We start from the raw sequence: 56,128 nt of genomic DNA on the forward strand, positions 1-56,128 counted from the left end.
GTGCGTAACCGCCGGTCGTCACGAGCGAACGGGCACCACAACCCCGAGAAGCCATACAAGAATCACCGCACCGGCCTATACAGGCCCAAGATCCCGCAGGTGCTGCGGAGGCAATTGACAGAAAGAGGAATGGCTCATTTTTGTTCGGCTTGCCATGATTCGGACTCTGGTGTTCCTTGCAAAGGTGGAGGTGAGGCTGGCCGCGGGCGAGTCGAACCGAAAGAACTTGGCTCGATTACGAACCGTTGGCGCCTGCCAGGCTGGAGGCCACGACGTGGTGGGCCGGGTGGAGTGGACCGTCGCCGTCGGTCGCCGCGCCCAGCGCCGCAGTGTCCACACCGGCCCCAGCCGTCAACGCCTACCCGGCAGACCACAGCCGCGCGGCCCGCACGAACCCGAGCCGATCGCAGACGTGTTCCTCGCCTTGGCCGCCGCGCGCGGCTGGCGCTCGGCACCCGCCGGCGGAGGCGTGCGAGACCGCTGGCCCGACATCGTCGGCCCGACGCGGCCGCTACTGTCATCTCGCCAGCTACACCCTGACCACCCGCCGCCTGCGCGTGTCGCAGACTCCCGGAGCTGGGCCGCCCAACTCCGCTACCAGACCCGCCGCATCCTCATCGACCTCGACCAGCTGCGGCCCGGCACCGTGACGGCTATCGCATCCGCGTGGACCCCGCCTCCCGCAAATGCAGCACGACCGGGACCAGGACGACCGACCCGCCCGCCGCGGCCAGCCCGGCGACCGCTCGCGAACTTTGCGGACTCCAAGGGCCGTAATGGAGCTAAAGTTGCTGTCCATCATTGCTTATCGGGCAGGGCCACCGGATGAGCCGGACGCCCTGTCTAGGTCCCAGGCCTCGCCTGCAACTGGTGCTCTTGTCCTGGCAGGTCCCACTCGGGCCAGTGCGCCTTTTCAGAGCGGCCACCGATCGGGTGACGGCTGGGCGGTCGCGGCCCAAGGCAGAACAGACAGGGCTCCCGGGCAGTTGAGTGAGGTATCTGACGTCTCAACTCTTCGGCCGGGGAGCCCTGGTGGTCACATATCCTGCCGCACTGGACCTACCGCACGCGCTCGTCGAGTGGGTCACCATGCTGATCGTCACCCGGGAGGGTGACCGCAGGTGCAAGCTCCGCCCCTCGCAGCGTGCTCTGGTCGCACTGGTGTACCTGCGCAAGCACGACACGCTCGCGCAGATCGCGGCCGGCTTCCGAATCAGCGTCGGCACCGCTCACGCCTATGTTCACCAGGTCACCGACCTCCTCGCCCGCCGTGCCCCCGGCCTGACCCGGGCCCTGCGCCAGGCCGATCCGAAGTACGTCCTGGTCGACGGAACCCTCGCAGAGTGCGACCGCGTCGGCGACGGCCGGGCCGACTACAGCGGCAAGCACCGCCGTCACGGAGTGAACCTGCAGGTCATCACCGGTCCCGAGGGCAAAGTCCTGTGGGTCTCCCGGCCGCTGCCCGGTCGCACCCACGACCTGACCGCGGCCCGGCACCACCGGATCGTCGCGACCTGCGGCCGGCTGCGGATCCCGGCGCTCGCGGACCTGGCCTACACCGGAGCCGGCCCAGGCGTCGCCGTCCCGGTCCGGCGACGGCCCAAGAGCGAGCTGACCGCGAAAGAGAAATCGCTGAACACGGCCCACGCCCGACTTCGATGCCCGGTCGAACGCGGCGTCGCCACCGTCAAGCGCTGGCGCATCTTCCGACACGCCCGCTGCAGCCCCAGCCGGCTCGGGTCAGCCAGCAAGGCCATCCTCACCCTGGAGACGCAACGTTGAAAGGCTCAGTGCCCGAGGCTGCGCTGGCCGCTCGTCATCAGGAAGGGTGCAGCGCGCAAGCTCCACCGTCTTGGGCTCGTTGATGCAGTCCGCGGTCGGGCTGACACGATTCCCCGACGACAGGGTGGCTCGCGGTCACAGGTCGGTCAGATAGTCGCGGAAGACGGCTTCGAGCCCGGCGACGGTGTGCTCGGTCAGGACTTCGTCGGGCAATTCCGCCTCCATGCCCGCCCGACGGTCGAAGTCGACCTGGCCGCCCGTGGGCACGAGTTCCTGGACCAGCCAGGCGACGAACTCCGCGCCGGCGCCAGCGGTGGCGTTGCAAGGGACAGGCCTTCATCTCCTGAGACGTCAGACCCGAGGTCCTCGAAGGTCGTCCCGGCCGCGGCGTGAAGTCGAACCACCAGTCGTTCTCGTCGCTCGGGCCGTAGGCGCCGCTGTCTGCCTTGGTGTGGACGAAGGCGCTGCGGCCCTTTTGGGCGGGGGCAAGGGCCGAAGCGTGCCGACGCCGGTGCGCACAGAATGACACCGGCGCCGACTCAGAGTCGCGGATCAGGCCGTCGCCGGCGCGATCCCCAGCGCCAGGTGCGGGTAGCCAGCGTGGATACGCTCGCCCAGCTTGATTCCCAGGCCGGCGACGAAGGCGTCGATCTTGGCCGTGGCCTCCTCGATGGTGTCGGCCTCGCCCTTGAACTCGAACTCGATGAACTCACCGAGGCTGGCCACGCTGTCGAAGGCCACCGCGATGCCGTCGACGGTCCACTCCTCGCGGACCTTGTCGACGGTGGTCAGCTGCTTGAAGTCCAGCGCCCCCAGTAGCCGGGTGACCGCCTCGGCGTCGGCGACCGTCGACTCGAACTCGTCGCAGTGCGTCTTGATCGGCTCCTCCAGCGGGTACCACCGCTTGAAGTTGAGCGACGCCGTGTCGTCCTCGACGCGGACCCGCAGCCACTCCGAGATGACCTCGCCAGCCAGGAAGTCTCGGTGCGGCGCGTTGTAGTAGGTGTCGACCTGGCGAGAGGCCTCACCGCGCTTGGCGCCGCGGTCGGTCAGCGTGGCCTTCAGCTCCTCCGGCGAGCTCAGCAGCTGGAACTTCTGCTCGACCTCGATGTACTTCATGCGCTTTGCTCCTGCTGAGTCGGTGAAGCGGTGATGGGTTGGGACGGGGCCAGCATGGCCCGTACGGACGACATGGCGGTTTGGATCGCGCCAATGTCTTCCGAGCTCAGGGGCTCACCCAGACAGGTGAGGTTGCTGCCGATCTGCTGGGCGTTGCGAAAGCCGAGCAGCACGGCGGCCTGGTCATCGCGCTGAAGCGCGTACCGAATGGCCACCCGCGCCAGATCGGCCCTGCTGGTACCGAAACGCTGGCGCAGCTCGGCCAGGCCGTCATGGATGGCGCGGCGCGTTGCCGCAGTGAACAGTGATCCGCCCTGGCGATGGTCGCCGTTCGGAAAGGCCATCGGGGCGGCTGGCTGGTGGACGCCGATCAGCAGGCCCTGGCCGAGCACCTGCTTGAGCAGCAGACCCACTCGGCGCTGACGGGCGAAGCTGAAGATGTCCGTTTCACCCGGCTCATACAGCGGGCTGAGCAGGTTGTACCGAACGGTCAGCACATCCGGCTGGATGCGGTCGAACAGCTTCAGGAAGCGAGCGCTCTCATCGGCCTGTGGGTGGCTGGGATCGGTCGCCCACTCCACGGCGAACGTGTGCGGTGCCCGCATCCCAATGGCTCGAACCAGCGCGTCACGCCGTAGCCGCTGGACCGTCTCGACTGCTTCGCCCAGGTACTGGTCGTCCGGACCGAAGTCGCTCGAGTGCAGGAAGTACAGGTCGAGGTAGTCCGTGCCGAGGTTGGTCAAGGACGTCAGCAGCTGCCGCCGCATCTGGGCTGCCGCGTAGGGGTGGGCAGCCGTATCGGCGAAGTAGCCCACCTTGCTGGAGATCGTCAGGCGGTTGCGGTTGACCTGGGCGAGCAGTCGGCCGACCAGGCGTTCAGATCGGCCCAGGCCGTAGACATCAGCCGTGTCGTACAGCGTGACGCCCAGATCGTGACTTCGGACCAGGCCGGCGAAGGCCTCAGCCTCATCTACTCCGGCCCAGCCGATGGGCACGCCGCGGTTGGTGGCCAGGCCGCCGATAGTCCAGCAGCCAGCGCCGATGGCTGACACCTCGCGGCTCAGGCCAGGAAGTCGTCGTCGTTCCATTTGGGCCCCCTCACGTGCCACACGGGTCGGCGGCGTTGATCGACCGCCACTCGTTGGTCTGGGTCCAGCGGCCGTACTCGTGGGTCAGCACCCGCCGGTGGTCAGCCGGCAAGGCCTGGTTGACCTGCTCGACCACGCCATCCATGCGCTCGGCCAGGTCCCCGATCTCAGCCTCCAGCCAGAAGCGCAGCCGCTCGGACAGCTCGTCCGCACCGGCCACCGCCCCGACTGCCTCGGTCGTGTCGCCAATCTCGCGAATCATGTGCCCGAAGACGGTGTAGGCCGCGTCCTTGAGCACCACCCGAGCGGCTCGAACGACCTGGCGCGGCTCGCCGTCGAGAATCTTCTCCAGCGACTTGAACGTGTAGTCGAGTGCGAAGTTACGGTCGACCCACAGCTGGGCCCACTCACTGGCCACCCCGATGCGCCAGTCGGCGAACCGCGCATCCACTCGGCCCATGGCTGGCCGGACTGCGCCCGTCAGGCCAGCGGCCTGGGCCTGCTTGGTGTAGGCCGCCCCGACCAGGCACTCCATCGAGACGAGCATGTAGGAGATGCCCGAGTGGAACGGCCGGCCAGTGCTGGCGGCCGCCACGAATGACTCGTCGCGCACGCCGTCGACGATGTCCTGGATCGACAGCTCAGGCTGGGGCCGCAGCAGCAGGTCGGTGCGGCCCTGGTAGTCGTAGGTCGCCTTCAGCTCGTCGAAGGTCATGAGCTGGTCGAAGGTGATGTAGGTGAAGCGGGTCGGGATGCCCAGGGCCGACAGCGTCCGAATCGCCAAGGCGTTCTGCTCGCCCACCGTCTCCTTGTTGAAGCGCTCCAAGATCGAGTCGACGCCCGACTCGACGCCGAACAGGCAGCGCCGTAAGCCTCGCTCGACCAGGCCGCGCCACATGGCAGCTCGTTCGTAGTGCCAGCTCAGGTCGCGATCCGGCCGGACTACCTGGTCGATGCGGCAGCTGGTTTCCCACTTGAATTTCGCGGTTTGGAGCGTGTCGGCCATGGCCAGCGCTCGGGACACGGCGTCCGAGCCGCGGCCGATGAACTCCTCGTCGACCAGATAGAGCGTGCGCGAGATGTCCGGGTGCTGATCGAATACGCGGCCCATCTCGCTCAAGATCCAGGGGAACGCCTCGGGCCCGACGCCGAACCACTGGCCCTTGTGGCCGCGGGGACAGAATGAGCAGAAGTTGGTGCAGCCGCTGGAGCACTCCAGCTGGCCGACGCCGCGGGCCTGGAGTGTGGCTGGCAGCAGATCGAGCTCGGGCAGGATGTCTGTCTGGGTGCTGGCCACCGGCTTGGCCGTGTGGCGCCGCCCGATGGTCATGGCGCCACCGCGAGCGGCGCCGGTGTAGCCGATGCCCGGAATCTGCTCGCGGCTGAGGTCGCCGTGCCAGTAGGCCAGCACGTTCTGGATGGTGGCCTGACCAGCGCCGCGGGCGACCAGCAGATCGGGGTACTGCTCCAGCAGCAGCGCCTCGTTGCGGGCTGTGAGGCTGCCGCCCGCCACCACCAGCGGCGGCTCCGGCAGGCCGAAAGCGGCATCCAGCAGTTCGGTCATGAGGTCGTGCTGACCGAAGGTGGCGGAGATGCCCAGGATGTCCGGCGGCTCTTGGCCCACCAGCTTCACCAGCTCTGGCAGCGTCACGCCAAGCTGCATGTCAGCCAGCGTTACCTGGCCCGTCAGCGTGGCCCGAGCCGCCCTGGCCACATCCGAGATGCCCAGGGGGAATCGCGGCAGTGGAAAGTACTCCGGGTGGTACAGCGCCGCCAGCAGCAGCCGAGGCCGGCTGAAGCGGGCTGCCGCCTCATCGTCGAGGCTGCCCAGCGACAGCCAGGAGTCGAGGTTGGCTAGCTCGACGTGGCCGGTCGTCCAGGCGGGCCACTGCCTGGTGCAGTGCGGCTGGCCGGACAGGTCAGCCACGATCCACTGGTTGTCCAGCCGCTCGATCAGGACCAGGCGGCGGTCCAAGGTGCCGGTGACGAAGATGCGGCCGCTCTGGGTGGCCAGGTGCTGCTCCAGGTAGAGCCGCGAGGCCTCCGGCGTGACGAGCAGGCGGTCAATCTCGGCGGCGGTGGTGGTGGGGTTGGTCAGTGTGGTGCGGAGCGCTTCCTGCAGCCGGTTGGCAGCAGGCGAGGCGAGTCGGCTGGTGCGCGTACTCATTCGTGCCTCTTTCTCCGAGGTCGTTGGTTGGATGAAGGCGTGACAGATCACCAGCCCGGCTGACAGCTGGGCTGGTTGCAGAGGGGGCAGTTACGTGGGGTGGTGCGGCAGCACGTTCAGCACGACCACCGGTCGGGCTTCGAGCTGAAGGATCAGGCTGTGCGAGGCAAACGCCATCAGGAGCGCTTCGCCACGTCCCAGGCCAAAGGCGGCTCGGTGATAGCCGGCGGCGTCGTCCAGCCACTCGCCGACCAGCAGCTCAGCGTTCTCTGCCAGCGATGGCGCCAAGCGCCGAGCGGCTCGACGCAGCCAGCGGATGGCCTGGCCCGGCGTACCCGCGAAGTGGCGCAGTGGCAGTCCAGCCGTCAGTCGCTCGTTGTCGGCCAGCACCAGCTCGTACTGGCAGAGGTAGGACTGGTGAGTCAGCGCGGCCGACGCCATCACAACCCGCGCAATCCGACGAGCGTGCGAGCTACCAGCAGCGGCGTTGCCTGGTCCGACCGCGGCAACGGCGACTCCTGGACGCTGGCGACCGACTTCGGCTCCTCGACCGTCGAAGCTGTCAGCAGCAGCTCAGACCAGACGACCTTGGCGCCGGCCGAGGCGAAGTAGTAGCCCCAACGACTGCTCATGTGGGCAACCAGGAAGACGCCGCGGCCGTTCTCGGCATCCAGGCCGACCTGCTTGAGCACCGGCAGCTGAGGTTGGTAGTCGTGAACCATGACGAGCAGCTGGGGGCCGTCCAGCCGCAGCGTCAGCGTGATCGTGCCCACCGACTCCAAGATCGAGTACGCCGCCGCCAGCTCCTTGTCCGTGCGCTTCGGCAAGGCGTTGGTCATCAGCTCCGACACCAGCAGCTGCGCCGTGTCGATGAGCTTGGGCGGCACCTGCCACCGCCGCAGCACGTCAACTACGTGCCGCCGGGCCCACGGCACGGCGTTGGGGGTGTCGGCCAGCGCGAGCTGGTTGAATTCGGAGCTGACTGACGTGGGCACGGGGGTGCCTCCTTGAGACGGCAGGAGGGTGCTGGGCTCACCGCGGCATCGCGACCACGTCCGTGGTGAGCGAAGACCACTGTGGGCGCGGCGTCCGAGCCGGGCTATGCCGAAAAGAGGTGCTGCATATACGCGGGATGTATAGATCGACGGACACGGTCCGCAACGGTCCATATACTGCTGGTCAAGAGCGATTTGAGACCGGCGCGGCGGGGAACGGGCGGCCAACAATGGCGACGGCGAACACAGCAGCGGGGCAGCAGTGCCACCGGTGTGGAGCCCGGCTCGCGACCGATCACCCGGGGCAGCTGTGCTCGCCCTGCCAGTCCCTGGGCCGATCAACCCCGGCGCCCCAGCCGCCCGTTGTGGCGGCCGAGTTCTGGAATGCCGTGCCCCTGCGCGACGCCTTCGCCGCCCGTCACATGGGACGCGTGTTGCGGCAGTACCGCACCCATCCGGACCACACAGGACGCCATGGCCCACGGGGCGTCCCCCAGAGTCTGCTCGGCCAGTGGCTGGGCCTAACTCAGGCCCAGATTAGCCGCATTGAGACGGGGCCACCGGTGACCGATCTGGTCAACCTCGTCCACTACGCCCGGATCCTGGGGATGCCAGCCGCGCGGTTGTGGTTCAGCTTGCCGGAGGCCCTGCCCGTGCCGCAGGAGGGGTCGCGGGTGGTCGACGACGAACGGCGGGCCGTTCCACCCGACGTACACCGCAGTCAGGACACCTGGCGCGCCACCCGCCGCTACCTCAACACCCACCGCGCCCAGCTGGCCGCTGCCGCGAGCCAGCTCTACCTGAAGGACACGCGTCTGGTGGACGCGCCGCTCCTGACCACTGCCCAGTGGTGTCCGCCCGAGCCGGTGTTGCTTGAGCGCGTTCGACTGACCTGGACGGGCAGCCCCAAGCTCCCGCTGGTTGATGGCAGCGAGCCCGAGGCCGGTCAGGCCTTGCCGCTGCGCGCACCCGGCCGCTCCTTCGATCGCTACACCCAGGCCGTCCGCTACATCGCCGCGCCGTCCCTGTTTGAGAACCGCCCCAGTTACCGGCTGACCGGCGTCGACTGGACGGCAGACGGCAGCGGGGAGTTGTCCTTCGGCCTGGCCACCTACTTCGACAAGCTCGACGTCTCCGAAGCCATCGGGCACGAGTTCGCGGCGGCCGCCCAGCGTGCGGATTCGGCGGTGAGCTGGGGCGCGCTTCCGCTGCGCCGGATGATCAACGACCCGTTCGATCTGGACCTGCGGGCCGTGGTGCCGGCCATCACCACGCTGCTGCTACGCGTTCGGCCGTCCGGCGAGGCCACCTTCCTGCTCCACTGGCGCGACCCGGGCAAGGTGGCCACCGCTGGGGGCCTGTATGACACCATTCCCGCTGGGGAGTTCCAGCCCAGCACCGTCATGGGTGACCCCGCTGGCCCCGACTTCGACCTGTGGCGCAACATCGTTCGCGAGCTGAACGAGGAGCTCCTGGGCGCGCCGGAGTACGACGGCTCCAGCAGTCGGCCGCTCGACTACGACCGTTGGCCCTTGTACCGGTCGCTCCAACGAGCCCGCGCCACCGGGCACCTGCGGGCGTACTGCTTCGGCATCGGCTGCGACGCCCTGACGCTGGCCGCCACCATCCCCAGCGCCATCGTCATCGCCGACTCTGTCTTCGACGAGTTGTTCGGCGAGGTGGTGCAGACCAACGCCGAAGGCGTGACGGTCACCCGCTGGAATGGTCAAGACACCACCGCCGGCATCCCGTTCACCGAGCAGAACATCATCCAGTTCCTGACGAGCGAACCCATGGCTCCTCCGGGCGCGGCATGCTTGGCTTTGGCCTGGAAGCACCGCGACTTGCTGATCGGCTCGTAGGCTGCTGGCAAGCCGCCATACCCTCGAAGGAGCGCCGTGTCCACCACCCGTCAGCCGGAGCCGGCCATCACCCCGGCCGCAAGTCAGGCCGCGTGGCGACAGGTTCGGGACTACTTGAACCGCAGTCGGTTCGAGCTGACGCAGACGGCCATGGCCAGCCGGTCTCAGGAGGAGTTCGCTCCCGGCGGGCGGCTGCTGGCGCGCAAGCATTGGATTCCCGAGACCCCCGTACCCCTGGAGCAGGTCAATCTGCGGTGGCAGGATCAGACCCCACCGGCCTCGATCGACGGCAGCGAGGCGGAGCTGGACGCTACCCGCGCGCGGCGGGACGACGGCAGCCCGTATCCGTTCTACGCCGACGCTGTCCGGGACCTGGCCAAGCCGCGGCTGTTCGAGAACCGCGGCTGCTACCGGCTGCTGGAGGTAGCGGAAGACGCGGCCGAGCCGACGCTGACGTTCGGCCGCGGCCACTACTTCGACGTCATCAACGTCTGCGAGGCGGCAGCTCACGAGTACGCTGCCGCGGCCCTGGCTGCGCCCGGCCAGCTGGTGGTGAACTCGACTGCCACGCCGTTTCGGGCGGCCATCGGCGACCCGACGGACCTCGATCGCCGACCGGTCATGGCCGCCGTCAGCACGCTCGCCATCCGCTACGACCGGCAGACCGGTTCGGCCGAGTTCATCCTGCACTGGCGCGACCCGGCCAAGGTGGCGAGCGGCGGCGGGCTGTTCCAGGTCATGCCAGTGGGCATGTTCCAGGCTTCCCACGACGCCCCGTGGAATGAGGCCAACGACTTCGACCTGTGGCGGGCCATCGCCCGCGAACTGAGCGAGGAACTACTCGGCAGCAGCGAGGACTACGGCAGCGACACCGCCCCCATCGACTACGACGCCTGGTCGTTCAACCAAGCCCTGAGCGCGGCCCGGGCCGCCGGAACGCTGCGGGTGTACTGGCTGGGGCTGGGCATGGACCCGCTCACGCTCGTCACCGACATGCTGACCGTCGCGGTGTTCGACGCCGAGCTATTCGACGCGACTTTCGCACGGATCGTCTCCACCAACGACGAAGGCCACCGGGTTCAGCTCGAGGACGGCACCGGGCAGGCCGTGGGGATTCCGTTCACGGCTGAGCAGGTCGAGCGCTTGACCTGCCACGAGCCGATGCAGCCGGCCGGGGCAGCGCTGCTCCAGCTGGCGTGGCAGCACCGCGAGGTGATCCTGAGCGGAGCTGCCAGCCCGTTCGGGGCCTGAACCGCGGCCCGCCCGCGCCGCCGGCCAACCCGCAGCAGACCAAGGAGACCAGGTGACCCTCGTGCGGCCCAGCCAGCAGATGCAGTCGCTCGGCGTGATTCAGCAGGGCACCCCCATCCTAAACCGGCCCGCCCAGCCGTTCGACGTCCCGGCCGAAGCGGCAGCTGCTCAGGGGGTGATCGACGAGCTGTTCGGCGCCATCGACTGGATCGGCCGGGTGCACTCGTTCGCCAAGGGGATGGGCCTGGCGGCGCCGCAGATCGGGATCCCGCGGGCCGCCGCCATTGTCCTGCCGCCGACCGCCGGCGCGGACCCGATCATCTTGCTCAACCCCAAGGTCACTGCCGTCTCCGAGGAGACGGATGAGCAGTACGAGGGCTGCCTGAGCTTCTTCGACGTCCGCGGCATGGTGCCTCGCCCGCTGCGGATGGACGTCACCGCCACCGCCCTCGACGGCACCGTCACCACCCTGACCTACGAATTAGGTTTGGCCCGCCTGATCGTCCACGAGATCGACCACCTGGGTGGGATGCTCTACACCGACCGCATGCGTCAGGGCGTCCATCCGATCCCCGTGGAGGAGTACCGAGGCACCGGGTCGTCCTGGTCGTACTGACGGCCGTCACTGCGGCCTGGCAGCTGTTGCGGGACGCGTTCGGAGCGGGCGGCCGGGCTTTGGAGATCACCGGGGGAAGCTCACATTGCCGAGCAGGAGGCCTTCGCGCGCTTCGGCAGCGGCTTCGGACGCAGTACCGCGGCTGCCGCTCACACGAAACGCGAGGACTTCGCCCGCACTGGCCGGCTCCCTGGCGATGAGGTTCTGCGGGCGAACGAGGGCTCTCGGATTCCCGTCCGCGCGACGGAAGTTGGTCGATTGTGACCACGTCGCTCAAATCTGCTGTTGCGGTAGCCGCGCATCTTGTCCTCGTCCACCGTGGGTGCCAGCGTGATGGCGATCTTGGGGTGGTCGAAGGCGGTGAGGACGGCTTCCCTGACCAGTAGCTCCACCGGCTCCGCGATGCGGAAGGTCTTGCCGCACCCGTTGGTGTTGCCGAGGTTGTCGGCCCAGGACGCTCAGTTACTCGAGGCGTTGTAGCCAGCCGGTAAGCACGGCCCCGCCCATGGAAGGTACGGATTCACTCCTTCGGCAGCTCGCCGCGTCGCAGCAGCGCCCGACCAGCGGCCAGGGTCGCGTGGATCGCTGGCGCGGTGATTGGAATGGACGACTCGCCGCGGCGCCTGACGATGCTGATGAAGGCGCCTTCGACTCGCCCCCCGTCCACGACCGCGCCATGCACGAGGAACGGCTTGAGCTCCTCGGGCTGAGGCGGGATGTGCAGGACTATCAGGCTGCCACCGTCAGCCGGCACCACCTCGATGTCGAGGAGGTCCGGCGGTGGGTACAGGTGCTTCTCGATGGCGTCCTGGTACTGGCGCAGCGTCCGGCCGTCCACCGGTACGGGGCAGATGCCGCTGATGATCTCCCCGCCCGGGACCTTCTTGCCGCGCATGCCGACCACTACGATGCCGCCGTGCTCGGCATTAGCGAAGCGGGAAACAGCTTGGGCGATTGAGCTCTTTCAGCGTTGCAGCTCCAGGGTGAGGACGGCTTTGGCTGCTGACGTAAGCCAGTTCGGGCTGCAGCGGGCGTGGCGGAAGATCCGCCATCGCTTGAGTGTCGCCACGCCTCGTTCGACGGGGTACCGGAACCGGGCGTGGGCCCGGTTGAGCGATCTCTGACCGGCCGTGAGCTCCTTGCCGGGCTTTCGCCTGGCCGGTACGGCGAACGTCCCGCCTGCGCCGGTGTAGGCGAGGTCGGCCAGGGCGGGAATGCGGAGCCGGACGCAGGTCGTCACGATGCGGTGGGTCCGGGCGGCGGTCAGGTCATGAGTGCGGCCCGGCAGCGCCCGCGAGACCCACACGAGTCTGCCGTCGGGACCGGTGATGACCTGGTGGTTCACGCCGTGGCGACGGTGCTTTCCCGAGTAGTCGGCGCGGCCGTCGCCGACGCGGTCGCGCTCGGCGAGGGTGCCGTCGACCAGGACGTCCTCGGGGTCGGCTTCACGCAGGGCGCGGGTCAGGCCGGGCGCACGGCGGGCGAGGAGGTCGGTGACCGCACGGACGTAGGCGTGGGCGGTGCCGACGCTGATCCTGAAGCCGGCTGCGATCTGGGCGAGGGTGTCGTGCTTGCGTAGATAGACCAGCGCGACGATGGCTCGCTGCGAGGGCCGGAGCTTGCACCGGCGGTCACCCTCCCGGGTGACGATGAGCATGGTGACCCACTCAACGAGGGCGTGCGGCAGGTCCAGTGCGGCAGGATAGGTGACCAACGGGGCTCTCCGGCGGAACAGTTGAGACTTCAGACATCTCTCCCAACTGCCCGAGAGCCTCGTTCGTCATGCCCTCGCGCCGACAGCACCGCCGTCACCCGATCGGTGGCCGCTCTGAAAAGGCTCCCTGTCTGAGCGGTCATGCGGAGGCTGCTTTCTAGGCCCCTTGACCCCCGCCACGTGAAGAGGACCGCTCCACGGCCCGTTGACAGCTAACGAACGTGTAGCCCACCGTCCCACCACGAAGGCAAAGAGGCCCGGCGGGCTACCCAGACTGCCCCCCAACCCGCGAGGCGCTCATGGCCACCGTCCCGGAGAACACCCGCCGCATGTACCGCCCGGCACCCAAGGACTTCCGAAGTCCGGGCGCCACGGCGGATCGGCATGGCAGGATGGCGTCGTCACGTTGAGGGAGGACCTGTGACGCTGCGCCAGGACGAGCGGGGGATGCTGGAGGCCGTCGTCGCCCAGAGCCCGGGCTGGGTGACGGGGGACCGGCCTCTGGAGCGCCGTGTCGCGGCGCACGGGATCGTCCGCCGGCTCGTGGGGGCGGCGCTGTGCGAGCTCGCCAGCCCTGAGGAGCTCGACGCGCTTGCCGCCGGTGCAAACCGTCCGGCGTGGGCGGTCCGGTCCACCGAGCTGGGGCAGGAGCTCCTGCGCTACCGGGCCCTGCGGGAACGCCCGATGAAGCCGCCCGTCGCGGCAACGACGGGCGGTGGGCTGGACACGACGATCAGTGTGCGCGGCACCGACCTGTCCTTGCTCCATACCGTGTGCGGGGACGCCGCGACCGGCGCCCTCCCCGGTGTGGACGCCGCGGCGCTGGGCGCGGCGATCGCCAGAGCGCGTCCGGTGGATGGCTCGCGCCGGCACACCGTGGACGTGACCAGGGCCGAGCTCGCAACGATCCTGCGGGTGCTGTACCTGGAGTCGCTGAGCGGCGACGCCACGGGCTACCACCATGTTCTGCGCTCGTCACCCCTGGCCGATGTGCTCCGGCCCGATCCGGTCCGCCCGGCGGCGCCGCTGGTGCGGGCTTCTACCGCTGCCGACCCTTCGGCGAAGGCCGGCTGAACCCGGCCGGAGCGTTCGCGCCGACGGGCACGAAGACCGGTTCCCTGTAGATGCCGGCCGAAGCAGCTGTCGGCTTCCGGCCGGGAGGAGAAGCAATGGAATCCACGATCGGCTGGATCCTCCTGGCTGCTCTGGCCGCCGGTGCCGTGGCGCTTTGGCTGCGGCACCGCTACCCCGGGGACTGGCGATACGCCCTGAGCACCCGGTACGCCGGCGAGCGCCGCGACCTGGACGCCGCCCGCGGCAAGCGAACGGGCTGCACCGCACGGCGGAGCGCGAGCTCGCGGCAGCCCGCTCCGCAGTCACAACAGCCGAGCAGGCCCACCGCAGCCGCATCCGCCGGGCCCAGGCACACCTGGACTGGCTCCGATCGCCCGGGCGAGGAACGCTGCGTTCCTCCATCGGCAAGGCTCTGCACCTGTACGAACGTGTGCTGGTGGCACAGGTGGACGGCCGAGACACCGACTACCCGCTGCACGAAATCTCGATCATGGACGAGTACTCGGGCAAGACCGGCCACGTCTACATCTCCCTCCCGGACCGCAGACGGCAGATGCTGTCCGTCCCCCTGGACGACGAAACCCCGGAGACCGAGCTGCGCCGTTTTGTCGTGGCGGTCTTCAACGCTGCCGCCGACGAGAAGGCGGCCCAGGCCGAGCGGCAGGCGCTCGTGCCGAAGGCCGAGGCGAAGCTGCGGCAGACAACTGCCGACACGGCTGACCGCGAGCAAGCGGAGGAGCAGCTGGCCGTGCTGAAAGCTCGCCAGAAGTCGGACACGCGCATCCCACGGGCGCGCCGCGACCTCGACGCAGCGTTCGACCGGTGGGAGCAGCTCACCGGCCGTCGGCCGCGGTAGGCGGGGCGATCGTACGGTACAGCGCCGCGCAGGCTCGTCTGTACGAAAGGTCGACCTGCAGCTCACGGGCGGGTCGACGACCGCGTGGGTTCGCGTCTTCGAGCTCCTTGGACCGCGCCGTTGAAGCCACGCCAACGCGTCAGGCCCCGGGCATCGTCCACCCGGGGCTGGGAGTCGAGGCCGCTTACTCGCCTTGGGGCACGTCAGGGTCGGCGAGCAGCTTCACCAGGGGCAGACGGTCACTTGGTTGCCGTGGCTGCCCACGTCGAGGTTGGCGTGGCCGGCGCCGATTACCACACACATCTTGTTGCTGTTCCACGGGCCGTAGTACCAGCTTGGGCCGTCGACAACCGTGGCGGGTCCGGTTGTCACCTGGACGCCGGTCTCCGACGGCCAGTAGTTGATGTACTGGGTGTTCCCGCTGCTGTCTTGCCCGATGTGGTTTGCCCATAGCCAGCAGTTGTTGTTGGAGTTCCCCTGCTGCTGCCAGATGTGGGGCGTCACGATGTTGCTGGTGTAGGTCAGGTAGGCGTAGCAGCCGGAGCCGACTGGACCGAGCTGGGTGGGCCATTCGTTGAGGCCGGTCGCCGCCACTGCTGACGGCGCGTTGACCAGCAGCAGACTGCTCGCAGCCATCGCACCGACCACCGCCGCGCGCGTCACGGTCTGTCCCCACTTCCACTTCATTGGGCTCCCCCTCGTATGGACATGACGGGAGAGTCCTTACGCCCCCGTCGGCTACTGCGGAGCCTAGGGAGGGAAGCAGGGCCTGGGGGAGGCCAATGTCGGCCAGCTGAAGGGTAGTTGAGTTACATGGTGGCATGGCCTGCCGGCTCGACTCGTGTCAGATCCGCGGCCGGATCGCCGTTCACCTGCATGGAGGCTTCGTAGCCGCGAAGTAGCGGTGGCTGACCGGGCGGAATCCGGCGAGTGGAAACGTCGCAGCTGATAAGCAAATCAGCCTTGTAATTCACCCGTGCGGGCGCACGCGCTGTTCGATTTCTGGTGGGTACCATTCAGCTCCTGGCCTCCTGCAATTGCATCTGGAATTGCAGGAGGCGGCTGACCTGCAGGTCTAGGTGGGTTGGCAAATTGTCGGACAAACTCTTGGCTGTACGAGCGAAAGGCAGAATTGACATGACCGCACACAAGAATGGTGCGCCGGCCGGTGGCATTGCCACCACGTGGGTCAAGGCACAGGCGAGCAACCTCAATGGCCAGTGCGTGGAGCTCGGGGCGCTGGCGGGCGGGGGTGTGGCGATGCGTAACAGCACCGACCCGACCGGTCCGGCGCTGGTCTTCACCGAGGCTGAGATGCGGGCTTTTCTGGCCGGCACTCGCGCCGGTGAATTCGATCATCTGATCTCATAGTGACCGTCTCGTTCGATAATTAGACAAGGGCATCGCGCGGCCCTCCGGTGTGGAAGACTTGCCTCGTCTTGACTTCCTAGGGAGGGACCGCGTGATCCCCGAATTCGGTGATCAGTTTGACGGCGATAATGTCATCGCCTTTCATCGGCCAGGCGCCGATCCGGAGCAGAACCCCACGGCCGCTGGCCTGCTGCTTGGCATCCAGCTGAAGGCGCTCCGCAGCGGGCGGACGCTGAAGAAGGTCGTCGAGGGGCTCGAAAACCGGCTGTCCCAGGCCAAGCTCAGCCGGCTGGAGAACGGCGAGAGTCCGCCGAAGCCAGACGACATCCGGGCGTTGCTGCGCTTCTACCAGGCGGACCCCGACGTCGGCGCGGCGGTTGAGGGGCTGGCGCGTCACGCCGCCCAGCCGAACTGGCTGGACTCCTACCGCGATGTGCTCGCCAGCTGGGTCGAGCGCCTGATGGCCTTGGAGTCGGCGGCCACCAAGCTCATCACCTACGAAGCGAAGATTGTCCCGGGCCTGGTCCAGACCCGGGACTACGCGCAAGCGATCTTTCAGCGTGAGCTGCCTGGTGGCCAGGCTCACCGGCTGGACCGGTACCTCTCACTGCGTGGGGAGCGGCAGGAGCGTTACCTGGTGTCGCCGCCGCGCTCCGTCTTCCTCCTGGAGCACAGCACCCTTTACCGCAAGGTGGGTTCGCCGCGGGTCATGGTCGACCAGCTCCAGCGGCTGATCGACCTCACCAATACACGCGGCTTCGGCGTGCGGATCATCACCCTCGACCACTTCTTCGCCTCCTCCGTGTCCTCGCTGACCCACCTCGACTTCGGCCGGACGGACCTGCCGGAGTTGGTCTACAACGAGCGTCTGCGGGGCGCCGACTACTTCACCCCCACCGCGGATGCGCGACCGGCGCCGGGTGAGGATCATAAGCTGTCCGAAATGGAGGAGTACAAGCAACTCCTGTGGCAGCTCATGGCCGTGGGAACCGAGCGTCAGGAGAGCCGCGTGCTGCTGCTGGAAGCCAAGGAGCACTTCGAAGCACAGCTCTGACCCAGCGCGGCAGGCCCGAAAGCTACGGAACCAGGGCCAAGCCGCCGAACTCGATCCACTCCCGGGTGCGTTGGCGGGGCAAGACTTCGGAGTCAGGCCGCCAGTCGGTGACATCCATGAGGCCGGGGGGTTCGATCTGAAGGCCATCGAAGTAGGTGCGGACCTCAGCCTCGGTCCGCACCCGGCCCCAGTTGTCGTGGGTCTGTTCGGCCATGAGCCGGGTCACGGTGTCGCGGACCGTCGTGTCCTCGCTCACGAGCTGGCAGATGACCACCACGCTGCCGGACGCCAGGTGCTGGATCGTTTCGCGGAGCAGCCGTGCCGGCTCAGGATCTGGTACGCAGTGGAGCACCGAGACGAACAGGGCGGCCACTGGTTGGCCAAAGTCGATGAAGCCGTCCACCTTGGGGTGGGAGCGGATTGCCTCCGGGTTCGTCATGTCGGCGGCCACGATGGCGACGTCATCGTTCTCGTCCAGTAAGGCTCGGCCCTGGCTCAGCACCACCGGGTCGTTGTCGACGTAGACCACCTTGGTGCCGCGGTGGATCGCCTGGGCGACCTGGTGCACGTTGTCTTGGGTCGGCAGGCCCGACCCGTGGTCGATGAACTGCCGGATCCCGTGATGAACAGCGATGTGTTTGACGACGCGGCGCAGGAAGGCGCGATTGTTCAGGGCCAGCTCGCGAGAGCTCGGGGCGGTGCGCAGCAGGTCCTCGACAGCGAGCCGGTCGGAGAGGAAATTGTTAGTGCCGCCTAGGAGGTAGTCGTACATCCTGGCGGCACTTGGTACTGATAGATCGATCTTGTCCTGTACCGGATCTTTGTCCACGGGCACCCCATCCGTGTCGCGACGACCCCAGGCTCCCCCAGGGCAGATGATCCACCTCATGGTAGGGGTGCATTGCAAGGCCCACCACTACACAGACGGGTGAAGTGGCGCGGGCTGGCGCACGGGTGGCGAACGCGGGGGCGAGGTCTGCTGAGCGTGCGCCGGCTCAAGCAGCATCGAGCCGGGCTACTGGCAGACGCCATACACCTCCGAGGCTTCAACTTGCAGGAGTCGCTGGGCCATCAGCAGATCAGCGTGGGCTTGGGGCCGCTCGATGCCCATGAGGGTGGCGGCTTGCTCGAGCGGCAAGCCCAGGCGGTGCAGCAGGACCGCGTCGGCATGGTCGGCCGGCAGCGCGCGGTGCAAGCGGTCGGACGACGGATCGGACGCATCGAAGCACGCGGCACTCACGGTGCGGCGCAGGATGCGCCAGGCGTACGCCGTAGGGCTGCGCCGTTGCAGGACCGCGCTCCAGCGTCGCTCGGTCAACCACAGGGTTGCCTCGACGACCTCGCGGCTCAGGCCGGGATCGATCAGGCGGGCCCGCGCGTAGCGGTGGTATCCCTCCGCCTGCATGAGGACGAAGGCGGCGAAGCCGCTGCGGTACGGCTTGCCCCGGGTGGGAGATGCTGCTGCAGTTGTGGCGTGGTCGGCTGCCAAAGGAGGTACCTCGTCAACGCTCGGGTGCCCACGTGCAGGTGTCTCGGAGCCTGCTCGGCTGACGGCCGGCTTGCCCCCCGCTGGGGTGCAGCAGGGCGAGCTGGCGGTGGGGGCCGGCCCGCAGCTCTGGCAGGCCGGCCTGAACGTGACTAGCGCCCGGACAACCGGACGGCGAGGGCCACCAGGCCCTGGACGTAGGTCATGAGCGCCATCACGAGGTAGACCCGCCCCGGGTCCACAGGGGCAGAGCCGTGCAGCAGGACAGCAGCCAGGAGCACCGGCATCACAGCGACCGCGACGACTGCGGACATGCCGAGCGCTCGCGAAACCGGCATATGCATCCGCACCTGCCGCGATCTGGCGCTGCTACGTTGGGGGTCCCTCGGGGCACGCTGAGCGCGCTCTGAGGAGGGCTGATCTGGCATTGGTGGCAACCTTCCTGGATTGGCCCTTCGCCCTGGGCAGTGTTGGAGCACTGCCTGGGGCAACCCCGTCCTCGGGGCTGGGCACCACGGTAGCTGCCTCGCCAGGACAACTTGGCCCCCAACTACCCTGGTGCAAAACCATTTTGGAGAACCCGCCTGACCGAACTGATGTGCCACAAGCCCGTTCATCCGACTGTAGTGATCGGTCAGCAAGATGTGCTGTTCGGGCAGGAGTGATCACGGGACGATGAGCTGGCCGGTGGCGGTCAGGTCAGGCTGAGGAAGAATGCGAAGGCGATCCGGCGTCGGCTCGGCGTCGGAGCGACCGGGTGGAAGTTCGCCGGGTTGAACAGCAGGCCGTTGCAGATTTGCGGGCCAGGTCGACGCGCTGGCAGTGCTCGGCAGCTTCGGGCCGGTAGCCATACGAGTGCCGGTACTGCTCGTTGGCCGGCCGTCGCTCCCCGGGACGGCGCCCAGACGTTGAAGGCGAGCTGGGCGATCACCTCCTGGTCGAACAGGCCGGTGTGGAATTCGCGGTTCAGGTCGTCGTAGTGGACCAGGGCGTCGGCTGCCAGGCTGCGCGGGAGGCGCGTTTCACCGCGCTCTACGAGCTGCTGACGGATCATCCCTGCCTGGTCGCCCTGCGGGCGACCGGCTTTGGCTCGGCCCCCAGATGCTGAAGCGCCTGGTGGAGCCGTAGCTCGTCCACTCCCTCACCGCCGGCATCGCCCCCGAGGAGGCCATCGTGGCCTACCGGCGGCTGTACCTGCTGACCCTGGGCAGTGCGAGCTTCGTCAACCACCGCGATCCCAAGTCCGCCCAAACCGCCACCCGCGTCGCGCTGGCCGCACTCGCCCCGGAGGGGTTCCCGGGCTGACCGGGCAGCTCGGTACGGTCCTGCCCGCCGTGGTCGACCACGAGGTCTACTTCGGCGGGCTCCGCCAGCTTATCCACGCCGCCGGCCCGGCCGGGGCGGCGGCTAAGGTGCCTGGGCAAGCGGCGGAGGGCAAGTAGATCAGCGTGGACAGCACCCTCGCCGCCTATCGCGGTCAAGCCGCGTGGCCAAGAGCTGATCCACGGCCGGCCCGCCGTCGTCTGCCCGCAACAGCCAGCCGTGACTGGCACCGGGCCGCCCGCACCACCGGCGCCGTCCGCGGTCACCAGGGGGCGTGGTCGGGGGCGTGCTTGCCGTGGTCCTGTGGGGTGATCGGTCCGGGGCGGTTCTCCGGGGCGGGGCCGAGGCATAGGTGGCGTTCGCCTGGTTCGTGGGTGAAGCCGGACCCGCGGCAGATGCAGTTCGCGTCGTGGCCGGGTTCTGGGGCTCCGCGCCGGCAGTCCACGGGCTCTACGTGCAGGGGGACCAAGTCGTCTTCCTGCCAGACCATGACGGCAAGGATCTGCCCGGAGCCGTTGCAGCCGCCAGGGCAGTCGAGGCGGTGGGGGCCGTTGCGGAGCCAGTCTGCGTAGGCGGCGCGCAGCCACTTTTGGGCCTCGAAGGGGTCGAGTACGGGCAGATGCCGCAGCTTCCGAAGCTGGTTGGACAGCCGGGCGCATTCGGTGGGGCTGTGGATGTCGGCCCCGCACTGGAGGGCGACGATGTCGAGGACGACGGCTTCCAGGAGCAGTTGCTGGGCTTGGTGATCGTGCTTTCGCGCGGGGTCGACGATGCCAGGGTGGCGGCGGTCGGCGAGGTCGTCCACCATCCGGTGGTGGTACATGAGGCGTGCTTCGCTGAGGAGGTGCGGGACGGACGGGTGGTCCGGGTAGGCGTCGCGGACGGCGGCGAGGCCGAGGGCGTCGGCCAGGAGGTCTTCCTCGGGCCGGTAGCGGATGCGGCGGTTACCGGTGACGATGTCGAACGCCGCGCTGCACGCGGCCATGGCGGCGACGGTGGCGGCGATCTCCTCAGGGTCGTCGGTGGTGTCGATGGGCAGGGTGACGTAGGGCTCGGAGGAGGTGCTCATGAGCGTGGCCCTTCGGTGTGGGGTGCGGTTGGCGGGTGCCGGACGGGTGCTCGGGGCTCCGGGCGGTGCTGCATTGAACGGGGGATTCCTTGATGGATGTCTTGATGCCAAGGGGCCATCAAGGTCACGAATTGGCAACGGTCAGGCTCGGTGGGTTGGGCTCCCCAATTGGAGAGCCCAACCCACCATCAGGGTGCACACCTTGATGGGTGCCCCACCGCTGCTTTGGTGCCGTGGCAGGAGTCGCACAGGGCCTCGTCGCCAAATCAGCCCATCTCGACGGCGAGTAGGTCGTCCGCACTGCGGACCATCACCCCGGCGCGCGGGTAGACGTGCACGACCGGAGCAGACGGTCGCCGCGGTGGCACCACCGACTCGTCGGGGGGTGCCACCGCGGGAGGGGTCGGGGCCGGTAGACAAAGGCGCAAAGAGGTGGGGCCTCGTAGCCCGGCGCCTGACTTGGTGGCGTCGTCGGCGACCAGGACGCCGAACCGAGGGGCGGCCGATCTCGTCGCGGCCCAGCGCCCGTACGGCAGTTCAGCACCCGGCCGTGTCCTCACCGGGGTAGGCCATGGGAGGAGCAGCTCGCGCGCCAGCGGAGCGGCCCGCCGGGCCCGGTAGGTGCGGTTCGCTAGTGCTGTGACCGCATATGTTCACCGGGTTGGGGCAGGGCGGCCTGCAGGGGAGCTGCCTCTGTAAGATCGCGGGCCCAGGGTGCGAGGGCCGGAGGGCATGACGATGGAAGCGCCGCAGATACGCCTCGGCAGCAGTGGAGCATGGTTGGAGCTGGTTCAGGCTGGTGAGGACAGCTGGCGGGTCACCGCCGACTGGTGCTCATCGCTGTCAGCCGACTTTACCGCTTACCTCACCAGGGACGAGGTCTCGGACTTCGCCGCGCAGGTGCTCTCCCACTTGCGATCCCCGTCGGGCTCTCGATTCTCGGCGGCGGTGACTCCCGGTCGCAACAACCCGCTGGTGCTGAGCGCCGAACCCGTCGGGGACAAGTTTGCCTTCTTCGTGCGTCTGACTCCCAACGGTGACGACGCCGTGTGTCACCTGCAGATGGAGATCAGTCCCATCGACGCCACCGAACTGCGCGGCATGTTTGATGCGTTGCATTCCTCTTTGGCGCTCTGACCGCACGAGTTGGCCGGGTCAGGCCGCGATGTTTAGCTTTCGGCCTCCCCAGCGGACGCCTTTCTCGCTGCGTATGCGGGCGCGTTCGCGTCGTTGGGCGGCCAGGACGTCGGGGTGGCGGGCGTTGGCGTTGCGCCAATGCAGGTAGCGGTGCAGTGCGCGGGTCTGGACCGTGTGATTCGAGTGGTGGGAGTTGGCGAGGGTGAACTGCCGCAGCGGTCCGAAGTGCGCCTCGGGCGGAATTCCTTGACAGACGGGACGCTCCGGTGATTGGCCTGCAGTGCCACCAGCGGGTGGACGAGGACTGCACCGGCCGCGAGCCCCAGAGCGGCGGCGAGGGCGAGGAGGGCGGGGGAGTGGTGTGTCGGACCCTTTGATCGGCGGAAGCACCCGAGTGCCCGGCCGGTGACCACCGGCCGGGCACTGGGCGGTGAGTGGGTCAGCGGATCCGGGCGGCGGGCTTGGAGGTGAGCCGGGCGATCAGCTGCTCCGTCTCGTCCTGGATCATCCCGTCCCATCCCATGTCCACGGTCATCTGCCGGACCTGGTCGATGGCCATGCGGACCCCAGCCTCATTGCCGGCCCGGTGCTCGATGCGCATCCAGCTTCGGTAGAGCACCTCGGCGGCGGGCTCGACGTCGAGCCCGATGGCGACCGCCCGGCGGGCGGCCTCGATGTCGAGGACCTCGTCCTGGATGCGCAGCGTGGCCACGGCGTGGGCGGTGTCCACGATCTGGCCGATCATCGTCTGCACGAGTGGCGCCGCCCAGGTGTGGGCGCCTGCCCCGCCGAACGGGCGGCCGCGGACGAGATCGAGCGCGGCTTCCAGGTCCAGGACTCCGGCTGCGCCGTGTGGGAGTCCGCGCTGCGCGAGGTAGCTGAAGGTGGCGTAGTCGCAGCTCACCTCGGGCGACAGGGCATACTGCTCGACGCCCTTGGGCTTGGGCCGCAGGTACGGCTCGCCGTTGGAGTCGACGCCCAGCCGACGCCGGAGGCGGGACATATGGGTGTCCATCGTCGACTGGGTCCACGGGCTGACGGGGTCCATGCTGTGGGAGATCGCGCTGTAGCCGCGGTCGGACTTGAAGAGCAGCAGCGCCGCCAGTAGTACCAGCTTCGGCTGGATCGGGGCATCGCCGATCCCGATGATCCGCAGCGGCCCCAGCACCTGCACCTGCGGCGCGGAGTCCTCGGTCGGAGGGGTCGCATCGCCGTCGCGGACCATGGTCACCCGCGGCGGAACCTTCGTGAGCTGGGGCGTAGCGGCCGGGGCGGCAGCCTCGTCTGCAGAGTGGCTGGCGGGGTCGGCCGGGGTGGGGGTGTTCTCCTCGTCGTGCTCGACGGCTTGCGGGGCCACGGGCTCGGCGGCCTGGGCCGGGACGGTGGCAACGGGCATCTGGTTCTCCTCGGCTGCCTCCTCCACCTTCTTCTCCTGCTGCTCGGTCTCGGACATCGTCGTCGCGTTCGCCGTGGTGGCCAGCAGGGACAGGTGGCTGCGGGGGACAGCACCGCCCTTCTGAGGAGAGGAAGGGCCGAGGGCCTTGCGGTCGAGGTCCGGGACCATGGCCCACGCTCCCTCCGCCGCAGTGGCCGGCTGGGCCGCGGTGGTCAGATCGGCGGTCAGCTGCCGGTAGACCTCGTCTGTGACGCGCTGGAGCACCACCTCGGCGTCCAGCGACTCAAGCGACTGAAGCTCCGTGACCAGGTTGGCGTCCAGGACCTCAGCGTCCGGGAACAGGTCGCGCGCCTGGCCGGCGGCGGGCAGGATCGCCGCGACGCGCACCCCGGCCGGGACCTTGCCGAGGACGTCCGCGAACGCGTACAGCTCGTCCGGAGACGGGACGGCGGAGCACACCACCATCCACGGCTGCGGCTGCTCGCCTCCCTCGTGCTCGGCCTGGTGAACCTCGACCATCACTCGCGCCAGGTCTGCGGTCGCGGTGGCCAGGCGTGGGACGAACATGCTGCGGCACTGGGGGAGGAGCTGCTGCAGCTCCAGCCCGAACCCGGCCGTCATGATCTCGATGTGGTCGGCCCACAGTGCGGTGCCGGCCTCCATGGCGATGCCGCGGGCGACCTCGCGCACCGCCTGCTCGTCGCCGTCCAGGAGCAGCACGCGGGCGTGGTGCAGGTCTGCGAGGAGCAGGGTGCCGTCCTCGGCGGTGCCGATGGTGGCCAGGCCCGGGTAGGGGGCGGTGACGGTGCGGGCCTCGTCGGCGCTCAGCAGGACGGCGCGGTCCCTGCGCACGCCCCACCAGCCGCCGGGACGGTCGGTGAACGGGGCCAGAGCCTCGGCGTCGCGGTCCTCGGTCAGGATCTCCACCCGGTCCTGCTGGACGCGGGCGCCGATGATCTGAGGGAGGTTCTGCGGGTGGTGGTGGGCCAGGGTGCGCAGTGCGCGGTCGAGCAGGTCGACCAGGGTGGGGGATGAGGTGCGGTCGAGCACCATTTCGGTCTGGCTGGTCTCCTGCGGCATGGCGATCTGTTCGCCGGGCCGGCGCTCGCGCTGTTGTGCGCGGCGGCGGGCGGCGATGACGGCGAGGGCGCCAGCGCCGAGGAGGGCGGCGATGCCGCCAACGCCCTGTTGGACGGTGATCGGCGACTGGACGGTGTCGCGGTCCGTGGTCTCGGCGGTGGCTGGTGCCTGAGGTGCGGCAGCGGGGGGCGCCGGGGCCGCGGGGGAGGTGATAGCCGGAGAGGCAGTCTCGGTGGAGTCCGGGGCCGGCTGGGCCGGGCCGGGCGAGGGTGTGCTTGTCGCGGTCGTGGGGGCGCCGGCAGCTGTGGGGGCGGCTTCGGGCGGCGCCGGTGCTGGCGCGGCTGCCGGTGCGGGGATTGCCGGTGTCGTAGCGGCCGGGAGGGTCGCGGGGACGACGATGACGTCGCCGGGTTCGAGCTCGTCGGGGTCGGTCAGGTGTCGACCGTCGGGCTGTACGGTCGTGCGGGTCGCATCGAACAGCTTGGGGTAGGCGCCTGCGTCGCCGAGCTCGCGCTCGGCGATCGCAGACAGGGTCTCGCCTTGGCGGACCGTGACGCGGTGCTCGCCTTGGGAGGCCGGGGTCGCCTGGGCCGGCGTGGCGACCGTGGCGGTCTTCGCGTCGGACGGCAGCCGCAGAGTCATGCCGGGTTGGAGGAGGTCGGTCGTGTCGATCTGCGGGTTGAGATGCGCGATCTCCTGCCAGCGGGTGCCGTCGGCGAGGTAGTGCTGGGCGAGGTCCCACAAGGTGTCGCCGGCGACGACGTTGTGAACCGGCCCGGACCGCGCGTCGGGGGCCGCCGTCGGCGCCACCACGGTGGTGGCCCCGGCACTGGTGGCGGCCGGTGCGGTGGCGGTGATGGGCGCGGCGGAGGCCGGCTGGGGTGCGGCGAAGGCCGCCCCGGCGGGCAGGAGCATCGCGACTCCGGCGACCAGACCCGCGGCGAGGCGCTGGGTGGCACCGAGGGCGCGTACCCGCGGGGCCCGGCGGTGACGCAGGAGCGCGGTGATCTCGACGACGGTGGAGCAGACGAAACTGAGCCAGGCCGCCCAGCCGATCAGGGTGAGCGCGCCCAGGAACAGCGTGCCGTTGTCCGGGCTGGTGAGGGCGTTGGTGACGTCGCTCCAGCCCGGTACCTGGTGGGGGAGGGCACCCGTGCGCCACAGCAGGTAGGGGACGGCGCCGAGGAGCGCGATCAGGAGCGCGAGGGAGAGCAGGCCGCGCAGGGCTGCTCCGAGGCGGGAGACGGTACGGCGTGGCATGGGGGTCAGCCTCCCTGGACGATCAGTGCGGCGCTGCCTCGCCCGGTGACGGTCATGTCGCCGGGCCAGAAGTACGGTGTGTAGGTCTCGGTGACGGTGACGATGATCGACCCGTCGCCGCCCCAGCTCACTGTGCCGGTGACCCCGGCGCTGCGCAGGTAGGCCACGGCGGCGTTCTGCGCCGCGTTGCGGTCGATCGTGATGCCGCCGCCAGAGATGGCCTGGCCGGCGTTGACCGCCTGCGCGCCGGTGCGGGCGGCTTCCTGGGCGGAGGACTCGGCGTGGTTGAGGGCCCGCAGCTTGCCGGCGCCGTCGATGACTAGGGCAATGAGCAGCATGAGGGCGGCCGCGGCGACGGCGACGAACAGGGAGATGCTGCCGCGGTCGCCGCGCGCGCGGCGCCGGGACAGCCGTGTGGGCCAGGTGCGGGTGGTCATGCGGCGGGCCGTCCCCGGTAGGCGTCGATGGTCGAGGTGAAGCTCCCGCTGACGGTGGTGCTGCCGGGCAGGCCAGGGAGCGCGACGTCGCCCAGGGCCACGGTGCAGCGCACGGTCACGGTGATGTGTGACGGCGTGCCGAGTGGGGCCTGGAAGCCGCCAGCGGGCACGTCGACGGTCAGGCTGGAGCAGGTGAGACCCTGGTCCTGGAGGGTCTGCTGCGCGACCCGGTTGCCGGCGGTGCGGGCGGAGGCGGTGTCGCGTTCGAGGGAGGCGGCGCGTGCGGCGTTGCGGGCGGCGGCGTCGACCGAGTTGTGCGCGAGGTGGACCCGGCCGGCGGCCACGATGACGAGGAGTATGGCGATCAGGACGGGGGCGAGGATCGCGAGTTCGAGGCTGACACTGCCTCGGTCACCGCGGTGGCGTTCGGCGATCGCCCGGAGCGTGCGGCGGCCGACGGTCATGGGGCGGTCACCCGCTCCCGGGCGGCGGAGGCGTGCTGGTGGACCGGCAGGCTCAGTCCGGGGATCCACGTGCTGACGGTGCCGGTGACGTCGATGCGCACGGTATTGCCGTCGGTGCCGGTCACGGACCGGCCGCTGATGGAGGTGCCGGCCCGGTCGAGGAAGTCGGTGGCGGCCGCGGTGCCCTGCCCGATCGTCGCGCCCTGGACTCGGGCGCGTTCGACCCCGCGCTGGGCGGCGGACAGGGCGACGCTGCGGGCGTGGTACCACAGACCGGCCTGGATGGCCGTGAAGATCAGCAGCATGACGGCGGGGAAGACGATGGCCAGTTCGAGGCTGACCGCGCCGCGGTCCCCGCCGGGCCCGCGGCGGCGGGGCCTTCGGCGGGCCCGGGGGGCCGGGCGTGGTGTGGTCACTGACTGCTCCTGTGGCCGGATACGACGGGTCGCTGGCGAGGGGTCTGGGCCGCCGCTACTTGATGGCGTTTTCCTTCTCGGTGAGCTTGGTGGTCAGGAAGGTGCCCAGGCCGATGGCCAGCAGGACGAGCACGCCAACGATGATCGCGGTCTCGATCGACATGCCGCCGTAGTCGCTGCGGGAGCGGGCGGCCCGCAGACGGTAGAGCTGGTGGCGCATGTGGATGAGGAACGACTGGGTGACCGGGTCGGGAAGTTCGGGCATGACGAAGATCCTTTCGAAGCGGGAAATCCGGAAACGTTGCTGGTCAGGCGGCCATGATCTGGGCGATGGCGGGATAGCCGATGTAGAGCGACATGATCAGGACGAGCGCTGTGACGGGAACGATCATCTTCTCGGAGGTGATGTTCGCCTTGGCCTGCTCCTCGGACAGCAGGGCGCCGCGCAGGCTCGCGGCCTGCGCCTGGAGCGTGTTGTAGACGGAGGCGCCTTCCTCCCCGGCCACGGCCATGATGTCCGCCGGCGCCCCGAGTTCCGGCACGCCGAGCTCCTCGCTGAGCTGGCGCAGCCCCTCCCACGGCGGCAGACCGCCGAGTTCGGAGCGGGTGAGCGCGTCCCGCAGCCGCGAGAACACCCAGCCCTCGCCGAGCTGCGCGGCCTTGCGCAGCGCCTCGGACGGGCCGGCGTCCGCGGCGCGTTCCAGGCACACGAGTTCCAGGTAGGAGGCGATCGCGAACCTGAACTGGCGGCGGGCCTCGGTGGCTTCCTCCCGGACGTTCAGATCGGGGACCAGCCACATCACGACGGCCAGTCCCAGGGCCACCAGCCCGGGCACCGCGAACGGCAGGCTTCCGCCGGCCAGGGTGACCACGGCCGGGACCAGGGCAGGGAACAGCAGTCCCAGGACGGCGAAGCCGATCTTCTGGCCGACGTGCTGAGCGGGGGTGCGTCCCAGCAGCTCCAGGTCCCGGCGCGGAAGCCGCAGCGGGCCCTCGCCGACCTGTCCGAGCAGCCGGGCACCGAGACGCTCCAGCACGGAGTCGGCGACCCGCATCGGGCGCGGGTCCAGGTGCTCCAGGCGGCGGGCATCCACCCGCCGCAGGACGTCGCCCAGGTCCGGCCGGGCCCGGGTGGCTCCGGCGATGGCCACGGCAACGCCCAGCCCGGTGGTGGCGCCGGCCACGATCGCGGGTGCGCTGGCGATCACCGGTCCTCCCCCTCTCGGCCGGCGGCCGGGGCAGCGAGGATCCGCGGGGCCGGCTTGGACAGGGACATGCGGCGCATCCACAGCAGGACCCCGCCGAACGCGGCCGCCAGGCCGAGCAGGACCAGGTGCCCGAACGGCGTGCTGTAGGGCTGGACGTACTTCCCGGACAGGACGGAGAGCCCGAACACGCCCAGGCAGATCAGGGCGACCCAGCGCGCGTTCGCCCTCGGCTTCTCCCGGTCGGCCTCCACGGTGTCGCGCATGCGCACCTCCACGGCGACCGTGTCCGCGAGCTTCTCCAGCGCCCGGCCGAGCCCGGCACCGCGGTCCTCGACGTGACCGATCATCAGCAGAGCAACCGCGTCGGCGGTCGCGTCGTCCATCTCGGCGGCGAAGGCCCGGTAGGCGTCCTGCGGCTGCCAGCCCGCACCCAGGCGGGACGTCAGCCGCGAGATCTCCGGCACCAGCTTGGGCGGGGCGCTGCGCAGGGATGCGGTGACCGCCGCCTCCAGGCTCGTCCCGGCGGTGTGGATGTTGCTCAGCCGCCGCACCCACTGCTCAAGCGCCTCCAGACGCCTGATCTGGTCCCGGCTGCCGCGCCCGGGCTGCAGGATCCACGGCATGCCCACCACCGCGACGGCCGTCAGCAGTCCGCCGAGCAGCCAGGAGGAGAACAGCCACACGACCATGCCGGCCACCGCGGCCGCGCCGAGGATGAACCGGCCGCGGCCACGCACCCCGGCCGAAGCCGTGCGAAGGCGCCGCTTCAGCCGGCTGTCGGGCCGCGCGGTCGGCGGAGCGCTCGTGCCGACAGCGCCCGTCACGGCCAGGACCACACCCAGCACGGCGACGGTGCCGCCGACCGCGGCGAGAAGAGCGTCAGGGGTCACGGTCACAGCTCCGTCACCGTCCTCAGCGGCTGCTCCCACGCACCCCAGGGCTGCTGCAGGACACGCAGGTCCAAGCCGGCCCGCCTCAGGTCGCCGATGCACTGCGGCAGCATGTGCGGCACCGCCCGCGCCTCCCGGTAGCCCGACCCGTCCTCCCGGGGCCCGAAGATCGTCTGACGCGACGGAATACCATGCTCCCCGACCCCCGTGATCTCCACCACCTGCGAGACGAAACGGTGCTTGGCCCCGCCGACCTCGGTCTCATCCACCAGCCGCACATAGACGATGAAATCCACCGACAGCGCGATCTTCCGGTACGCGGACCGCTCGCTGCGCCCCGCCTCCTCGACGAGTTCGACGAGCCGCTCGATCACCATCTCGGCGCTCTTGGCGTGGACGGTCGCCATCGATCCGCCGTCGCCGCTATTGAAGGCGCGGAGCATCGGCAGGGCCTCTTCGCCGCGGACCTCGCCGACCAGGACGCGGCGCAGCGACATGCGCAGGCTCTGTTCGAAGAGGTCGGTGAGGGTGACCTCGCCGATCGGGCGTCCGTCCGGGCCGCGTTCGCCGTTGCCCTCGCGGGCTTCCAGGGCCACGACCTCGGGGGCGTTGGCGTCCTTGTGCAGCCACAGCTCGAAGCTGTCCTCCAGGGTGCCGATGCGCTCGGTGCGCGGGATTTCCAGCGCCATGGCCCGCATCAGGCTGGTCTTGCCGGCGCCCTGGCTGCCCGCGATGATCACGTTCTTGCGGGCCCGGACGACGGCGGTGAGGAACTGTTCGAGGGAACTGTCCAGGGTGCCCAAGGCGCGGAGGTCGCTCAGGCGCTGCGAGTGGGTGCGGTGGCGGCGGATCGCGGCGTGCGGCCGGTCACTGACGTACGCGGTCATCGCGAGGCGGGCGCCGCCGCGCAGCCGGGAGTTGAGCAGGGGGGTGGCTGAGGTGAGGCTGCGCTCGGCCTGTCCCTGCGTGCGGACGACCTGGTTGAGCAGGGCGATCAAGGCGGCGTCGGACTCGGCGACGGGGCCGACCTCCCGGGAGGGCCGGTCGCGGTAGTCGACGCGCACCCGGTCGCCGGCGATCAGGATGTTCTCGATGTCCGGGTCGTCCAGCAGGGGCTGCAGGCGCCCGGCCTGGAACAGCTCCTGCAGAACGGCCTTGCGCACGGCCTGTTCGCCGGCCTGCGTCAGGGCACCGGAGGTGGCCGCGTAGTCGGTCGCCCACAGACTCACGACGCTGTTGACCAGCGACTGGCCGAGCTGCAGCTGGTCGTCCCGGGACATGCCCGGCGTCTCGGCAGTGGCAGTGGCCAGCTGCTCGGCGACGCGCGAGCGCAGCTTCGCGATCTCCTCATACGGCACCGGCAGTGCGTCGGCCTTCTCCACGACGACCGGCCCGGTGCGCAGCGCGGGAGCAGCAGAACCCGGCGCCGGGCTCGGGGAGGGGACGGCCGGGGCGGGGGTGGTGACGCGCCAGCCGTCACCGCTGTGTCCGGCCAGCAGGGCGTCGCGGAAGCGTTCCGTGCGGGAGCTGTCCCCCTGGGCCGTTGGGGCGATGACATCAGACACGGGCTGCCTCCTGTCCTGGAAGCGGCGTCAGGTGAAGCCGGCGGCGGGTCGCGTTGAGGGTGAGCTCCTGGTGGGCGGAGCGGGCGGCCCGGATCAACGGGGCCAGCTCGAACCGGCCGCGCAACGGCTCGCCGGCGCTGAGAGCCGAGCCGGTCGCAGTGTCGAACGGCAGGGAAGCGATGACGGGAACGCCCAGGCTGCTCGCGATCTGGTTGGCCTTGAACGGCCCGTCCTCGATCACGACCAGGCGCAGGGCCGCGGAGCCGGTGCCGTGTCGGTCCAGATCCTCGCGCAGGACCCGCAGCACGGGCGCGGCGGCCGCGACCGACTGCGTGTTCGCACGCACCACGAGCAGGACCAAGTCGGCGCGCCGCAGCAGCGGCGCGGGGGAGTAAGTGGAGCTGACGCTGGTCGCCGACTCGACGACCACGCGCCCCGCGTCGACCAGGACGTCGTACCCGTCCTCCTCCATCACCCGCAGCAGGCGGTGCAGCGGCTCCCATGTGCCGGCCAGGGACGGGGTCTGGGTCGGGTCGGTCAGGCCGGGCAGCAGCAGCCGGTCCCCGGCCTGGTCGAGCGGCACCAGGTGCCGCTCGAAGACATCGGGCAGGGTGCCCTCGCGCTGCGCGGTGGCCAGACGGTGCAGCCCGACAGCGGCCGTGATGCGGCCCTGGAGGAATCCGGTTCGGATGGTGCCGCCCGACGGGTCGCACTCCGCCAGCAGGGTCCGCTTCGGGCCGGACAAGCCCAGCGCCAGCGCAGTGGTCGTCACGCCGCTGGACTTCGCCGACACCAGAGTGATGAGAGCCATCAGCTCCTCGCCTTCAGGACGATCGCCACCCTGCCCGTCGCCGCCCACGAGGCAACGACCGGACTGTCCACCGGGGTCACCGCGAGATCGACAACGCGGGCACCGTTGGCGTCCGGCTCACCGACCTGCAGCACGGTCGCACCGATCGTCGACGGCCTACCGGCGGCGGCCTTGTCGTCCTGCGGTCCCGGCGTGGAGACCACCTGCACCTCGTCCCCCGCCTGCAAGGACTGCGCAGGCACCTGCCCGACCTTGGCGAGAACACCCACAACGTCCTTGCCCGCCCGCAGGGGCTGGCCGCTGCGCACGGAAGCATCCGTGACCAGCGTGCCCGCCGGCAGGTCGGCGACCGCCGCCTTGCCCAGGATGTCCGCGGCCCGCGAGACCGGAACCGGGTGCAGCGCCGGGTCCGGGATGACGGAGGCGGTCTTCAGGTCGTCGGCCGCGATGACCTTCCCTGCGGGAATGGGATGCGCGACAGCGATCACCTCGACCCGGTGCGCCGCGCGAACGTTCAGGTAGGCCGACGTCAGCCCGCCCACCGCGGCCAACGCCACGCCCACGGCGATGAGTGCGGGGCGGCGGCTGCGGCGCGGGCCCGGATCGGCGACAGGTAGCGGCCCGGCCGGCGCGCCCTTCGCGGCGTTGCCCGCCGCAGCGCGCCGTTGCCTGGTCAGTGTGGGTGCCATCAGAACCTCAGGTGTCAGGAGTTGGCGGCGCGTGGCGCCGCTCACTGCGTGTTCAGGGCCTGCGCTTCGGCGATCGCCACCGACGTCGCCGCCTGGCGGTCGGTGGTGATGCGGCCGGTCTGCCCTGTGCTGGCGGTCCAGTCCACGACCCACTTGCTGGTCGCGTTGATCGCGTACTGGCCGGCCTTGGTGTAGGTGTGACCGCAGTCGGGCTGCTGGGTGCCGTACTCCGGCAGGTACGGCTTGCCGGGGGTGCGGCAGGTCTCGGTCGCGCCGTCGCCCGTGGTCCAGATGAGGCGGTCCACGTGTGCGGTGGCGGTCACCGTGACGCCACCGGCGGACACCGACGCGGTCTTCGGGCCCCAGGTGGTGTCCGAGACGGTCGTCCACAGCCACACCGGCAGGCCGACCAGCGTTTTCGCGCCGGGCTTGGGAGCGATGCCGATGTCGGCCCCGAGCAGCTTCATGCTGTCCACGGCCTGCTGGGCGAGCTGGGCCGGGTCGACCATGCCGCCCATGCCGGGCGGAGGGGTGGCGCTGTACATGGCGCCGCTCATCAGCTCGGCGCCCTTCGCCAGGCAGGTCCGGTTGTACAGCGCACCCTGGCCCGGCTTCCAGTCCGCAGGAAGCCCAGTGGCCAGCCTCCAACTGTCGCTGTCCGGCGGAGGCTGCGGGTCGTAGGCCTTCCAGTAGCAGCTGTCGCTCGGGTTGTACCACCCGTACTTGTCGACGTAGCAGGCCACCTCGGCGCCGTCGATCAGGCACTTCGCCCCGCCGCCGCTGCTCCCGCCGCTGCTCCCGCCGCCGTCACCGCCGGGCTTGCCTCCGCCTCCGGTGCCGCCGCCTCCGGCGTGCAGGTCACAGTCGAGGACGTTCGGGGGGCAGTCCACCCCGCCGTCGGCCCACGAAACCGCGGCGGGCATCAGGAAGGTCGCGGCCGCAGACAGGATCCCCGCCGCTACCGTCACCCGCGCGAGTCTCAGCACGTCAGCGTCCGGTCGACCGCCGACTCGCCGATCAGCCACCGGCCGTCGACGCGCTGCGCCACGGAGTTGTAGACGTGCCGGTGAACGCCGTCGGTGTCGCTCGGCGCCCCGGTGGTCTTGTTGACCGGAAGGAAGTCGGTGCTGTCGATGCAGTCGCGAATCGTCACCCGGGCCGGCATCGACGCCAGGTCCACGGCCTGTACTTGCGGCGACAGCTTCGGCTGACCCTTCACCACGAGGTTGTTCTTCTGGTAGTAGTTGACGGCGATCTTGATGCCCGCCAGCGCCTTGTCCCGGGTGTAGGTCTCCAAGTTGTCGACGCCGTCGAGCGAGCCCGCGTTGTACGCCTTCACGGTCACGTCCCACATGCCCTGGTAGGCCACCAGCGCAGCGGCCTTCGCGTCAGCCGTCGGATCGGCCGTGGGCGTTGCTGTCGGGGACGGCGGGGCTGCGACGGTTGAAGGGGCTGGAGGCGCCGCATCCGTGTGGGGGGACGAACAGGCCGTCAGCACCGCCGATCCTGCGACCAGGGCGATGTACATCAGATCCTTGCGCCGCAGCACACGTGCCACGTGAACCCCCTCGATGTTGTTCGGCCTCGGACCAATCTCGGGGTGGACCGCTCGCCAGGTGGAGTGGCCCCCCATCGCCTAACCCCGCGACGCCCTGCGGCGTCACCCCTGCACGCTCGGCCGGCCGCGGATGAAGACGGCCAGCCGGACCCCTGGGACAGGGAAGTTGCTGACTTCGCAGGGGGATCGCTTCGTTACAGTAAGCCATTTTCAGCCAAGATCCCAGAGTCAATTGCTCGTGTGCTGACCGGGTTTGACGGGCGCCTTCCCGAAGTCGCAGCCGAGCCAAGCGTTTTGTCTTATTCGTCCTGATCTGGTGGTCGTGATCGCCTCATTGGAAGTGCAGCATCCGCTCCGGCAATCGACAATCGTGGCCGGAAGCCGACGTCTTGTCCTGAGTACTCGTACTCAGGACACGAATCACGTGCCCGCATTTGAGTCGTTTGAGGAGCGCGACCCCGCCCGCGTCAGGGAAGAATTCGTGCGGTCGGCCGACCGCGCCGGCTCTTCACCGGCCCGGCCGCCGCCTGCTCTGCCGCAGGCTCCGACACCGGCTCGACGGCCTCGGCGTCGTCCGCCTTCACGGCGCTCGCCTCCGCAGCGACGACCCGGGCCGTACCGCCCCGAGCGGCCGGAGCGACCGGCGTGGTGAACGCCAGGACCGCATCGTCCTGCGTGGTCGCCCGCTTCAGCAGTGCCGGAAGCTGCTGGGCCCGCACCGCGGAGTTGGCCCGCGTGACCAGCGCACCCACCTTGCCCGGCGAGTACAGCTCTTGGAAGGCCTCCTTGACCTGGAGACCCTTTACCAGCAGCGGGCCGACCCGGTTGCCGGCGTTGGTCACCTGCACGTAGGAGTGGAAGCGGGGCAGCTCCGCGATCCGCGCCGCCGACACCGCTCCGTGCCACTCCTCGGCCACCGGGCGCACCGCGGTCACCGAGCCGCCGCTCGTGCTGACCACGCTGGAATTCTGCATGATCGACTCCCGCGTCGTCGCACTGACCCGGCCGAGCAGCTGGGTCATCACGTGCAGGCGCCCGCCGAACTTGCGCAGCTGCTCGGTGATCGACGCCATGCTCTCCCCGCCGACGCCGTCCAGGCTGATCAGCTCGTCGCCGAAGATGTGCATCGGCTGGCGGTCGTCAGCTGCCAGGTCGCGCCGGGACAGGCCCGCGCGCAGCAGGTCCGCCAGCATCATGCTGACCAGCAGCCGGTCCGAGGGACCGGTGCCCTCCAGGCACAGCCAGATGATCTCCCCGGCGTCCATCGCGGCCCGGATGTCGTACCACCCGGTCGGCGAACCCAGGAACGCCCTGGTGATCTCGTTGGCCGCCAGCCGGTCCAGCGGGTTGAGCACCGGTGCCAGCTCGTCCGCCTTGTACTTGCGGAACGTCGTTTCCCACCACCTCCTCTGCTCCGGCGTCAGGTGCTGGAGCAGCGCGTTGCGCCAGGCCCGGTTCGACAGCAGCGTCCGCACCTGGTGCACTGTCGCCTGCGCCCGCGGCCGGCCCGCCGCCACCGCCCGCTGGTTGTGGGACACCAGCGCCTCGACCGCCTTCGTCAGGATCGCGATCGCCCGTGGGTGAGCGGCGTCCGTCCAGGACAGCGCGTTGGCCAGCGAGTCGACGGCCGCGCTCGCCACGCGGCCCGCGCTGCGCCCGCCCTCCATCGTCAGCGGATTCCATGTCGGCAGAACCCCGCCCGTCAACTCCGCCTTCGCGAGGTCGATCCGGCGTACCCGCCTGGCCAGGCGGTTGTGCGCCAGAACGGGCGCCGCAGTGTTCCAGCTGTCACCGTGAGGGTCGATGAACAGCACCCCGGCGCCGGCCAGGGCGAGCGCCAGCGCCCGCACGATCGCCATCTCCGTCTTGCCGCCGCCCGCCTTGCCGACAGCCAGGGAGAACAGGAACTCCTCCTCGGGAGTTGCCACGATCCGGCTGCGCCCGTCGGCGCTGACCAGCAGCCCGTGCGGGACCAGACGGGCGCCGAGCTCGTAGGTGGGCAGTTCGGAGGCGAGCACAGGGAGGACCGCGTCGGCGGTCGGCGGCTTGAGTAGCCCGGCCAGCTCGCCGATGTGCACCCAGTTCTGCTTCCGGGGGGCGACCAGGCCGGTGGTCCACCGGCGGTCGAAGGACCCTTGGCGGTGGCGGCTGTTGGCACCCCAGCTCCACCTGAGGATCCGGCCGCCGTCGACGCCGAGTCGGCTGTCCTCGCCGAACACGTCCAGCGCGGCCGAGAGCTGCTCCAGTAGCTGGTAGGCGCGGCCCTCGCGCTCGGAGACGCAGCGCACCAGCAGCTGGATCCGCACCAGGCCGATGGCGTTGCTGAGCCGCCCGAGCGTCTCCTCCCGGTCGACGGTACGCGGTCGTACGGTGGGCGCCATGGTGGAGGGGGCTTTCTGCGAGGGGTCCAGCAGGCTCAGCAGCTGGTAGCGCAGGGAGTCCTGGGCTTCCGCCGCGTCGGCGGCCGCGTCTCGGGCCGCGCGGCGGGCGTTCTTGCGGCTGCGCTCGCGCGCCTCGCGCATGGTCTGCCACTGCCGCAGGCGCAGGTGCCAGCGGGGGACGGCTTGGATGTCGAGGACGACCTCGGCGAGTTCGCCCAGGTCTGTCTGGATGTCGGCGACCGCGTCGATGAGCGGCTGGAGCGGGTCCGGCGTCAGCGGGACCTCGCGCAGCGTGGCGGACGGCTTGCCGCGCAGGACGAACTCGGCCCGCACCGCGTGCAGCCGGCCTTGCTCCTCGGCCGTGCCGCGGCCGGGCTTCCTCTTGAGATCGACGCTCCGGCCGGAGGCCTTGGCCGCCAGGGCCGCTGCTTTCGCCTCCGCCTTGCGGGCCTTCGCCTCGGCTTTGCGCTGCTGCTGGAGCTCCTTGTTCTTCCTGTCCAGCCGGTCCTGCGCGGCCTGCGCGGCGTACGGGTCGTCGGCCGGCGGGGCCTCGGCGACAGTGACTTCCTGGAAGCGGGAGTTCTTGAGGAGGGTCACGGCCTCCGACGGTGCCTCCACCGAGTACTCCAGCGGCACGGTGCCGTCTGCCCGAAGGCGTACCCTCACCCGCCGGGCCGCTGCGGGCGCCCACCAGGGGCCCTTGCGGGAAGCGCGCAGCAGCAGCGCGCTCTGGCGCCAGATGTCCTCCGTGCTCGGCGCGAAGCGCCTGGTCGGAGTCAGGATGAAGCGGGTCCGCTGGGCCAGGGCCCGGCGGGTGAGCACCTGGTGGACCACCCCGGCGGCGACGGTCGGCGGGACGAGGAGGACCAGGAGCAGCCCCGCGTTGTCCTGGCACCACGCCCCGGCGTTGGCGAACCAGGCCAGGACCTTGCCCGCCGCGTGGAGGGCGGACTTGAGCCCGGAGGTGTCGCTGGTCTGGCTGTTCATCGGGTGGGCTCCCATCCGGTGCTGGTGCGGGTGAAGGTCACGGTGGCGGGGCGGCGGTCTCCGTAGTCGCCGGTGGGGGAGGTGCCGACCCACAGCATGTCCACGCGGGCACTACCCGGGGCGGTGTCGTCCGAGTGCGCGGCCGCTGCCTGGATCCGCACCCCGGAGTAGAAGTACGGGCCGCTCGCGCCCGGGCCGGGAGAGAAGTACTGCGGCCACTTCTCCCGGCCGGCCCCGGTCGTCTCGGCGAGCCAGACGTCGCGGCCCAGCGCCACCAAGGCATCGGCGTCGGCGGGGGCCAGGTCGCTGGGGTATGCCTTGGCGAACCCGGCCTGGATCGCAGGATCCCCTGCCGGTCCATCACCGGCGGCCGCGACGCCGGACGGCACCACGGTCGGCCAGGCGGCCGGGCTCGGGGGCGTGCTGCTCGACGATGCGGTGGGCCGGGCCTCGGCCGTCGGCGGGACCGGTGCCGGGAGGCCGGTGTCCGCAGCGATTGGGGGAGCCTCGGCCTGGGCTGACGCCGCCAGCGCGCCGGTGGAGGGGTGGTGCGGTGCGCGGCCGGCCGGGATCAGGAGGGCGAGTCCGCCTGCGAGCAGCGCGATCGCGCCGAACTCGGGCAGGAAGCGGGGCATCTTCACGGGGGCCTCTCAGGAGATCGGGCGGGCGCCGCCCGCGTAGTCATAGCTCCACACCGCGGCCTGCTTGACCACGTCGCCGGGCTTCGGGGCGTTGATCATCTGTCCGCCCCCGATGTAGAGGCCGACGTGGTAGATCCCCTGCGCGGCGTTGCCGAAGAACACCATGTCGCCCGGCTGGAGAGCGCCGACTCCGGCGGAGGCGGGGATCCGCTGGCCGACCCCGGCCTGGTCGGCGGCGAGCCGGGGCAGCTTGACCCCGACCTTCGCGAACACGTAGGTCATCAGCCCGGAGCAGTCGAAGCCCTTGACGGTGCGTCCGTCCTGGCCGCCCTGCGAACAGCACACGCCGGTCGTCGGGCCGCTGGCGTCGCCACCGCCCCAGGAGTACGGCTGGCCGAACTGGCTGCGCGCCGCCGCGATGACGGTCTGCACCCGGTCCGAACCCTCGCCGCCGGTCGGCGGGGCGGTGCCGAGCGCGGCGTACTGGCTCGCCCAGCGCAGCACCTCGTCCACGTAGGCGCCGCTGTTGTTGTAGCGGAGGACCGACTTGCGCAGGACAGCCGAGTCCGTGAGGTCCTTGCCGTCGTCGCACAGGTACAACGCGGCGGCCAACGTCTCGTCATCGGCACTGTTCGGGTTCGCGCTCGCCCCGCCGTCCTGCGGGTGCACCTTCGCCGCGTACCCGGCGAAGGTGCTCGGGAGGAACTGCATCGGGCCGACGGCCGCGTCATAGTGAGCGTTGCCGTCCCACCGGCCCTGGTCGGTGTCCATCACCGGCGTGCGGTTGCCTCCGGCACCGCTCCCGTTCAGGATCGGCCCGACGATCGGCGGGGTGATGAGCCCGGTGGCGGAGTCGATGCTGTGCCCCTGCGCGTGCCCGGACTCCACCTTGCCGATCCCGGCCAGCAGCGACCAGCTCATCCCCTTGCACTGCGTGTCCAGCTGCGCCACCGAGGACGCCGCCCGCACGTAGGCACTCATCATCCGTGCGGGGATGTCGCTGACCGCGCCGACCGGGGCGGTGGACCCCGGGTCGCGGACGTCCAGGACGCCCAGGACGACGATTCCGCCCAACCCGATCGCCGTGCACAGCAGCGTCATCCCCAGGCAGCCGATCCTCCGGAACAGCTTGAACACCGCTCACCACCCCCTGCCGTCGTCCCCCGGGCAGGGCGCGCCGCCTGTCCTCTGCCCTACCTGCCGACCGGTCCCGGCCGGCACGGAGGCCCTGCTGATCTCGTGCTGACCGGTCTGCCGGTCCGCGCTGCGCCTCACGACTCGTCACCGCTGCGGCCGGTCGACGGCTCGGGTGGCGTGCCGCCTGCCTGGTCCGGTGAGTGGCCGAGGTTGCGGCGCAGTCGCAGGGCTTCGACCGAGGTCCCTTCCGGCGAGCGCAGGACCTCCGGGCTGACCCGGCGCATCACGTCCGGGTCGATGCCCTCGACCATGGGGGCGGTCGCCGACGGGGGAGCGGGCCGGGCTCGCGGGTCGGCGAGGACCTCGCCGGTCGTCGTGTCCACGACTATCCCGTCATCGGTGACGATCGTGGGCCGGGAGGGCGGGGCGACGTCCGGGCCCAGGGCCGAGCGGATGTCGCTCGGGCCGTGGTCGGAAGCGCCCCAGCCCGGCTGATCCGGGGCGACGGTTGCGGTGACCGTGGCGTTCGCGCCCTCGACCCGACCGTTGCCGTTGTCGTTGATCACGATCCCGTCGTTACCAGGGAGGTTGTGGCTCGGCCCGCTGCGGGGGCGGGCGCTGGAGGTCATCGCGGCCGGGGCCGGGTGGACGCGGTCCATGGACAGTCCGCCGCTGGAGGCGTTGTCGGTCCCGTCCCACGGGCCGGCCGTGGCGGAGTAGGCCGGGCGGTCGGCGAAGGCCTCGGAAGTGTCCGTGGGGTCCATGCCGTACAGGAGGTGTGAGGCAGCGAGCAGCGGCGCAGCGGCCAGGTCCGTCCCGTACACGTCGCCGTAGGTCGCCGCCCGGTGGTAGACGTGGTTGTAGCCGGATTGCGCAGCGTTGTAGCCGGTTCTGACGGCGCGGCCGGTCGCGGTGATGTCCTGGCCCCAGTCCTTGAGGCCTTCCTTCTGGTCTCCCCACCAGGCCTTGCGGACGTCGGAGTAGTGCTCCCACTGTCGGTCGATCCTGTCCCACATCGTGTCGTTGGCGCGGTTGAGCCGGGTCCAGGTGGCCGGCGCGCCGAGCGTCGCGTTGAACCCCAGCTTCCCGATCTGGCCTGCGCGGATCGCCAGGCGTCCGGCCCGGGTGTTCAGCAGCGCGTTGTGCAGGGCGTGACCTGCGGGGGTGAGGCCGTGGGACGGCATCAGCTGCTGGCGCCCGAACGGCGGCCTCCCGCTGCCCGCGGGACCGCGCCCGCCCGGACCGCCGGGCGCACCCGCTCCACCCTGCGGACGGATCCCGCCCAGCGGGCCGTGGGACCCCACGGGCTTGAGGCGCCGGGCCAGCTTGTGCGGTGGCAGGGGGTTGCCGACGACCAGCTGGTGCGCTGCGTGGAACGGCAATGCCAGCGCTGACATCCCGCGGCGGATCTCGCCGTACGCGCCCATGGCCATCGCACCGGCGTTCATGCGCCCGAGCCCTGGGTCGGCGAGCGCGGACAGGCCCTCGGCGATCCGTGCCTTGCGCATCAGCGCGCCGTGCACGCCCGACCCGCCGCCGAAGAGCCCGCCTCCGGCGAGCATTCCTGTGCCGGCACGCCCGCCGCCCATGCCTGTTCCACCGGCCGGGTTGGACAGGGTGCCCATGGCTTGCGCCATGGCCAGCGCCATGCCGGAGTTCTCGCCGAGCCACAAGCTGCCGCCGATCTTGGCGTAACGCATGCGGTTGGCGAACCGTTCGCCGAGCTGGCCGGCGGACGCGAAGATTCTGCGGTGGAAGACGAGGAGGACGACCGCGAACCCGTCCAAGATCAGCAACCGCTGGATCATGAGCGTGTCCTCGGAGTTCGTCATGATCTCGTTCGCGCCCAGGGCGAAGAGGGGCAACATGATGCTGATCGCGAACTCCGTGACCACGGAGGTCATGAACACCCCGAGCCATTTCCACACGGCCGAGCGGTTGCCGCCGGGCAGCATTGCCCAGATCATCGACGGCGCGGTGAGCGAGGCGGCGGTGACGTCCGCGAACTGCGTCCCGAGGTGGACCAGTGCCATGCCGAGCACGACGATCGCGATGATCAGCACTGCCAGGAACACCAACAGGGTGCCGCCGACGCGGTCCCAGTTGCTGTTGACCGAGAAGTCGTAGACGTCCTTGCCCTCCTGGCCGTGCTTGTCCTTCAGCTCCTTCTTCAGCGAGTCCCAGCCGGCGCTGCCGTGGTCGCAGGCGATGTCCGCACCGGGCAGCGGGATGACGTCGTCGCAGTTGCCCTTGGTGGCCAGCTGCCCGTGGATGTACTTGTCGTGCACCCCGGCCAGCCAGCTGCCCTTCGCGGGGATCTGGCCGTACTGCAACAGCTCGAACGGCTGCACCACCAGCGTCCGCGTCATGATCATCCGCATCGGACACGACGGGTCCTTGCGGTCCTTCTCACTCATGCAGCCCGGATCGGGGCCATTGACGCCCGCGGCGATCTGGCTCACCTCGTGCGCCGCCGCCTGCGACTGCATCAGCGGCCCGTGCTCGCCGAGCACACTCTTCGGGGTGAGGGCCGGCATCAGCACCAGCGACGACAGCAGCAGAGTGATCAGCATCTCGCCCGCGCCGCGGCCAACCTTGCCGCGCATCATCAGGACGCAGCCGAAGGCTGTACCGGCTGCCAGGAACAGCCCGTACAGCGACAAGTCATTGGCGGTGGTCTGGAAGAACGCGAAGTTCAGGTTGTCCGCGGTGGCCACCAGCGTCTTGACCACAGGGAAGTTGAACACCCACTGGACGACCCAGCACATCAGGCCGACCGCGATCCGCACCAGAGCGAACCCCGCGCCCAGCAGCAGGTTGCAGACATGGCTCCTGATGTCGGTGGTGCCGCCGCTCTCCGACTTCAGGTCGTAGGAGTCCAGCGGCACGCCCTCCGACGACAACACGTTGAGCGGGGCGAGCACGCCTCCCCGCTCCCCGCCGTCGGCGGCCTCGGCAGCCGACGCCCCGGCGAGCAGGAAAAGCCACACCATGCCGACGGTGATGAGCACGGTGCGCCGGCCAGGCCAGTACGCGGCGGCGAAGCGGCTGACCGCCCGCCAGATCCGCACCGCCCGGCGCCAGGCGGCACCGGCCCGCTGCGCTCTGCGTGCCAGCGGCGCCGGGAGAGTCTGCAGGTTCATCGCGAGAGCGCCTTCCCGAGCGAGCCGCTGGTGGAGGCGGACTTGGTGACGGGGGTGGTGAAGATCCCCCGGAGCTTGGGCAGGTTCGGCACGATGACCTGGATGCGGCCCACGCGGCCGCGGGTGTCGTGCAGGAGCATCTCCCCGGCCCGGTTCGGGTGACCGTGCGGCGACAGCCCGCCGGTGACCAGCTGGATGAGGCCTTCGTCGTCGCCCGGCAGCCCGAGGAACTCCAGGCCGCGGCGGGCCATCGACTCATCGGTGGTGCGGGCGAGGATCCGCTGCACGATCAGGCCGCAGATCGTCTCGTCCCCGAGATCCGACGCGTCGTGACCGCCGGCCAGGAACCCGGCATTGTGCTTCCTGCCGTCGTGCGCAAGCTCCTTGATCAACGCCGATCCCTCGGCGCTGCTGGTCAGCCAGTACACCTCGTCGAAGATCACCGCCGCGAAACGCGAGCGGTCCGTGAACGCGATGTGCCTGGAGATCGCCGCGATCAGGTAGAGGACAGCCCGCCCGATCAGCGCCTCCAGCGGCTGGGTGCGCAGCACCTCCGGCCGGCCCAGCGATTCCTTCGGTGGCAGGGTCAAGCCGTTGGTGGCGAAGACGATCAGGTCGGCGGACAGGTCGGACAGGGACAGCGCGGGCAGTGACGGGTCGAAGACCATCCGGGCCAGCTTCTGGTCGGACACGGTGGCGAGCAGGTCCAGGACGTCGGCGGCCGCGTCGCCGCGGTTGCCGTCCTCCTCCGCGATCGACCGCAGCTCCTCCAGCATCAGGTTCATGTGCGGGCGCCGGGACGCGGCCGCCGCCTTGACTGCGCGGTTGAGCACCGCGCCGGCCGGAGACATGAGATCGAGCTGCGTCTGGAGCAGCAGGTAGCTGAGCGCCGCCGCCTCACCCGCCGCCGAAGGCAGCACCCGCAACGGGTCGATGGAGACCTGCGCGTCGGCAGCGTCGATCACCTGATGCCGGCCGGGCGCGGCGCTCTGAGCGAACTGCGCGTACTCGCGCTGGCTGGTGCGGTCGATGACGATCGCCCGGTGACCCCGGTCGATCAACGTGCTGATGAGCAGCTTCAGCAGGACGCTCTTGCCCGAACCGAGATCACCGAGGACCGCAAGAGAGGCCGCGACATTGCTCAGCGGCGCCGACGCCAGGTCCAGGAACACCGGCCGCGTCGTGCCCACGTCCAGGCTCTGACCGATCATCGGGCCCGACTCGTCGCCGACCTCGGGCACCGTGAACGCCCCCGACATCGCCCAGTCCTCCGACAGCTGGAACTGGGTGCTCTCCCGCGAACGCAGCGCGGCCAGCGCCCCCGGCAGACCGAACTGGAACAGCCTCACCTGCCCGCCGCGCGGCCGGATCACCCCATAGTCCGCACCGGTAAGACGCGCCTTCAGGTCCCGGGCCCGCTCGTCCGCCGCCTGCGCGGCCGGCCCCCACACGGTCAGCACCGTGCGCGACTGCACCTCCAGCTCCACACTGGTGCGCCCCAGCCGGGCCTCCTGCTCGCCCAACACCTCGGCCGCCCCGTGCAGCGAGTCCGGCATACCCGTCGGGTGCGCCGCCCACTGGTCGGCCTGGTCCGCGATCTCCCGCTTCTTCCGCGCGATCGCCCGCTTCGCCTTCTCCGCCCCCACCAGCGTCAGGTCGATCACCGCGTCCACCGGGTACGGCAGCAGCTCCAGCTGGGCGAGCAGGTCCGCGGAGCCCTCGTGCACCGCCTCGGGGATCTCCTCCAGCGCCAGGTGCGCCTGGTAGCCCACCCCATGCTCGGCCTCGACCTGCAACCAGACCCTCGACAGCGCGCTGCCGGTGAACCGCGAGGCAAGCCGGGCCAACCCTCCGCCCGCACCGCCCTCGTGCCCGGGCTGCCCGCCGTCGTCCTGCTGCCCGCCCTCCAGGAGCCGGACCTGGCCCAGGGACGCGTAGCCGGGGCTGCGCAGCTGGGCGCCGACGATCCGCCCGCCGTAGCGGTGGCTGTCCTCGACGTCGGCGAGCAGCGGCTCAGCCATGCCGCGGTGCACGGCGTGCTGGTGGATCCAGACGATCTCCGCCGGGCGGGCCGGGCGCATCTCCAGGCCGCCGCCAAGCCCCGACTCGACCTGCCGGGCCACTCCCCTATATAGCTGCACCTCGCTCACGGGCACCGGCGCCGCCGGCAGGCCGGCCTGCTCGCCGAACATCGCCCACATCGAGCCCTTCGCCTGGGCGAGCTGGGCGGCGCGTCCGGGCGCCTGGAGCGGGACCGCCAGCCAGATGGTGCGCCGGTGCATCTCGGCGCCATCCAGCAGGTTCCACGCCGCGCTCGCGCTCTCGGCCGTGCCCGGGTGCGCCCCCAGGTCCACACCGGCGGTAATGCGCTCGGCGACCTCCCGCGGCGCGACCTGGGCGCACAGACTGTAGACCCGCGCCGTCCCGGACAGGGAACGGACCAGGCTGGTGACCCGGCGCAGCACGTCCTGGCGCTCCAGGTCGCTGGAGTAGCGCGAGCCGATCGGGGTGACCCGCCAGAACGCCCATACGGTGCCGGTGGTCGACCAGAGCAGATTGCCGGTGATGTGACGGAACGACGCCTTCATGTTGCGTCTCCCTTCTGGGTCTGGGCGGCGGCGGCCGCGGCCAGCATCTGCTGGAGGGGAGTGAGGGCCGGGCCCGGAGGCGGGCCTGCGGCGGGTGCAGCTTCGGGGGCCGGGGCGCCAAGGCGGGGTTCGAAGAGGCTGAGCGGCCGCCGCTCCGGCTCCCGCTCGGGCACCTTCCGTACGGGCGGCTCCGGGAGGACCTGGTCGTCGGGCGCGTCCTCGAAGGTGAAGGCGCCGGCCATCAGAAGCGGGCGCATCGGGCGCACCGCCCGGCCGCCGATCCGGCCGTGGCGCGGGGAAACGAGCAGCCCGAGGGCGTCCGCGGCAACGAGGAACGGGGACCGGCCAGCGATCCGTGAGTGCCGCGCGGCCCAGATCGCCACCGCCCAGACCACGATCGGCAGGGGGCCGGTGACCGGCCACCACCAGCTGACCGTCTCGATCAGGAGGAAGCTCCCGACGGCGGCAACCACCAGCTGCGGCGGCGTGTAGGGCCCGAGCGGGATCCTCCAGTCGCCGATCTTGCCCAGCACCCACGGGTGCCTTCTGGCCTTGGTGTAGGAGCGGCCGATCCTGGGACGCGCGGCGCTGGTCACCGCTGGTCCGGCTGCGGGGAGAAGGTGATCGGCAGCTCATCCTGCAGCGGGCCCGCACCCTGGAGCGGCGCGGTGGTGGCGGGCTTGTTCTCGCTGTACTCGTTCCGGAAGAGGTCGGAAAGGGAGTAGCGGCCGGCGAACAGGCTCCAGCAGATCACCAGGCCGATGGCGCCGCCGATCGCACTCTTGATCGACATCTTTCGGATCGCGTGGGTGATCACGATGACGGTCAGCGCGATCATGAGGCCGCTGGCGACCCAGTCGAGCAGGGTCGTCGCCCAGGCGTTGCCGAAATTCTGGATGGGGCCCGCGAGCTGCGTAGTCATCAGTGCGCCCCGTTCGGGTCGGCCGGCGACAGCGCGCCGGAAGAAGGAGAGGAAGAGGGGAAGGGAGAGGGCGTGGATCCGGCGGGTGCGAGGACCGCGATCTCCCAGCGACCGGCCCGGGCGGTCAGCCGCAGCGGGTACTCCAGCGGCCACTCCCCGGCGCCGTCCGTCGCCAGGACATCGGCCTGCACCTCCAGCACCGCCCCGTCCGCGGGCGAGGAGGGAACCGCGCCGGCCGCCGAAAGCTGCTTCAGCGAGACCTTCGAGTAGTGCGCCGCGTCCGGGGCCGGGATGCGCGCCGTCGGCGCGAGGTACCTGGAGCTGTCGCCGACTCCGCTCAGATAGGCGGCCAGGAAGCCGGCCACGGTGTCGCGCAGCGGGCCGTCGGAGACCTGCGCGCCGTACGTTTTCGTCGCGGGGTCTTTCTCGGCCAGCGCGGCCGGTGCCGACACCAGGGCCGGAGCGCCGGTGATCACCAACGAGTCCGGCGCCCCGCCAGAGCCGGCCGAGCGGACCATCGACACCTGGACCGCGAAGTACCGCACGACCCGCGCAGGGTCGTCCGCCCCTTGCGGGAAGACCCCCGCACGCGGTGCGGGCGTCTGCGGAGACTGCGGGGCGGCTTGCGCGGACGAGTCGCCTTGCGGGGCGGCAGGCGGCACCACGAGTGTGGCCGCAACGGTGACCTGCCAGGTGCGGCCGCCCATCGGCGTGCTCCGCACCGCAACGGTCTTCTCCACCTTGGCGGCCTTTGCGGCCGTCCCCTTCGGCAGGTCGACTCCGGGCGCCATGGCGCGCAGAGCCGGAGAGTCGGTGACCCCGCCGGAGCGCAGCCACAGGTCGACGAAGCTCTCCGCGTAGCCGGTCGGCGGAGCGATCACGAGCGGCGCGGCGGCCGGGGCGGCCGGTGCGCTGCTCGCCATCTGCGGGACGGCGACGGCCACCGCGAGGGCCAGCGGGCCGGTGGCCAGGGCTGCCCAGACGCCTCCGTACATGAGCATCGTGCGGACGCGGGAGCGGCGCAGCTCGATGCCGGAGGCGATCGGGGAAGGGGTGTCCGGCGCACGGTCGCGCCGGGAAGACGTGGGTTTCACCAGGGTCTCCTAGGTCGTCAGCGGTTGCTGTCGAGGGAGGAAACCCCGCACTCCTTGATGGACTCCTTGATGATCGAGACCCGCTCGGTAACAACCGCACAACGGGCACCATCAAACTTCTGACCTGCACTCTTGGTGCGGCATCAAGGTGCGGTCCACCTTCCTTGATGGCCCATCAAGGTGTGCTGCGCCCGCCGGGGAAGGGCATCAAGGTGTGCGGCTGGTCCGGGCAGGCAGCAGGGTGATTCCTTGATGGCCCGCGGTGCCCGGCGCCGCCGGATATCTTGATGGCCGGGCTCCGGCCGCCGGATTCCTTGATGCCGGAGCCCCGCCGCCGGTGGGATCCCTTGATGGCCGGTCTCAGGGGGCGGGGGATTCCTTGATGGCCGTCGACGCCACGAAGATCTGCCTCGGGCCGGTCCCCGGACAGCGGTCGGACGGTTGGCCCGGGCGAGGCGGCCGGCTCCGGCCCGGAGGCGGCCGCGCGCCTCGACCTCGCCTTCGAACCGGGGCGCCGAGACGTCCACCGCGGGTGCGGGCGGAAGCGGTGCGGGTGCTGCGGTGCAGTACCGGGCCCACCCTTGATGCCCCGCACCGCGAGCACTCCGGCCCCGTGCGCAGCGGTCCGGCCGCTCCCGTCACGCACCGCAAACTCCCACACCGCAACAGCGCCTTACGGACCGCACTCCGCAAGCGCCCTTTGCGGTCCCGCACCGCAAGCAGGCCCGCACCGCAAAGGAGTCAGGGCCTTTGCGGTGCGGGCCATACAGATGCGCCCCAACACCGTGACGGAACGTAGATGCGGAGTCGTTATCCGACGGACCTTGATCGTCAAGGGGTCCGTCCAGGAGCGCGGGGTTACCTCGGTCGCCGATCACCACTGCCCGAGGAGCCACGATGGACCTGTCGCCGACCCTGCTGCCCTCCCTCAGCTCAGGCTGCCCCGCGGCGCTCGCGGTGGCGGCCACCGCCTACCTCCCGGCCGGCGCCTGCTACCTCGCGCTGACCGGAACCGACGCGGCCTGGCTCCCCCGACTGCGCCTGCCCGCGCCCGCCGTCCGCCTCGTGGCAGGCGCCGCCTGGCTCGCGCTCGCACTCCTGTGGCCGCTGCTCCTCACCATCCGGGCCGCCGCCACCCTGCGCCGACGGCGCCGCACGACGGACCTCCCGCTGCGTTTCCAGCCACGCGCCGTCGCCCCCGCCACCCGCGTCCAGGACGTGTTCATTGCCGCGGTGACCCCGTCCAAGCCGACGCACCCGCCCGTGCCCCCGCGCTGGTACCGCGAGTCATACGCCGCCGTCCACACCGCGCTCGCCGAAGGCCGCACCGCCATCGCCCGCACGTGGGCCGGCCACCTCACCGACGAGGCCACCACAGAATTCGGCCCCGCCCACCCCTACACCCAGGAGGCGTGGCTGCTCGTCGCCCGCACCGTCCGCACCGCGCTCACCGAGATCGACCCCAGCCCCGAGACGGTCGACGCCCAGCGCATCGACGACCCCTACTACTTCCTCTTCCCCCAGGCCCACCAGGTGCCGGCCTGGAACCCGGACCACGACAGCGTGTACGCCCCCGCGGCGGTGACCCGGTGACCGACTTCCTCACCAGCCTCTCCCTCGACGCGGGCGGCACCCTCGACCCCGGCGGCCTGGACAAGTCCGGGGTGACATCGGGGCGCAGCGGCGCCGAGGGTCGCAGGACGTCCACGTTGCGGCCCGTCCCGTAGGGCCCGCGCGGCCGTGGAACCGGTCCGTGGCCCAGCGCCTCGGCTGTTCCCCGGCCCTGGTGCAGCAGGTCAGGTACGGCATCGGCCTGCCGGTGTTCCGGCGCGGCCGGCGTCCGGCGGCCGACACCTGGGATGGCCAGTTCAGCCTCCAGGCCGGGCGAGGACGGCCACGTCGAGTGGACCGGGCCCAGGCAGGCGAACCACACGCCGGTGCTCCGCCTGAACGGCAGGGTCCGCACCGCGGCGCGGCACGAGGCCCGGATCGCGGAGGTCGCGCTGAACCTGGCGCTGACCATCAACGAGCTGGTGCCGGGCAGCCGCAAGGGGTCCGAGGCGATCACCCACCTGGAGATGGCGACCGGCTGGGCGCTGTCCGGCGTCGACCGCCGGTTCGTCCCGCGCGGCACGCACGAGCCGCAGCCGGGCGAGGCCGGCGACGGCGCCACCCTCAGGAGCCCGTGATGGCGGCGACCGTGCGCGGCCTGGCCGTCGAGGAGATCGCCGAGATCGTCGAGTGCCTTCTCCTCGGGGCCGCCAGCGCCGAGCAGCACGCCCCGCTGCCCGCCGACCGCCGCGGCGCCCTGGCCGACGCGCTCGGCGACGCCCTCGATGACCTTCCCGCCCGGGCACTGCGGTGACGGGCGGCACCGACTACCGCCGCGGCCCCGGCCGGTCCGCCCCGGCGGCACCCCTACCTGACCAGCGAGAGGACCAGACCCATTGCTGAGCACCACAAGCAGGCCCGCCCCGGCGGCAACGCCCACCGGCGCCCCAGGATCACCAGCAAGAACCGCCTGGAGGTCCGCGAGGCGATGGCGAAGGCGTACCGGGGCGGCGCCTCGATCAGGGCCTGCGCCGAGGCCCACGACCGGTCGTACGGGCAGACCCGAGTGCTGCTCCTGGAGGCCGGAGTCCAGCTCAGGAGCCGCAGGGGGACCCGGGGCCCCCGCCCCCGCCCGGCCGCCGAGTAGCGGCCTCCCGAACCGGCCGGCGCCCCCTACTCCTGGGCGCCAGCCAACCCCATCTCGCCCCGGCCGCGCGTTGCATCCGGGGCCAAGCCCGCACGGAGCCACCCCATGACCGATGCCCCCCGCTACTTCCACGGCGGCGTCCCCGGCCTGAACGTCGGCGACTGGATCGTCCCGCACCCCCCGCGGGTGCACCCCGGCTGCGCGGAGTGCGAGGCCCGCGCCAAGGGCCGCCAGATCCGCATGCCGGACGGCCGACTCAGCGAGCCCCCGACCCGCCACCCGGACCGGGCGTACCTGAGCACCGACAAGGACTACGCCCGCTGGTACGCCTCCAGGGGCTGGCTAGGCGACCTGTATCGGGTCCGGCCCGAGGGCGACGTCGCCGAGAGCGAGGAGGACCCCTTCCCGACGTTCACCGCCGCCGCGGCCGTCATCGTCCAGGTCGTCGACCGGTCGGTGCGCCTCACGGACAAGGACCGGCGTCGCCGGGACCGGCGCTGGAAGTGCATGGAGGACGCCGACCGCCGGGCGGGCCTGGGCATCCCCCGCCAGGCCGGCCGCTGGTGAGTGCCGGGGCAGACCGAAACGGCCGCCCTCGCCGAGGACGGCCTGCGGCATGCAGCCGGTCAGCCAGCTTGGCCTGCCGACTTCTCCCCGAGGGCCTGTACGGCGCGGTCGTAGAAGTCGGGGGTCACGAGCATGACCTGGCGCACGCCACGTTCGGTGAAGGCGCCGATCTTCCCGCCGTAGCGAACCTCGCGCATGAGGGCGGTCAGGGCCGCTCGGGCATCGGTCATCCCGACCTCTGCAACGCCGTCCTCGGCCACTCGGATCTTGCTCTCTGTGGGCATGGCAAGAGTGTAGAACATGGCCAAAATCTAAAGAAGTCGAATATTGGCAAGACTTTAAAGATTGTGGCATTGTGGGGCCGAGATCAAGTGCTGATCAGGGAGCCACTGATGTACGACTCCGAACGGCCCGCCTACGCGCATGCGCGCCGCTCTGGCAGGCCGTGCCAGCACGCGACCCACCGACTCACCTACGCCCAGTACGACGTGCTGCGAGTGCGGGCCGGGGATGCGTGCGAGCTGTGCGGTACGCCCGACCAGGAGACCCCGCGCGGCGAGCTCGTGATCGACCACTTCGAAGGCGGCGGTGCGTTCTTCGTCCGAGGCCTGCTGTGTGACCGCTGCAACTCGGTGATGGCCCGTCACGACTCCACGATGCCGTGGGATCCGGCCTCCCTGCCGTTCAAGGACAAGGCCCGCGCTTACCACCTGAATGCCGTCGGCGAGCCCGGGCCTGAGGCGCTTCGGCGGGCCGAGGCGGAGATCGCTAGGCGGTTCGACAACGCGTACTGGCGCTACCGCGAACGGGCCGCCGACGTGCGTGCCGCGGCCCAGTAACTGACCCCGCAGACCAAACCTGACTGAAAGGGCCCCATGAGCCACGAAGCAGTCACCTGGGCGCAGGAACACGCGCCCATGCTGCTGACGGAGAAGGGGAAGCCAGCGACGACCGCCCGGCACGTCCTCGGTGTCCTCGCCGAGTTCGCCCGCAGGGACGGCACGAACGCGCACCCGTCGCTGGCGAGGCTCCAGTACCGGACGGGCTTCAACCGGCGGACGATCCAGCGGTCCCTGGACCTGCTGGAGGACGGGACGCTCATCGAGCAGACCGGCACCACGGACGGCGGCGTGCCGATCTGGAAGCTGGCGATGCACCTTCGGCGTCCGGCCTCGGACTGGGAGGAGATCCTGGCCGATCTGGACCGGGAGCGCGCGGCCATGGCGGGCCGCCAGAAGCGTTCGCGTGCCCGGCGTGTCACGGACGCAGAGTGCGTGACGGACGCCGATGTCACGGACTCTGCGTCCGGATGTCACGCACTTGAACAGCGTGACGTCACGGACGCAGAGTGCGTGAATCACGTACGCAAAACCGCCGTAACCGTTATTGAACCGTCAGTTGACCCGTCAAAGAACAAAGAAGATGTGGTTGACGTCCGTAGGACTACTGACGGAGGTAGCGCGCGAGCGGCGGACGACAGCGGCTCCGCCGCGACGGAACCGACCTCTCCTCTCGCTGCTGATTCCGGGGACACGACCGGCCGCAAGCCGAGCCCGTTCCCGGCCGAGGTCCGTCGGCTGATCCGCAACACCGAGGCGCTGCTCCCCGCGGCCCTGCTGGCCGTCCTGTGGGAGAAGTTCCCGTACCGGCACCTGCCGAACGAGAACCGGAAGGTGACCGCCCTGGCGCTGGAGTCCCGGACCCCGGCGCAGCTCGGGGAGCGGGCCGCGTGGCGGTGGGTGCACCACGGCTACGAGCGGGACTTCCACGACGGCCTGCTGCGCTCGCCGCTCGGCGTCGTCGAGGAACTGCTGCGCCCGACCCCGAACTGCCCCGACCGGGCCTGCGAGGACGGCGTGCTGATCGACACCGGGGAGGCGTGCCGCTCCTGCCAGCAGCGGATCGCCGACCGGGTGCGCGACCGCCGGGCGGGCCGGAAGGTCCGCACCGGCCGGGAGACGCGGCTGTACCGGGACCGGGAGCAGTGCGAGGTCTGCGACCGGCCGTTCACCGCCGGCTCCGACGTCCCAGCGGACAAGGTCTGCGGCGGCTGCCGGGCCGAGCTGGACCGGGCGGCGGCCCACGCCGCCCCCGCCCCAGCGGGGGAGCCCGCCGAGGACGCCCACGGCCCCGCCGTCCCGGTGGCCCCGGCCGACCGGTTCGAGACGGCCGAGACGGTGGTCTGGCAGCCCGCCCCCGGGGCGTCCCTGTGGACTGACGGGGGCCCGGCGGACGCCGACGTCCCCGCGCTGGTCGCGGTCTGCTCGGACCGGCTGCCCGTCGTCGTGCCGGACCCCGGCCCGCAGCTGTGGCCCGAGGACGCCGTGACCCCGCAGGCGCCGTCCCCGGAACCCGAGAACGTCGCCGCGGTGATCCTCTTCGGGCGCACCGCACCGGCCCAGGAACCCGCCGCGGCGCCGCTGCCCGCGCCGAGGGCCGAGCCGACGCAGGCACCGCTGATGCTGCCGCTCGACGGCGGCGGCGAGGGCGGCGCCGCCCCGAACGACTGGCACCCGCGAGCCACCCCGGCCAGACCCGCCGAGGACCAGTCCGGCAAGACCCGACAGACCGTCAGCAGCAGTTGACCCCAGGGAGCAGCTGATGAGCCAGAAGTCCTTCCTCCCGGCCGGCCGCGTCGTCGGCCTCGCGGACCTGCGCACCAAGATGGCCACCGCGAACGACCTCGCTTACCACGCGGCGCTCACGTCCGACCCGGCCGAGTTCCAGGCCGTCATGGAAGCGCTCCACGAGGCGTACTGGATCGCCGCCGCCCTCGCGAGCCGGTGCACCCGCACCGGATGCGCCGAGCACCCGCACGGCCCGGTCGACCCGGAGGCGCCCGACGGCTGGGGCCAGTGCCTGCTCTGCAACTCCCGGCGCTGCTCCGGCCGCACCCGGCGCGCACTCCGGATGGTCGGCAACGGCGAGCACCTGACCGGCGCGACGTCCCAGATGAACCGCCCGCAGGTGTCCCTGGACGCGGGTCGGCGCCCGGCCCGGCGACGTCCCGGTGGCGTGAGCCCGAAGAGGCGCACACTACGCAGCCCGACAGCCCGACAGCCCGACAGCCCGACAGCCCGATCCTGGCCCGCCGCAGGGCCGCCGCCGACTCCGAGCCGACCCACGCCGCCGCTCTCGCCCAGGCCCGGCGCGAGAAGGCCGAGCGGAAGGCCGGGCAACCGGCCCGGACCCGCGGGCACTGAACGAGAGACCACGCCATGATCCCGGACCACCTGCCGCCACTGGCCGCCAGCCTGCGAACCCTCGGCGCGTACGCCGAGCGGCACGAGCTGCACGACGGCACCCTCGGCGAGATCGCCGACGAGCTGCGCCGCGGCCTCGACCTGGCATCCGCAGCACAGGGCCGGGCGCGGGCGAACGCGTGCCTGCGGCACCCCGGCGGGCCGGTCGACCCGACGGCGGACAACGGCTGCCTGCTGTGCGGGGACACCGGCCGCCGCCCGGCGACCCCGTCGCCGCAGGACGTCACCCCGCTGCAGGTCCTCTGCTTCGCCCGGGAGCACGGCGACGAGGCCGCCGCCCGCACCTACGGGGCCCGCGCCCTCGCCCGCGAGCTGGCCATGGGCACCCGCAACCCGGCCGCCGTCCTCGACTGCGTCCCCGGCGGCCCCGAGGAAGCCCCATGACAGCCGGTCAGGGCGCCAGGGCCGCGCGCGGCCCGCCCGGCCCGCCGCGAGCAGACCGCCACCAGACCGCAGAGGAGGAACCAGATGAGCACCGCCGACGTGCCGGACACCGAGATCCGCCTCGGACCGGTACTGCACGACGCAGGCACCGACCTGACCTACTGGCTGATAGCCCCGGACCCGGAGCAGCCCTGGCTTGGCCACCACCCGCAGGCCAACCTCCTGCCCGCCGGTGAACCCCTCAAGGTCCCCAACCCCGCGCCCGAACCCGACTTCATCGACGCGCCGACCACCCCCGAAGCCCCTGTCGTCCGCTGGGCCTACTGGCCGCCCGTCACCGGCACCCTCACCTCGGGGCGATGGCTGGGCACACCCTCTTCGACCCCGACACACCGATGAGCACGAGCCACCCCAGCGAGGACTAAGAGGGCGTTTGAAGTGAGTGGATTGCCCTTTATGCCCTAGTAGGTTCCCCGCCAGGTTGGTGTGGTCTCGTCCGTTATGCGCTTGGTGAGGTTGTCGATCGAGGCGATGTGGATCATGGCTTCGGAGCTGGCCGGGAGGGTCTCGTAGTCGCGGGCGAGGCGCCGTCTCAGCATGATCCACCCCAGGCTTCGTTCGACGACCCACCGCCTTTTCACCACGTGAAATCCGGGGATGTCGGACTTTCGGTGGACGACCTCGACGTCGATTCCCAGGCTGGCTCCGTGCTCGACCATGGCGTTCTTGAAGCCGGTGTCGACCCAGCTTTTGGAGATGCTCGGATAGGTCTTCTTGGCTTGGTTGAGGAGGTGTATTCCCACGGCGTTCTCGGACAGGCTCGCGGCGGTGACGATTACGGTGAGGATCAGCCCGAGGGTGTCGGTGAGGATGCCGCGCTTCCGGCCGACGATTTTCTTCGCTGCGTCGGTTCCCTGGCTGGTCAGGGGCACGTTGGTGGAGGTCTTCACGCTCTGGGTGTCGATGACGGATGCTGTCGGCTCGGGGTTGCGTCCCTCCTTGACGCGGGCCAGGCCGGTCAGGTCGTAGTTGAGTTGGGCGAAGATTCCCTCGTCGCGCCAGGCGGCGTAGTAGGCGTAGACGGTGCCGTGGTTGGGGAAGTCGTGCGGGAGGTACTTCCAGGGGATTCCGGTGCGGTTGATGTAGAGGATCGCGTTGAACACGTCGCGCAGTTCGACCTTCGCCGGCTGGCCGGTCGGCCGACGGTCGAGCCGAGCCTTTCTCCAGGCCGTCAGAATCGGCTCGATCAGGGCCTATCGGGCGTCGGAGAGGTCGCTCGGGTACGGCTTGCGCTCGGTCATGACACAGCGTCAGCACAGATGGGGCGGAGGGCCCCGTTCCACTGATAGGTCGGCGTTTCTATAACTTTTTCAAACCAGACGGACTTCGAGGCACAGATCCGGGCGAGACGGACAGCCGCTCTTCCCGTTTGGAGGTGGAGGTTGTTCATCTATCGGGCATAGCGGATTAATGCAGCACGACGATAAGCCACTTACGGGATTAAGAATGCCAAAACGCCCACTAAGAAGTCATCTCATTTGGGTGGTTGAGTAGACTCCGGGCGTGCTGATCGTTGAGCGTCTGGTGCCGGACGAGTTGTGGGAGCTGTTCCAGTTGGTGGTGCCGGATGCTCCGGTGCGTCCGCAGGGCGGTGGCCGACGGCGACACGGGGACCGCGAGGTGTTGGCGGCGATCGTGTTCGTCGCGACCTCGGGGTGCACCTGGGCCCAGTTGCCGCCCTGCTTCGGCCCGTCCGGGCCGACGGCTCACCGACGCTTCACCGAGTGGAGCAAGGCCCGGGTGTGGGCCAAGCTCCACCGGGTCGTCCTGGACGAACTCGGCTCGCGGGGCGAGCTGGACTGGTCGCGGTGCGCGGTCGACTCGGTGAACATGAGGGCCCTGAAAGGGGGAACTGACAGGTCCGAATCCTGTCGATCGGGGCAAGTACGGGTCGAAGATCCACCTGCTCACCGAATGTGCCGGTTTACCCCTGTCGCTCGCGATCTCCGGGGCCAATGTTCACGACAGCCAGGCCCTCATCCCGCTCACCGACGCCATCCCGCCCATCCGCTCACGCCGCGGCCCCAGAAGGCGAAGGCCCGGCAAGCTGCACGGCGACAAAGCCTACGACCGTCGCTTCATCCGCTCCTGCCTCCGACGGCGCCAGATCCCGGTCCGCATCGCCCGCCGAGACATCGACTCTTCTCAACGCCTCGACCGGCACCGCTGGGTGATCGAGCGCACCGTCGCCTGGCTCGCCGGCTTCCGCCGACTCCACCGTCGCTACGAACGCAAGGCCGACCACTTCGCCGCCTTCGCCAGCATCGCAACAGCCCTCATCTGCCTCCGCAGAATCTCCAAATGAGATTACTTCCTCGGCGATGACCGGCCCATGTCCGCCAGCTCACCCCGGTCGGGCTGCCCCGCTAACCAGACCCACAACCGCTTGCATGCGCCACTCCGGGTGCACTCCCATTGGGGGCTCTACGAACGTGGCTCTTGTTTTGCCTCGGGCCGGGCCGGGAGCGCGTCGGGCAGGGCTTGGAGTGCGCAGGCCAGCAGGACGACGTCCTCCGAAACATCTT

The 56,128-nt window shown here is 70.6% G+C and carries 59 protein-coding genes and 1 pseudogene (1 of these 60 cut by a window edge); 22 read left to right on the forward strand and 38 right to left on the reverse strand.

What is annotated here, in order from left to right:
- Positions 1-1,032 precede the first annotated feature (1,032 nt).
- A complete protein-coding gene (locus ACIRST_RS38810) occupies positions 1,033-1,782 on the forward strand; it encodes a transposase family protein (protein WP_402808811.1) in 750 nt (249 codons plus the stop codon).
- 552 nt (positions 1,783-2,334) lie between these two features.
- Here the strand turns inward: ACIRST_RS38810 and cyaB are convergent.
- The 5 genes from cyaB to ACIRST_RS38835 all read right to left on the reverse strand — a co-directional run bounded on the left by cyaB (position 2,335) and on the right by ACIRST_RS38835 (position 7,151).
- A complete protein-coding gene (gene cyaB, locus ACIRST_RS38815; RefSeq protein WP_402808814.1) occupies positions 2,335-2,901 on the reverse strand; it encodes a class IV adenylate cyclase in 567 nt (188 codons plus the stop codon).
- On the reverse strand, positions 2,898-3,989 hold the full coding sequence (locus ACIRST_RS38820; RefSeq protein WP_402808817.1) for an aldo/keto reductase: 1,092 nt from the start codon (positions 3,987-3,989) through the stop codon (positions 2,898-2,900). The genes cyaB and ACIRST_RS38820 overlap by 4 nt, the downstream gene beginning before the upstream one ends.
- A gap of 10 nt (positions 3,990-3,999) precedes the next feature.
- A complete protein-coding gene (locus ACIRST_RS38825; protein WP_402808819.1) occupies positions 4,000-6,156 on the reverse strand; it encodes a radical SAM protein in 2,157 nt (718 codons plus the stop codon).
- A gap of 90 nt (positions 6,157-6,246) precedes the next feature.
- Entirely contained in the window at positions 6,247-6,597 is a 351-nt protein-coding gene (locus tag ACIRST_RS38830) for a hypothetical protein (RefSeq protein ID WP_402808822.1), read from the reverse strand.
- On the reverse strand, positions 6,597-7,151 hold the full coding sequence (locus ACIRST_RS38835) for an ATP-binding protein (RefSeq protein WP_402808823.1): 555 nt from the start codon (positions 7,149-7,151) through the stop codon (positions 6,597-6,599). The genes ACIRST_RS38830 and ACIRST_RS38835 overlap by 1 nt, the downstream gene beginning before the upstream one ends.
- A gap of 563 nt (positions 7,152-7,714) precedes the next feature.
- Between ACIRST_RS38835 and ACIRST_RS38840 the strand changes: the two genes are divergently transcribed.
- The 3 genes from ACIRST_RS38840 to ACIRST_RS38850 are packed head-to-tail and all read left to right on the forward strand — an operon-like array spanning position 7,715 to position 10,880.
- Positions 7,715-9,013: an XRE family transcriptional regulator gene (locus ACIRST_RS38840; RefSeq protein WP_402808826.1), complete on the forward strand. Its 1,299-nt coding sequence runs from the start codon at positions 7,715-7,717 to the stop codon at positions 9,011-9,013.
- Positions 9,014-9,049: 36 nt separating this feature from the next.
- Positions 9,050-10,264, forward strand: a complete 1,215-nt coding sequence (locus tag ACIRST_RS38845) for a hypothetical protein (protein WP_402808829.1) — start codon at positions 9,050-9,052, stop codon at positions 10,262-10,264.
- 52 nt (positions 10,265-10,316) lie between these two features.
- Positions 10,317-10,880 (forward strand): peptide deformylase, encoded by a 564-nt coding sequence (locus ACIRST_RS38850; protein ID WP_402808831.1) that lies wholly within the window; start codon positions 10,317-10,319, stop codon positions 10,878-10,880.
- Positions 10,881-11,400: 520 nt separating this feature from the next.
- Here the strand turns inward: ACIRST_RS38850 and ACIRST_RS38855 are convergent.
- Together ACIRST_RS38855 and ACIRST_RS38860 are read right to left on the reverse strand one after the other, a co-directional pair.
- Positions 11,401-11,835 carry an ATP-binding protein gene (locus ACIRST_RS38855; RefSeq protein WP_402808946.1) on the reverse strand — a complete coding sequence of 145 codons (435 nt, stop codon included), beginning with the start codon at positions 11,833-11,835 and terminating at the stop codon, positions 11,401-11,403.
- A gap of 9 nt (positions 11,836-11,844) precedes the next feature.
- On the reverse strand, positions 11,845-12,594 hold the full coding sequence (locus ACIRST_RS38860; RefSeq protein ID WP_402808833.1) for a transposase family protein: 750 nt from the start codon (positions 12,592-12,594) through the stop codon (positions 11,845-11,847).
- A 420-nt stretch (positions 12,595-13,014) separates the two neighbouring features.
- On the opposite strand from ACIRST_RS38860, the gene ACIRST_RS38865 reads away from it, so the two are divergent.
- The gene (locus tag ACIRST_RS38865; protein ID WP_402808836.1) at positions 13,015-13,668 is read left to right on the forward strand and encodes a hypothetical protein; all 654 of its coding nucleotides are present in this window, start codon (positions 13,015-13,017) and stop codon (positions 13,666-13,668) included.
- A 436-nt stretch (positions 13,669-14,104) separates the two neighbouring features.
- Complete coding sequence (locus ACIRST_RS38870; protein WP_402808839.1) at positions 14,105-14,524, forward strand: hypothetical protein; 420 nt, start codon at positions 14,105-14,107, stop codon at positions 14,522-14,524.
- 222 nt (positions 14,525-14,746) lie between these two features.
- Here ACIRST_RS38870 and ACIRST_RS38875 read toward each other — a convergent pair whose 3' ends face one another.
- Positions 14,747-15,211 (reverse strand): hypothetical protein, encoded by a 465-nt coding sequence (locus ACIRST_RS38875; RefSeq protein ID WP_402808842.1) that lies wholly within the window; start codon positions 15,209-15,211, stop codon positions 14,747-14,749.
- Positions 15,212-15,661: 450 nt separating this feature from the next.
- Between ACIRST_RS38875 and ACIRST_RS38880 the strand changes: the two genes are divergently transcribed.
- Together ACIRST_RS38880 and ACIRST_RS38885 are read left to right on the forward strand one after the other, a co-directional pair.
- A complete protein-coding gene (locus tag ACIRST_RS38880) occupies positions 15,662-15,895 on the forward strand; it encodes a DUF397 domain-containing protein (RefSeq protein ID WP_402808844.1) in 234 nt (77 codons plus the stop codon).
- Positions 15,896-15,986: 91 nt separating this feature from the next.
- On the forward strand, positions 15,987-16,949 hold the full coding sequence (locus tag ACIRST_RS38885) for a helix-turn-helix domain-containing protein (RefSeq protein ID WP_402808846.1): 963 nt from the start codon (positions 15,987-15,989) through the stop codon (positions 16,947-16,949).
- A 22-nt stretch (positions 16,950-16,971) separates the two neighbouring features.
- On the opposite strand, the gene ACIRST_RS38890 is transcribed toward ACIRST_RS38885, so the two are convergent.
- The 4 genes from ACIRST_RS38890 to ACIRST_RS38905 all read right to left on the reverse strand — a co-directional run bounded on the left by ACIRST_RS38890 (position 16,972) and on the right by ACIRST_RS38905 (position 19,489).
- The gene (locus ACIRST_RS38890) at positions 16,972-17,784 is read right to left on the reverse strand and encodes an SAM-dependent methyltransferase (protein ID WP_402808848.1); all 813 of its coding nucleotides are present in this window, start codon (positions 17,782-17,784) and stop codon (positions 16,972-16,974) included.
- 180 nt (positions 17,785-17,964) lie between these two features.
- Complete coding sequence (locus ACIRST_RS38895; RefSeq protein ID WP_402808850.1) at positions 17,965-18,438, reverse strand: hypothetical protein; 474 nt, start codon at positions 18,436-18,438, stop codon at positions 17,965-17,967.
- Positions 18,439-18,587: 149 nt separating this feature from the next.
- The gene (locus tag ACIRST_RS38900; protein ID WP_402808852.1) at positions 18,588-18,773 is read right to left on the reverse strand and encodes a hypothetical protein; all 186 of its coding nucleotides are present in this window, start codon (positions 18,771-18,773) and stop codon (positions 18,588-18,590) included.
- A 356-nt stretch (positions 18,774-19,129) separates the two neighbouring features.
- Entirely contained in the window at positions 19,130-19,489 is a 360-nt protein-coding gene (locus tag ACIRST_RS38905) for a hypothetical protein (protein WP_402808854.1), read from the reverse strand.
- Between the two features lie 119 nt (positions 19,490-19,608).
- Between ACIRST_RS38905 and ACIRST_RS38910 the strand changes: the two genes are divergently transcribed.
- Positions 19,609-19,740, forward strand: a complete 132-nt coding sequence (locus tag ACIRST_RS38910; protein ID WP_402808856.1) for a hypothetical protein — start codon at positions 19,609-19,611, stop codon at positions 19,738-19,740.
- Positions 19,741-20,020: 280 nt separating this feature from the next.
- Here ACIRST_RS38910 and ACIRST_RS38915 read toward each other — a convergent pair whose 3' ends face one another.
- Entirely contained in the window at positions 20,021-20,827 is an 807-nt protein-coding gene (locus ACIRST_RS38915) for a hypothetical protein (RefSeq protein ID WP_402808859.1), read from the reverse strand.
- 266 nt (positions 20,828-21,093) lie between these two features.
- Entirely contained in the window at positions 21,094-21,219 is a 126-nt protein-coding gene (locus ACIRST_RS38920; protein ID WP_402808861.1) for a hypothetical protein, read from the reverse strand.
- Positions 21,220-21,559: 340 nt separating this feature from the next.
- Between ACIRST_RS38920 and ACIRST_RS38925 the strand changes: the two genes are divergently transcribed.
- A complete protein-coding gene (locus ACIRST_RS38925) occupies positions 21,560-21,964 on the forward strand; it encodes a hypothetical protein (RefSeq protein WP_402808863.1) in 405 nt (134 codons plus the stop codon).
- Positions 21,965-21,982: 18 nt separating this feature from the next.
- Here the strand turns inward: ACIRST_RS38925 and ACIRST_RS38930 are convergent.
- The 21 genes and pseudogenes from ACIRST_RS38930 to ACIRST_RS39030 form a co-directional block, all read right to left on the reverse strand.
- Positions 21,983-22,204, reverse strand: a pseudogene (locus tag ACIRST_RS38930) (IS630 family transposase); the annotation flags it as partial.
- A gap of 199 nt (positions 22,205-22,403) precedes the next feature.
- The gene (locus ACIRST_RS38935) at positions 22,404-25,700 is read right to left on the reverse strand and encodes a LysM peptidoglycan-binding domain-containing protein (RefSeq protein ID WP_402808865.1); all 3,297 of its coding nucleotides are present in this window, start codon (positions 25,698-25,700) and stop codon (positions 22,404-22,406) included.
- A gap of 5 nt (positions 25,701-25,705) precedes the next feature.
- Positions 25,706-26,137, reverse strand: coding sequence for a pilus assembly protein TadG-related protein (locus tag ACIRST_RS38940; RefSeq protein ID WP_402808867.1), 432 nt, complete (start codon positions 26,135-26,137; stop codon positions 25,706-25,708).
- On the reverse strand, positions 26,134-26,601 hold the full coding sequence (locus ACIRST_RS38945; RefSeq protein WP_402808870.1) for a TadE/TadG family type IV pilus assembly protein: 468 nt from the start codon (positions 26,599-26,601) through the stop codon (positions 26,134-26,136). Before ACIRST_RS38945 ends, ACIRST_RS38940 begins: the two co-directional genes overlap by 4 nt.
- The gene (locus ACIRST_RS38950; protein WP_402808872.1) at positions 26,598-27,017 is read right to left on the reverse strand and encodes a TadE family protein; all 420 of its coding nucleotides are present in this window, start codon (positions 27,015-27,017) and stop codon (positions 26,598-26,600) included. The genes ACIRST_RS38945 and ACIRST_RS38950 overlap by 4 nt, the downstream gene beginning before the upstream one ends.
- Positions 27,018-27,072: 55 nt before the next feature.
- Positions 27,073-27,282, reverse strand: a complete 210-nt coding sequence (locus tag ACIRST_RS38955; protein ID WP_402808875.1) for a hypothetical protein — start codon at positions 27,280-27,282, stop codon at positions 27,073-27,075.
- Positions 27,283-27,325: 43 nt separating this feature from the next.
- Positions 27,326-28,225: a type II secretion system F family protein gene (locus ACIRST_RS38960; protein WP_402808878.1), complete on the reverse strand. Its 900-nt coding sequence runs from the start codon at positions 28,223-28,225 to the stop codon at positions 27,326-27,328.
- Positions 28,222-29,115, reverse strand: a complete 894-nt coding sequence (locus ACIRST_RS38965) for a type II secretion system F family protein (RefSeq protein ID WP_402808881.1) — start codon at positions 29,113-29,115, stop codon at positions 28,222-28,224. The genes ACIRST_RS38960 and ACIRST_RS38965 overlap by 4 nt, the downstream gene beginning before the upstream one ends.
- A 2-nt stretch (positions 29,116-29,117) precedes the next feature.
- The gene (locus ACIRST_RS38970) at positions 29,118-30,680 is read right to left on the reverse strand and encodes a CpaF family protein (protein WP_402808882.1); all 1,563 of its coding nucleotides are present in this window, start codon (positions 30,678-30,680) and stop codon (positions 29,118-29,120) included.
- Positions 30,673-31,491 carry a MinD/ParA family protein gene (locus ACIRST_RS38975; protein WP_402808885.1) on the reverse strand — a complete coding sequence of 273 codons (819 nt, stop codon included), beginning with the start codon at positions 31,489-31,491 and terminating at the stop codon, positions 30,673-30,675. The genes ACIRST_RS38970 and ACIRST_RS38975 overlap by 8 nt, the downstream gene beginning before the upstream one ends.
- The gene (locus ACIRST_RS38980; protein WP_402808886.1) at positions 31,491-32,180 is read right to left on the reverse strand and encodes an SAF domain-containing protein; all 690 of its coding nucleotides are present in this window, start codon (positions 32,178-32,180) and stop codon (positions 31,491-31,493) included. Before ACIRST_RS38980 ends, ACIRST_RS38975 begins: the two co-directional genes overlap by 1 nt.
- Positions 32,181-32,221: 41 nt before the next feature.
- Positions 32,222-33,148 (reverse strand): ATP-binding protein, encoded by a 927-nt coding sequence (locus ACIRST_RS38985; protein WP_402808889.1) that lies wholly within the window; start codon positions 33,146-33,148, stop codon positions 32,222-32,224.
- Between the two features lie 11 nt (positions 33,149-33,159).
- Positions 33,160-33,738: a hypothetical protein gene (locus tag ACIRST_RS38990; protein WP_402808891.1), complete on the reverse strand. Its 579-nt coding sequence runs from the start codon at positions 33,736-33,738 to the stop codon at positions 33,160-33,162.
- Between the two features lie 467 nt (positions 33,739-34,205).
- Entirely contained in the window at positions 34,206-37,106 is a 2,901-nt protein-coding gene (locus ACIRST_RS38995; RefSeq protein ID WP_402808894.1) for an ATP/GTP-binding protein, read from the reverse strand.
- The gene (locus tag ACIRST_RS39000) at positions 37,103-37,747 is read right to left on the reverse strand and encodes a hypothetical protein (RefSeq protein ID WP_402808897.1); all 645 of its coding nucleotides are present in this window, start codon (positions 37,745-37,747) and stop codon (positions 37,103-37,105) included. The genes ACIRST_RS38995 and ACIRST_RS39000 overlap by 4 nt, the downstream gene beginning before the upstream one ends.
- 9 nt (positions 37,748-37,756) lie before the next feature.
- Positions 37,757-38,884: an NlpC/P60 family protein gene (locus ACIRST_RS39005; protein WP_402808900.1), complete on the reverse strand. Its 1,128-nt coding sequence runs from the start codon at positions 38,882-38,884 to the stop codon at positions 37,757-37,759.
- A gap of 134 nt (positions 38,885-39,018) precedes the next feature.
- Positions 39,019-42,027: a hypothetical protein gene (locus ACIRST_RS39010; RefSeq protein WP_402808902.1), complete on the reverse strand. Its 3,009-nt coding sequence runs from the start codon at positions 42,025-42,027 to the stop codon at positions 39,019-39,021.
- Complete coding sequence (locus tag ACIRST_RS39015; RefSeq protein WP_402808905.1) at positions 42,024-44,615, reverse strand: ATP-binding protein; 2,592 nt, start codon at positions 44,613-44,615, stop codon at positions 42,024-42,026. The genes ACIRST_RS39010 and ACIRST_RS39015 overlap by 4 nt, the downstream gene beginning before the upstream one ends.
- On the reverse strand, positions 44,612-45,211 hold the full coding sequence (locus ACIRST_RS39020) for a hypothetical protein (protein ID WP_402808907.1): 600 nt from the start codon (positions 45,209-45,211) through the stop codon (positions 44,612-44,614). Before ACIRST_RS39020 ends, ACIRST_RS39015 begins: the two co-directional genes overlap by 4 nt.
- On the reverse strand, positions 45,208-45,537 hold the full coding sequence (locus ACIRST_RS39025) for a hypothetical protein (protein WP_402808910.1): 330 nt from the start codon (positions 45,535-45,537) through the stop codon (positions 45,208-45,210). The genes ACIRST_RS39020 and ACIRST_RS39025 overlap by 4 nt, the downstream gene beginning before the upstream one ends.
- On the reverse strand, positions 45,537-46,631 hold the full coding sequence (locus ACIRST_RS39030; protein WP_402808911.1) for a hypothetical protein: 1,095 nt from the start codon (positions 46,629-46,631) through the stop codon (positions 45,537-45,539). Before ACIRST_RS39030 ends, ACIRST_RS39025 begins: the two co-directional genes overlap by 1 nt.
- An 897-nt stretch (positions 46,632-47,528) precedes the next feature.
- On the opposite strand from ACIRST_RS39030, the gene ACIRST_RS39035 reads away from it, so the two are divergent.
- The 6 genes from ACIRST_RS39035 (at position 47,529) to ACIRST_RS39060 (ending at position 49,896) form a co-directional block, all read left to right on the forward strand.
- A complete protein-coding gene (locus ACIRST_RS39035; RefSeq protein ID WP_402808914.1) occupies positions 47,529-48,224 on the forward strand; it encodes a hypothetical protein in 696 nt (231 codons plus the stop codon).
- On the forward strand, positions 48,221-48,358 hold the full coding sequence (locus tag ACIRST_RS39040; protein WP_402808917.1) for a hypothetical protein: 138 nt from the start codon (positions 48,221-48,223) through the stop codon (positions 48,356-48,358). The genes ACIRST_RS39035 and ACIRST_RS39040 overlap by 4 nt, the downstream gene beginning before the upstream one ends.
- A 132-nt stretch (positions 48,359-48,490) precedes the next feature.
- Entirely contained in the window at positions 48,491-48,820 is a 330-nt protein-coding gene (locus ACIRST_RS39045) for a hypothetical protein (protein WP_402808919.1), read from the forward strand.
- Positions 48,820-48,996, forward strand: coding sequence for a hypothetical protein (locus tag ACIRST_RS39050; protein ID WP_402808921.1), 177 nt, complete (start codon positions 48,820-48,822; stop codon positions 48,994-48,996). Before ACIRST_RS39045 ends, ACIRST_RS39050 begins: the two co-directional genes overlap by 1 nt.
- A 138-nt stretch (positions 48,997-49,134) precedes the next feature.
- Positions 49,135-49,329: a helix-turn-helix domain-containing protein gene (locus tag ACIRST_RS39055; RefSeq protein ID WP_402808949.1), complete on the forward strand. Its 195-nt coding sequence runs from the start codon at positions 49,135-49,137 to the stop codon at positions 49,327-49,329.
- Between the two features lie 105 nt (positions 49,330-49,434).
- A complete protein-coding gene (locus ACIRST_RS39060) occupies positions 49,435-49,896 on the forward strand; it encodes a hypothetical protein (protein ID WP_402808922.1) in 462 nt (153 codons plus the stop codon).
- Positions 49,897-49,955: 59 nt separating this feature from the next.
- On the opposite strand, the gene ACIRST_RS39065 is transcribed toward ACIRST_RS39060, so the two are convergent.
- Positions 49,956-50,198 carry a hypothetical protein gene (locus tag ACIRST_RS39065; protein WP_402808925.1) on the reverse strand — a complete coding sequence of 81 codons (243 nt, stop codon included), beginning with the start codon at positions 50,196-50,198 and terminating at the stop codon, positions 49,956-49,958.
- Between the two features lie 90 nt (positions 50,199-50,288).
- Between ACIRST_RS39065 and ACIRST_RS39070 the strand changes: the two genes are divergently transcribed.
- The 5 genes from ACIRST_RS39070 to ACIRST_RS39090 all read left to right on the forward strand — a co-directional run bounded on the left by ACIRST_RS39070 (position 50,289) and on the right by ACIRST_RS39090 (position 53,942).
- Entirely contained in the window at positions 50,289-50,735 is a 447-nt protein-coding gene (locus tag ACIRST_RS39070; RefSeq protein WP_402808928.1) for an endonuclease domain-containing protein, read from the forward strand.
- A 36-nt stretch (positions 50,736-50,771) separates the two neighbouring features.
- Entirely contained in the window at positions 50,772-52,481 is a 1,710-nt protein-coding gene (locus ACIRST_RS39075) for a helix-turn-helix domain-containing protein (protein WP_402808931.1), read from the forward strand.
- 16 nt (positions 52,482-52,497) lie between these two features.
- On the forward strand, positions 52,498-53,118 hold the full coding sequence (locus ACIRST_RS39080; protein ID WP_402808934.1) for a hypothetical protein: 621 nt from the start codon (positions 52,498-52,500) through the stop codon (positions 53,116-53,118).
- Positions 53,115-53,543 carry a hypothetical protein gene (locus tag ACIRST_RS39085; protein WP_402808937.1) on the forward strand — a complete coding sequence of 143 codons (429 nt, stop codon included), beginning with the start codon at positions 53,115-53,117 and terminating at the stop codon, positions 53,541-53,543. Before ACIRST_RS39080 ends, ACIRST_RS39085 begins: the two co-directional genes overlap by 4 nt.
- An 84-nt stretch (positions 53,544-53,627) precedes the next feature.
- Positions 53,628-53,942: a hypothetical protein gene (locus ACIRST_RS39090; protein WP_402808940.1), complete on the forward strand. Its 315-nt coding sequence runs from the start codon at positions 53,628-53,630 to the stop codon at positions 53,940-53,942.
- 62 nt (positions 53,943-54,004) lie between these two features.
- Here ACIRST_RS39090 and ACIRST_RS39095 read toward each other — a convergent pair whose 3' ends face one another.
- Positions 54,005-54,793, reverse strand: a complete 789-nt coding sequence (locus ACIRST_RS39095; protein WP_402808952.1) for an IS5 family transposase — start codon at positions 54,791-54,793, stop codon at positions 54,005-54,007.
- A 319-nt stretch (positions 54,794-55,112) separates the two neighbouring features.
- On the opposite strand from ACIRST_RS39095, the gene ACIRST_RS39100 reads away from it, so the two are divergent.
- Positions 55,113-55,908 (forward strand): IS5 family transposase gene (locus ACIRST_RS39100; protein ID WP_402808954.1). Its coding sequence is split into 2 segments (ribosomal slippage): positions 55,113-55,456 and positions 55,455-55,908, totalling 798 coding nucleotides; the frame shifts between segments, so codons are not numbered across the junction.
- A 119-nt stretch (positions 55,909-56,027) separates the two neighbouring features.
- On the opposite strand, the gene ACIRST_RS39105 is transcribed toward ACIRST_RS39100, so the two are convergent.
- A protein-coding gene (locus ACIRST_RS39105; protein WP_402808943.1) for a hypothetical protein crosses the window boundary here: on the reverse strand, positions 56,028-56,128 show its end. It continues 247 nt past the right edge of the window; only the last 101 of its 348 coding nucleotides appear in the window; its start codon lies off the right edge, out of view — the gene reads right to left on this strand; it ends in the stop codon at positions 56,028-56,030.

The sequence above is a fragment of the Kitasatospora sp. NPDC101447 genome (genome assembly GCF_044767225.1).
Classification (GTDB): domain Bacteria; phylum Actinomycetota; class Actinomycetes; order Streptomycetales; family Streptomycetaceae; genus Kitasatospora.

Bases quoted from the DNA above. Each gene is read 5' to 3' on its own strand.
- ACIRST_RS39015 (WP_402808905.1), bottom strand. From the start codon at position 44,615: ATGAAGGCGTCGTTCCGTCACATCACCGGCAATCTGCTCTGGTCGACC.
- ACIRST_RS38925 (WP_402808863.1), top strand. From the start codon at position 21,560: ATGACGATGGAAGCGCCGCAGATACGCCTCGGCAGCAGTGGAGCATGG.
- ACIRST_RS38935 (WP_402808865.1), bottom strand. From the start codon at position 25,700: ATGCCACGCCGTACCGTCTCCCGCCTCGGAGCAGCCCTGCGCGGCCTG.
- ACIRST_RS39050 (WP_402808921.1), top strand. From the start codon at position 48,820: ATGGCGGCGACCGTGCGCGGCCTGGCCGTCGAGGAGATCGCCGAGATC.
- ACIRST_RS38975 (WP_402808885.1), bottom strand. From the start codon at position 31,491: ATGGCTCTCATCACTCTGGTGTCGGCGAAGTCCAGCGGCGTGACGACC.
- ACIRST_RS38995 (WP_402808894.1), bottom strand. From the start codon at position 37,106: ATGAACAGCCAGACCAGCGACACCTCCGGGCTCAAGTCCGCCCTCCAC.
- ACIRST_RS38905 (WP_402808854.1), bottom strand. From the start codon at position 19,489: ATGATCCGTCAGCAGCTCGTAGAGCGCGGTGAAACGCGCCTCCCGCGC.
- ACIRST_RS39065 (WP_402808925.1), bottom strand. From the start codon at position 50,198: ATGTTCTACACTCTTGCCATGCCCACAGAGAGCAAGATCCGAGTGGCC.
- ACIRST_RS38945 (WP_402808870.1), bottom strand. From the start codon at position 26,601: ATGACCGTCGGCCGCCGCACGCTCCGGGCGATCGCCGAACGCCACCGC.
- ACIRST_RS38825 (WP_402808819.1), bottom strand. From the start codon at position 6,156: ATGAGTACGCGCACCAGCCGACTCGCCTCGCCTGCTGCCAACCGGCTG.
- ACIRST_RS39025 (WP_402808910.1), bottom strand. From the start codon at position 45,537: ATGACTACGCAGCTCGCGGGCCCCATCCAGAATTTCGGCAACGCCTGG.
- ACIRST_RS38980 (WP_402808886.1), bottom strand. From the start codon at position 32,180: ATGGCACCCACACTGACCAGGCAACGGCGCGCTGCGGCGGGCAACGCC.
- cyaB (WP_402808814.1), bottom strand. From the start codon at position 2,901: ATGAAGTACATCGAGGTCGAGCAGAAGTTCCAGCTGCTGAGCTCGCCG.
- ACIRST_RS38820 (WP_402808817.1), bottom strand. From the start codon at position 3,989: ATGGAACGACGACGACTTCCTGGCCTGAGCCGCGAGGTGTCAGCCATC.
- ACIRST_RS39080 (WP_402808934.1), top strand. From the start codon at position 52,498: ATGAGCCAGAAGTCCTTCCTCCCGGCCGGCCGCGTCGTCGGCCTCGCG.
- ACIRST_RS38875 (WP_402808842.1), bottom strand. From the start codon at position 15,211: ATGAAGTGGAAGTGGGGACAGACCGTGACGCGCGCGGCGGTGGTCGGT.
- ACIRST_RS38915 (WP_402808859.1), bottom strand. From the start codon at position 20,827: ATGAGCACCTCCTCCGAGCCCTACGTCACCCTGCCCATCGACACCACC.
- ACIRST_RS39045 (WP_402808919.1), top strand. From the start codon at position 48,491: ATGGCCAGTTCAGCCTCCAGGCCGGGCGAGGACGGCCACGTCGAGTGG.
- ACIRST_RS39075 (WP_402808931.1), top strand. From the start codon at position 50,772: ATGAGCCACGAAGCAGTCACCTGGGCGCAGGAACACGCGCCCATGCTG.
- ACIRST_RS39035 (WP_402808914.1), top strand. From the start codon at position 47,529: ATGGACCTGTCGCCGACCCTGCTGCCCTCCCTCAGCTCAGGCTGCCCC.
- ACIRST_RS39090 (WP_402808940.1), top strand. From the start codon at position 53,628: ATGAGCACCGCCGACGTGCCGGACACCGAGATCCGCCTCGGACCGGTA.
- ACIRST_RS38940 (WP_402808867.1), bottom strand. From the start codon at position 26,137: ATGACCACCCGCACCTGGCCCACACGGCTGTCCCGGCGCCGCGCGCGC.
- ACIRST_RS38880 (WP_402808844.1), top strand. From the start codon at position 15,662: ATGACCGCACACAAGAATGGTGCGCCGGCCGGTGGCATTGCCACCACG.
- ACIRST_RS39060 (WP_402808922.1), top strand. From the start codon at position 49,435: ATGACCGATGCCCCCCGCTACTTCCACGGCGGCGTCCCCGGCCTGAAC.
- ACIRST_RS38955 (WP_402808875.1), bottom strand. From the start codon at position 27,282: ATGCCCGAACTTCCCGACCCGGTCACCCAGTCGTTCCTCATCCACATG.
- ACIRST_RS38900 (WP_402808852.1), bottom strand. From the start codon at position 18,773: ATGCCGGTTTCGCGAGCGCTCGGCATGTCCGCAGTCGTCGCGGTCGCT.
- ACIRST_RS39070 (WP_402808928.1), top strand. From the start codon at position 50,289: ATGTACGACTCCGAACGGCCCGCCTACGCGCATGCGCGCCGCTCTGGC.
- ACIRST_RS39085 (WP_402808937.1), top strand. From the start codon at position 53,115: ATGATCCCGGACCACCTGCCGCCACTGGCCGCCAGCCTGCGAACCCTC.
- ACIRST_RS39010 (WP_402808902.1), bottom strand. From the start codon at position 42,027: ATGAACCTGCAGACTCTCCCGGCGCCGCTGGCACGCAGAGCGCAGCGG.
- ACIRST_RS38830 (WP_402808822.1), bottom strand. From the start codon at position 6,597: ATGGCGTCGGCCGCGCTGACTCACCAGTCCTACCTCTGCCAGTACGAG.